Origin of the sequence: Sphingopyxis lindanitolerans (assembly GCF_002993885.1) — a bacterium.
Classification (GTDB): domain Bacteria; phylum Pseudomonadota; class Alphaproteobacteria; order Sphingomonadales; family Sphingomonadaceae; genus Sphingopyxis; species Sphingopyxis lindanitolerans.
Genome location: NZ_CM009578.1, coordinates 1,835,751 through 1,893,421, shown reverse-complemented (window position 1 = coordinate 1,893,421; position 57,671 = coordinate 1,835,751). Strand labels below are relative to the sequence as shown.

Below are 57,671 nucleotides of genomic sequence, written 5' to 3'. Positions count from 1 at the left end.
CTCGCCGCGCTCGAGGTTGCGCGCGAAATCAGGCTCGACGTGCCGCGGCAATTGTCGCTCGTCTGCTTCGATAACACCCCGATCGTCCGCTTCAGCCAGCCGCCGCTGACCGCGGTCGACCAGCCGGTTGCCGAGACCGTGGCGCGCGCGGTCGAACTGATCATCGCGGCGCAGCGCGGCGCGCCGCGACCTACTGAGCCGACCGTCGTCAGCGGCGGGCTGGTCGAGCGCGGGTCGACGGCGCCCCCAGATGGCTGACGGCGAAGCGTCGGCGCCGTCGGCGCAACGCCAATCGACGCGCTTCCTGCTGCTCTATGCGCTCGCCGCCGCGGGCGGCGCGATCGCCTATGTGCCGTTCCTGACGCTGCTGCTGCCCGCGCGGATGGCCGAACTTGCGGGAGCCGAGGACGTGCGCTGGCTCGGCTATCTGACCTTCTTCGGTGCGCTCGCGGCGAGTGCGGGCGGGGTGCTTTTCGGCTCGCTCAGCGACCGCACGCAAAGTCGGCGTCCGTGGGTGCTCGCGGGGCTGATCCTCACCATCGCGCTGCTGCTTGCGGTGCCGCGCGCGCGCGATGTGCCGACCCTGCTCGCGGTACTCATCGCGTGGCAGCTTGCGCTCAACATGATCCTCGGGCCGCTGTCGGCATGGGCGGGCGACGTCGTTCCCGACGCACAGAAAGGGCTGCTTGGCGGGCTGCTCGCTTTCTCGCCCGCGCTCGGCGCCTGGTCGGGCGCGCTCATCACCCTGCCCGGGCTCGCGTCGATGGAGCAGCGGGTGACGGCGATCGCCCTGCTCGTCGCGGCGGCGATCCTGCCCGCGCTGCTGTTCGGTCGGCCGCGCGCCTTTCCCGAACTGATGCAGGTCGCGCTGCGCCGCGAACGACCAGTGCGCGCCGCCGCGCGGCCCGCGGTGCGGATGTGGCTGGCGCGGCTGCTCATCCAGATCGCCGAGGCGGCGCTGTTCGCCTATCTCTATTTCTGGTTCCGGTCGATCGATCCGACGATGGGGGATCACGCGAAGGCGGGACTTTTCAGTCTCGCGCTGACCATCGCGGTGCCGGTCGCGCTGTTCGCCGGGCGCTGGGCCGACCGCCACCACCGCCCCTTCGTGCCGCTGGCCGCCGCCGCGGCGCTGACGAGCGCCGGGCTGATCGGTATGGCGCTGGCCGCCGATCCGGCTTCGGCGAAGGCGGCCTATCTGGTGTTCGGCATCGCGACGACGGCATTCCTGTCGCTCCACGCCGGGCAGACGCTGCGCGTCCTGCCGCGCGCCGACCATCGCGGGCGCGATCTCGGCTTCTTCAACCTGACCAACACGATTCCGTCGCTGATCATGCCGTGGCTGACGATCTCGCTGGTCCCCGGTTTCGGGTTCGGCGCGCTGTTTCTGTTGCTCGCGGTGCTCGCGGCGGCGGCGGTCGTGCTGCTCGCCACCATGCCCCGCACCGCCTGATTTCTCCTGCCGAACTGGATGCTTGATTTCGCAGAGGGGCTGTGCGAGAGAGAATTTGATAACGTTCACATATGCGATATTCATGGGATAGAGGATGGGAGAGACGATGCGGAAGGCGATGGCCATGGCGACAGCGCTGCTGCTGGCGGGAACCGCCGGTATGGCGATGGCGGACAGTCCCGCACCGGCTTCGTCCTCCCTGTCGGCCGTGGTCCATCCCGACCTCTGGCCCGCCGCGAAAAGCCCCTCCACGATCACCGACGCCGCGACCGAAGCGCGCATCGACGCGCTGATCGCGAAGATGACGATCGAACAAAAGGTCGGCCAACTGGTCCAGGCCGACATCAGCACCGTGACGCCCAAGGATCTCGAAACCTACCCGCTCGGTTCGATCCTCGCGGGCGGCAACAGCGGTCCCAATGGCAACGAGCGGTCGAGTGCCGCCGATTGGGCGAAGCTCGTCGGCGAATTCCGGGCAGTGTCGCTGCGCCCGCAGGCCAATGGCGTCGCGATCCCGATCATCTTCGGGATCGACGCCGTCCACGGCCATAATAATGTCCCCGGCGCGACGCTGTTCCCGCACAATATCGGCCTCGGCGCCGCACATGATCCCGAACTGATCCACCGCATCGGTCAGGTCACCGCGGCTGAGATCGCGGGCAGCGGCATAGAATGGACCTTCGCCCCGACGCTCGCGGTGCCGCAGGACCTGCGCTGGGGGCGCAGCTATGAAGGCTATTCGTCCGACCCGCAGCTCGTCGCCGACTATGCTAGGGCGATGGTGCTTGGGTTACAGGGTCCGCTCGTCGCCGGACGCTCGATCGACGGCACGCACGTCGCCGCGACCGCCAAGCATTTCCTTGCCGACGGCGGCACCTTCGAGGGCAAGGATCAGGGTGACGCGAAGATCGGCGAGGTCGAACTGATCGCGAAGCACGCGCAGGGCTATCCTGCCGCGATCGACGCCGGCGCGCTGACCGTGATGGCGAGCTTTTCGAGTTGGAACGGGGTCAAGAACCACGGCAACAAGGGGCTGCTGACCGATGCACTCAAGGGCAGGATGGGCTTTGCCGGCTTCGTCGTCGGCGACTGGAACGGCCACGGTCAGGTCGCGGGATGCAGCGTCACCGACTGCCCGCAGTCGATCATGGCAGGGCTCGATATGGTCATGGCGCCCGATAGCTGGAAGGGGCTTTACGCATCGACGCTCGCCGAGGCGAAGGACGGGCGGATCACGAGCGAACGGCTCGACGACGCGGTGCGGCGCATCCTGCGCGTGAAATATAAGCTCGGCCTGTTCGACGTCGAGCACATCGACCGCGGCAATGTCGCCGCCGTCGGCGCGCCCGAACATCTGGCGATCGCGCGCGAGGCGGTCGCCAAGTCGCTCGTGCTGCTCAAGAATAATGGCAGTGTGCTGCCGATCGAGCCGGGTGCGCGCGTGCTGGTGACCGGCTCCGGCGCGAACGACATGGCGATGCAGGCGGGCGGCTGGACGATCAGCTGGCAGGGCACCGACGTGACCCACGCCGACTTCCCGAACGGCCAGACGATCTGGGAAGCGATGGACAAGGCGGTGCGCGACGCGGGCGGAACCGCGACGCTGTCGGAGGGCGGTGCCTACGAGGAAAAGCCCGACGTCGCGGTCGTCGTCTTCGGCGAGCATCCCTATGCCGAGTTTCAGGGCGACGTCCCGACGCTCGATTATCAGCCTGCCGGGGCAAAGGATCTTGCCGTCCTGAAAACACTGAAGGCGGCGGGGATTCCCGTCGTCGCGGTCTTTCTGTCGGGCCGGCCGCTGTTCACCAATCCCGAAATCAACGCCGCCGACGCTTTCGTCGCGGCGTGGCTGCCGGGGTCACAGGGGGCGGGAGTCGCCGACGTGCTCGTTGCGGGCAAGGACGGCAAGCCCGCGCGGGATTTCACCGGCAGGCTGCCCTTCGCCTGGCCCGCCGACGCGCGCGCGCCGGTCGAAAAGCCGCAATTCGCGGTCGGCTATGGCTTGACCTACGCCGACAGAAGCAAGGTGCCGACGCTGTCCGAAGAGCCGGGCATCGACGTCGCGAGCATGCTGAATGTCGCGAATTTCTTTTCGGGTGGCCGCGCGCGGTCGCCATGGCTGTTGTCGATCACCGACGCCGGAGGCTCGCGGCAGGTCGAATCGGCGCCGGTGGACAGCAGCTATGGCCTGCTCGCGACGCGCTCGGTCGACGTCGCGGCGCAGGAGGATGGCAAGAGCTTCATCTGGACCGGTCCCGCCTCCGTCCGCCTCGCGGGACCGGCCGCCGACCTGACGCGCCAGCTCAACAACAGCTTCGCGTTGCGGATCGACTGGCGGATCGACGCGGCGGGTTCGGCGCCGGTCACGCTGGCGTTCGGCGGCGCGCGTGTCGATCTGACCGCGCGCGTCCGCGCAGCGCCCGCGGACCGGGTTTCGACGATCAGAATCCCGCTACGCTGTTTCGCCGACGCCGGCGCCGACCTCGCGCGCGTCGGTGCCCCGGTGACATTGAGCGGCGACAAGGGGTTCGCGGTGACGCTGGTGAATACGAATGTCGAAGCGATCGGCGAAAATCCGGCTTGTCCGCTGGCGGTGCGTGGCTAAGCATAAGATAAGGGTCGCGTCGCCGGTTCAAGAGATAAGCTGGGAAGAAAGCCATGGCATTGGCGCCGAATGTCGCGACGAACATGGACCCGAACCCGGGCGGTGAGGGGGGCAAGAGCGGCGGCGGCACGCGCGTCGTGCTGATCCTCGCCTTTGCGGTGTTTTTCCTGCTGGGCGGCGTGACGAACATCAACGACCTGCTGGTCGGCAAGTTCAAGCCGATGTTCCACCTGACGCACGCGCAGGCGAATCTGGTGCAGATGGCGTTCTTCATCGCCTATGCCGCCTTTTCGATCCCCGCGGGCATCATCATGTCGAAGCTCGGCTATATCCGCACCTTCGTGCTCGGATTCGCTATCGTCGCGGCGGCGGCTTTTCTTTTCATTCCGGCGTCGGCGGCAGCCTCTTACCCCGGCTTCCTTGCCGCGCTCTTTTGCATCGGCGCGGGGATTACGGTTCTGCAGGTGGCGATGAATCCGGTGATCACGACCCTGGGGCCGAGCGAAACCGCGCACAGCCGCCTGACCTTTGCCCAGGCGTTCAATTCGATCGGCGTGTTCCTGATGATCTATGGCGGCGCAACCTTCCTGCTTGGCGATTCGCAGCCGCTCGACGCCGACATGGCGAGCGAGGCGCAAATTCAGGCCTATCGCGTCGCCGAGGGGGCATCGATCGGCACCGCCTATATGGGACTTGGCGTGCTGATGCTGGCCATCGCGGCCGTGTTCTGGATGTTCCGGGGGGTGCTCGATAATGCCAGGACCGAAGATGTGAAGATCGAGGGCACCTGGGGCCTGCTCACCCACAACCGCCGCGTCCAACTCGGCGCGCTGTGTATCTTCACCTATGTCGGCGCCGAAGTGGCGATCGGCTCGAACCTGATTGCCTATCTGGGCGAGCCGAGCGTGATGGGACTGGATCTCCAGGCCGCGGGCAAGCTGGTCGCGATATATTGGCTGGGCGCGCTCGTCGGCCGGTTGCTCGGCGGTTTCGTCCTGCGACTGGCGAAGCCGGGGCGTGTGCTCGCGACCTTCGCGGCGGGGGCGATTTCGCTGATCATCCTGTCGGCGGTGACGACCGGCGCGGTGTCGGGCTGGGCGCTGATCCTGGTCGGTTTCTGCAATTCGCTGATGTTCCCGACGATCTTCAGCCTCGGGACCGAGGGGCTCGGCGAACAGACGCCGCAGGGGTCGGGCATCATGTGCACCGCGATCGTCGGCGGAGCGATCGTCCCCTATCTGTTCGGAACGGTGGCAGACATCAGCGGCGACATCCGGCTCGCGCTGGCGGTGCCGTTGATCTGCTATGCGATCATTGCAAGTTTCGGGCTGTGGACGGCGCCGCGGGTGCCTGCGTAACGGCCGGCGCAGGCCTCGGCGCTTGCGCGGCCTGCGCGGGCAGGGCATTCCCGTGGCGCGGCACGCGGGGCGTGCGCAGGACGGGGAGCAGGCATGGCACAGGGCACCGCGCGCATCGGCAAGGATCGCTATCGCACCGAGATCGAGGTCGGCGGCCGCGCGCTCGTCGCCGACGAACCGGCGGCGCTCGGCGGGCAGGGCGCGGGGTTCGCGCCTTATGACCTGCTGCTCGCGAGCCTCGGCGCCTGCACCGCGATCACGCTGCGCATGTATGCCGACCGCAAGGGCTGGCCGCTCGAATCGCTCGAGGTCGCCCTGCGCCTCCACGGCGTCGAGGAAAAGCGCATCGCGCGGACGCTGACCATCGCCGGGCTCGACGAGGAGCAGAAAGCGCGGCTGGCCGACATCGCCGAACGCACGCCGGTGACGCTGACGCTGAAGACCGGCCTGCCGATCGACACGCGGCTGGGGTGACGCTTTTTCGGACGCCGATTTTATGAAGACCGGGATCGGTCGAGCGCGTGATCGGCGAATTAACATAGTATTTAGCTGGAGCGGGTACATCGCGACGTAATCAGAGAAAGGTTCGTCCGATGCGTATGCGAGCATTGATCACGTCCGGCGCGTTGCTGTCGGTTGTCGTTGCCGGTCCGGCATTGGCTGCGGCCGCGAGCGAAGTCGCGACGTTTCGCCTCACCGCCGTTGTGAAAACGGTCTGTCGGCTGGAGTTCAACGGCATGTCGGCGCCGCAATCGACCGACATTGTCGAGCTTGGCCAGCTGATGCAGCTTTGCAATTCGCGATCCGGCTATCGCGTGACGATGTCGCACCCCGCCAATATGGGCGGCGCGACGCTGGTGCTCGGCGGCCAGACGATTCCGCTGTCGAATGGCAACGAAACCGTCATCGTCGACGAAAATCACGCGGCCCTGCGTGTGAGCGATGCCGAACTGCACCTCAACAACGCTCAGGCGCCGCTGAGCAGCCTGTCATTCCGGATCGAGCCCAAGGGCGCGATCTTCTGATAGCATTCGCTGGGGGGAGCTCCGGCCCTAACGACGAACCGCGCAGCTCGTCACATTCGCCACGTCGCGCGGCGTGAAGGTCAGGGTTACCGTGTCCTCGTAATTGCCTGCCGGCAGCGTTGCGATCGAATCGCGGTCGAGCGCAACCTCGAACAATTCCCCGCGCCCCATCGGCGCGGGCGTCGTGGGACACAGCATCGTATCGCCGTCAGCGACGTCGATATTGCCGTAGCGCATGGCATAAGCAATCCCGTCGGTGTCATTGCGCTGTCGCTTCAGGCGGCCGTCATTCTCGCTGTCGAACGCGATCGCATAGGGCGTCGTGCTCAGTGCGGTGACATTGATGGCCTTTGACAGATTCGCACCCGGACGGCTCACTTCGCCAAAGCTGATCGTCGCGCGCGTCTGGCCGACGCTCCCGACATAGGCCGCGGCATAGCGCGGGACGGTGATCGCCAGCTCGACCGCGGCGGGCTGCTCCTGCGTCGTACCGAGGATCGCGCCGCTGTGATCGAGGCATTGATAGCGGACGAGAAGATTTTCGCGGTGGGTCTGCGCCACTGCTTCCTGGCCCGCCGGGATGGCGAGACGAAAGCGCGTGATCTGCACCCCCGAACGGCCGGGCAGATCAACCTGCGCGCCGGTGTTTGGCTGGGGCTGTTCATTGCCGACCACCAGGATGCGGCGCGTACTGTCTTCGAGCCACGTCAGGTCATAGGTCAGTGGCCCGTTCATGCCGATTCCGGGGCCGGTCGGTCGGGGCGTCTGGTCAACGAGCAGGAAGCGCACCGAGCTAACTCCGTCGGCGAGCCGCCGCACGCGCAAGTCGAATGTCGTGAGCGTCGGGCTCGGCTCGAACGGTTGATAATCGCTGCGTGCACCGTTCCCGATCAATTCGAATTGTGCGCACTGACTCTGCGCCAGCGCGGGGAAAGACCAGGCGATAGCGGCGAGCGCCACCGAGGTGCGGAAAAATGCGGCCATCATTGCGGTTCTCCAAGCCTGACTTCGCCCAAGCGTACCACGCCAAGCGAATCGGCGGGAATTTCAATTTCGATCGACGTTGGTGGTTCGGTGGGCATGTCGATGAGCCAGCGGCCGGGCCGCATCCCCGATGCGCCGAACTTGCCGGTCCGGTTGGTGAAAATGGTCAGCGTCTTCGGATTATCGACGCCGATCTCGGTCGCCTTGCCGGCCAGCAGGCTGATCGGTGCACCATTGACGCCGATCAGCGTGCCGAGCGCGGTGACCGAATAATCGGATCCGGCGGTGATCAGATAGCCGCCGCGATAGGGCGGCGATATCTTGGCGCTCGCGGTGCCGAGATCATAACCGACCGGTGCGTTCGGGACGTCGTAGGTCAGCGTGCGGCGGATATAAGCCGCGATATTGGGCTCGACCGCGGGGCCGAGTGCACCCGATTTCGCGGTGTAATAGCCTTCGCGCGGATCGATATAGACGGCTGCTCCATCCAGGCTCTTGTGCGGGGCAACCATCGCGAAGGAATCGTAGATCGGGCGCGACAGGCCGAATTTGCCGTCGGCGAAGACCAGCGCGGTTCCCACGCGCACCGAGGACCGCTGCGATTCGGTGTTGCGTCCGTTCAATTCATAAACGGTCGTATGGTTGAAACCGACCTCGGCGCGGTTGGCGGTATAGTTGAATCCGCCGTTGAAGCCGACATCATCCTCGCCGACATCGACGTCCCCCGATGCAGTCCAGCTTCCGACGCCTTCGCCGCGCGATGTCTGATAGCCGACGCGAGCGCGCTTGGTGCGCGAATCGACTTCGGCCACAGCGGTCGAGCGCGGCCCAAAGCGGACGAGGAGGCTCGCGCGGACACCATATTCCTCGCCGAACAGGTCGCGATCGTCATAGGTTGCATCGACGGTCAGGCTGAGGCGCGAGTTGATGCTATAGCCATAGGTCAGCCTGGCGCTTTTCTCGTTACGGAACGCGCCCCGCGTAATCCCGTAGTTTCCGCTGAACGAAAGGAACTGCCGTTCACCCAGCGGTTGGGCATAGGCGGCCGACAGGTTCCAGGCGATGCGGTTCTCGACCGTCAGGGCACCGGGATTGGCGAAATTGGGGCTGCGGTACTCGACCGAGGCCGAAATCGACCGCGCGGTCGTCAAAGACCCGCCAAACGTCTTTTGCAGGCCGACATTGGCCGCGAAGCCCGTTCCGATGTCGTTGATCTTGCTGAAAGCGACGTCGGTGCCCAAGATGCCAAGTGCGGTCGCAAGTGTGGCTTCGACGCCGACGGTGGCGCCATCCTTTTGCATGTTGAAATTGCCGCCGAGCGTCAGCACGTCGCTCATGCCGCGCCGATACCAGCCCGACGCCGCGGGCCGGTTGAGCTGATAATCGCGCGCCCCGCCATCGAACGGGTTCAAGACACCGGCCTGCACTGAAAATTCGCTGAGCCCCGCCGCAAGCAGCGTGCGGTCGAAGAATTGCGAGAATTCGATCGTCTGGCGCCCGCCTGCATCGTCCTCGATATTGAACTGGACGTTGTTCGTTCCCTGCACGAAGGGGAAATCGCGAATATTGTAGACCCCGGGCTCCAGCCGGATACGCCGGACCGACTGCCCGTTGATGATGGCATCGACAGTCGATGGCCGCGTCAGGGTGAACGAGCGGTCGCCGCGCGGCTGGACATAGCGCAGGGGGTCGACGATTGAATAGATGCGGGTTGCGGACAAGCCGGCGATCTGCGGGCTGCCCGAAAAACCGCGGCCGCTGGTCAGAAGGTCGCCCGCGGCATAGCGGACATAATTCTTGCGATCGTCATAGACGAACCGCGTTGCCTCACGCGTGAAGGTGCGCTGCGAGCCGGCATCGAACCGCAACGTTGCCTCATTCTCCAGCACGACACCCTTGTAGCGCATCGCGCTGTCGATCAGTGCGGTGGGCGACTGAAAGCCTTTATCGTTGCCGTTCCAGATATAGTCCGCAAACGACCGGAAATTGATGTAGCCGCTGAAATTGGCCGGCGCATAAAATTCGCCGGTCGTCGGGTCTTCGAAGCGGCGCAGCGAGAGGTCTTTGGCGCTGCGAAATTCAGCCGGAATCGCGATCGCGAGCGAAATCATCGTGGGGTCGTAGCGGATCGGATAGCCCAGCGCCGCGAGTTGTTCGATCGGGGCGTAGCCGGTTCCGGCGAGCGCATTCTGCAGCAAGGCGAGTCGTTCGGACGCGATCACCGGTTGCAACGCGGCGAGGAGTGAACGGGTCTCGACCTGGATCGAATCATCGGCCTTCAGCTGAAAGCCGACCTCGCCCAACAGAAAGGCGCCGTCGCGCAGCGGTGCCGAAAGGATGATGTCGCGGCCGGTCGTGTTCAGGCGCACCGGCGCTTCGCTCGCTGGTCCCGAGGTTGCGGAATCGGCGGGCTGCGCGGGAGTGGTGGACTGGGCCGGCAGATCCTCGACCGCACCGACCGTCGGCATCGATCCCTCGATCAGCATCGGCGATATCCGCGCGGGTTCGCGAAGAGGCGAGCTCAGTGTCACGGCGCGAAGATCGAACCCGCGCCAGATCGCCGCCTGCCCAAGCGGCGCCGACGTCTGGGCAAAGGCTGCGTGCGAAAGGGAAAGGGTGCTGACGCTCGCTGCGAGGGCGGCGCCCATCAGCGATAGCCGCGATCTAGCGCCGCGACGGGATGTAACTGGCCTCAATTTGCCCCCCCATTTGCGGCAAGATGATCGGTGTCGTCATCCGGCGCTTTTGCCCCGCGCCTACCAGTCCGAACCCGATTTCCTGGGAAATCTGTTCGCCCGTCATCGTCCGATGGAATATTTCCTTGCCGCTCGAATCCTTCTGCACGATCTTCAGCGAGCCGCCCGACAGATAGCCATAGGTGTCGGCGTCGTTGGTGAGGACCAGAAGCAGTCGCGGATTGTTGTCGCCGCCCATATAGGTCTCGGCGCTTTCGATTTTTATGTTCGGCCTCTTGCCGGGCACGCTGACGCCGGTCACAACTTGGAAGTTGTAGAGGAGCTGGACTGCGGATTCCCCTTCGGGAAGCTTCACCGGCAGCTGGTTGACCGATACGAAATAATGCTTGCTCTTCGGCAGATCTGGGTCGCCGACATATTGCACGCGCACGGCCTGCGTCCCTCCGGGCGCGACCTGGGCCTGCGGCGGAAACACCAACAGATCGTCGGTGGGTTTTCCGGTGCCCTTGACCCCGTCGTCGGTATATTCGGCTTCCTGCACCGTCATCTCGAGGATGATCGGGCGGGCGTATTTATTCTCGATCGTGATGACCTGCGACATCCGCTGTCCGGAGGTTTGCAGGTCGATAACCACGGGGGATACCGTCATCGCATTCACGACCGTCGCGACGAGCGCTACGATGGCGACGGTGATGATCGAATAGAGCGCTAGTCTGTTCCACATAGGTCACACTTGGTTGCAGCGATCGGATCGATCGGACACATGGTGGATGCCGGGGGGAGGCATGCCCCCCCCGGACCCGTTTTACAGTCGATCAGACCCCGGGGGTCAGTTCGATCGTCAGCGAGCTGACATACTGGCCGGCGACCAGTCGGTTGGTGTCGGTCGTGTAGTCGCCACGCGCACCGGCCGAGGGGGCCGTACCGTCGGTCACGGCTGCCGAGGGCTGTTCCGCGGCGAACACCACGGCGGAACCCGCGCCCGACGGACCGAAGCGGCCGAGGGTCGTACCCGAACCAACGCCGAGACCCGGGCCATTGCCCTGGCCGTCCGAAGTGCCTTCGGTCGGCGTGAAGCCGTCGGTGCGGAGGGCGTCGGCGATGTTCAGCGTGACGTCATAGATGACGGCGCGGTTGAACTCGTCCGCTTCCTTCTTGCCCGTATCGGTGACGAACGCCGTGCGATACATCTGCAGCGTGTTGCTGGCGCCGGTGCACCATGCGGAAACGCCCGCCGTGTTCAGCTCGTTGGCAACCGCGGTCGAAACCGTGGTGCGTGCGAAGCCGTCGTTGTCCGAAATCGAGTTGCCCTGGATGCGGAGCGTGTAGTCAGCCGCTTCGAGGTTGCACTTCGCGGGATTGTTCGCGCGGAGCGTGAAGACTTCGGTGTCAGTGTTGCGGTTGTTGCCGTCGGCCCACGCGGGGGTCGCTGCAACGGCTGCCAGAACAGAGGCAGCAACAAGAAGCTTTTTCATTTTTTCTCTCCTAAGGACTTCAATCGTTTGCCTGCTTTTTAGTAAGGAGAGCAGACCAACTCCTTTGCGCCTGTTTCTTTCGCTCGACCTTGCACGAACGGAACCGGAGCAATCTCAGATCATGTGCGGGCCCCCACGACGATGGTGAGGGTTTCCTGATAGTCGCCGGCAGCGAGGCGAACGCTCTGTTCCTCCTCGCCGCGCCAACGGACGGTCAGCGAGCCCTCGCGCCCGATCGCCGTACTCTTGCGGCCGGGCGCGAAACCCGAGCCCGCGCGGTTGCCGAAAAACTGACAATCGCCTTTTCGCGACGTCAGGTCGTTCGAATCGCAATCGCCGGCATCGACCATCCCGTCCTGGTCGGTGGCGAATTGCAGGCTGGCGACATAGGGTTTGCGCGTGGCGAAACCTTCGGTCGTCAAACCTTCGGCATTCGCGACGCGCCGGATTTGCCGATCGCCGCTGGCTTCAACCAGCGCCATCGCACCCTGATCGGCCGACACGCCGATGCGGAAGGGCGTGTTGCAGTCGAGCCTGAAATTGAACGATATCGTCGAGGGCCGGTCGATGCGCCCGCCGTCCTTGTCGTTCGCGCCGAGTGCCGCGATTCCGCAGCGCTCGGCGATCGACGCTTCAAGACGAATCTTTAGCGTGTCCGTGTCGGGAGCCTTGGCCGCCGCGGCGCCGGGCATCGCGCAGCAGAGCAGAGCAGGCATCATAAGTGGTTGCAGCAGTCGCACCAAAACCCCCTCCAAATCGAACTATCGTCTGCTCGAATGCTTGCGAGCGTGGGGCATCTGCCCGTTGGGGAGTCGCGACCCGACTCACCCCCCTCTTTTTTCTTATTAACATAAAGTTACATAAATTCACGCTGAACCGGAACCCTGAAAATGCGGCCTCGCCAAAGAAACTACTAGGCCAGACCATCACAGAGATTGGAATAGTCCCGATTTTGCGCCGTATTTTCAGGTTAACGTCTGGCGGCCGGAGCCGCGCCATCGCGCGCTATCGTCCCGAAACCGAACATCAGACCAAGCAGAATTTAACGGTAAAGTTAACGGTAAAGTCGGCTTTCGGCGCTGAAGGCGGCGGCGCTCGTTCAGCTATCAGGCTCCGCAGGCGGGTGCGGACCCTCCTGTCCGCCGCATCGTTTACGCCGCCTTTACCACTCGCGGTGCATGACGACGGCCGATGTTTGCGACTGGGGACATGTGATGGACAGCTTGCGCGGACTGCTTTCGGGCAGCCACGACCAGGACGAGGGCGCGATCGACGCGCCGCCCGTGGTCGGGGTCGACGAACGGCGGATGCAGGTCAGGGCCTATAATTACTGGGCGTCGCTGCTTGCCGATCGCGCCTATCCCGCGGTCGAGGACCTCGATCTCGATCGTGCCGATTTCGGTCCCTATTCGGTGCTGCTCGACTTTACCGCCGGGATGGACAATCCGGGCCTCTCCTATATCGGTGACCGGCTGCGCGCGGAATCCGAGATCGACGACGACGTCCATTATATCAACCAGATCCCCGGCCGTTCGCTGCTGTCGCGGCTGACCGACCATTATCTCCAGATCATCGCCAACCGCGCGCCGATCGGCTTCGAGGCCGAATTCGTCAACGATCGCGGCGTCACGATCATGTATCGCGGCATATTGCTGCCCTTTTCGTCCGACGACGACACGATCGATTTCATCATGGGCGTGATCAACTGGAAGGAGGCCGCGCCCGCCGACCAGGCCGAGGAATTGCAGCTTTCGGTCGAGCAGGCGCTGCGCAGCGCCGCGCCGCTCACCGCGCCGGTGCCGGTGTGGGCCGACGGCCCCGATTCCGAACATATCGAGGAGGACGCCGCTCCGGGCTTCGCCGCGCTCGGCGACGATGGCGCAATGGCGGTGGTCGATACCGACGAGCGTGCGGCCGTCGATACGCTTCCCGGCGCCGACGCCGAACTCGCCGACTGGCTCGCGCTGGCGCGCGAAACCGCCGCGCGCGCGCTCGCCGCCGACAGCCGCAGCCGTTCCGCCCTCTATCAGGCGGTCGGCAAGGCGTGGGATTTCGCGCTCGCCGCCGATGCGCAGCCGGGCGCCCTGGCCGAACTGCTCGCCGACGCGGGGATCGCGGCGCAGGAGCGCGCGCCGATGACGCCGGTGGTCAAGCTGGTTTTCGGGGCGGGCTATGACAAGACGCGCCTTGCCGAATATGCCTGCGTGCTCGGCCATGCCAAGGACGAGGGGGTCGCGGCGGGAGCGCTGGCGACCTATCTCGACCGCTATCCCGGCGGCCTCAAGGGCCTCGTCAAGGATACGCGCGCGCGCCGCAAGGCCGGAACGCCGGTCGCGGCCGACGCCGACGCGAAGCTCGAGGCGCTGCGCAGCGCCCATCCGGCGCTGATCCTCGAACATGACGTCGGCGATGCTGAATTCGTCGTGCTGATCGCGCGCGCGATGCCGGGCGGCCATATCGGAATCGTCGCCAAGGCGGCGGACGATGCGGCGCTGGTCGCGCGGCTTGCGAAAAAGGCGATCCCGATCAGCGGTATCTAGCGGGATGCCGCCGGGCACAAGCAGCGGCCGCGTAACAGACAATCCGAAAATTGAAATTATTTTGCGTGGGTCTTGCGCAGGGGTTGAGCCGCGCGCGCCGCAGGCGCATAGGAGCGGATGCGAAAGGGTCATTGCCATCCCCCGGCAGCGGCCCGCCTCTTTTCGTTCGGGATGCTGCAACCCTATGTCTTCCAAATTGACCGAAACCGCCGACGTCGAAACCTCTTCGGCGGCGCCCGCCGCTGTCAGGATCGCTCCCCAGATCTCCAAGGCCTATCAGGCCGCGCTCGCCGCGAGCGCGCTTCCGGGCGAGGGCGACGACCTCGACGGCAAGATGCTCGCCACGGCGGGTGATTTCGCCGCGCGCGCGTCGCTCGAACGCAGCGCGGGCAAGCCGTCGCTGCTTCTCGAACCGATGGCGGTCGACGGCACCGACCGCCGCATGCGGCTGGTGGTCGTCAACGACGACATGCCGTTCCTCGTCGACTCGACCTCGCAGATCGTGAGTTCGCAGGGGCTGGCGATCCACCGCATCCTCCACCCCGTCGTCTCGGTCGAACGCGACGCGAAGGGCAGGCTGACGGGCGCCGATGCCGGCAAGGCGGGCAGCCGCCGCGAATCGGTCATCTATATGGAGATCGAGCGCGGCGACGCGCGTGCGCGCCGCCGCCTGCTCGACGCGCTCGAAGCTTCGCTCGCCGACGTGCGCGCGGCGGTCGCCGACTGGAAGGCGATGCGCGCTGCGCTGCTCGCCGACGCCGCGATGCGCGCCGACGGCGAAGCCGCCGAACTGCTGCGCTGGTTCGAGGGCGGCGCGATGACGCAGCTCGGCCACGAATGGCGGACCCGCGACGGCGCGGTCCACGATGCGCTGGGCGTTTCGACGAGCAGCGCGGGCCAGCTCCTCTCGCCGAACGCGCTCAAGGCCGCTTTCGCCTATTTCGACAAGAATGGCGCGTCGCCGCTCCTGCTCAAATCGAACCGCCTGTCGGGGGTCCACCGCCGCGTGCTGCTCGATCTCGTCGTCGTTCCCGAATATCACGGGAAGAAGGCCGAGCGGCTGTCGATCCACGCGGGTCTGTGGACCAGCGCCGCGCTGTCGGCTCCACCGGCGAAGGTGCCGGTGCTGCGCGCGCAGCTCGAAGCCTTGATGGCGAAATTCGGCTTCGACCCGACGGGCCACGCGGGCAAGGCGCTGGCCCACGCGCTCACCGCGCTGCCGCACGACCTGCTGATCGCCTTCGACAGCGCGTCGCTCGAGGAGCTGGTGCTGACCTCGATGTCGATCACCGACCGGCCGCGACCGAAGATCGTGATGGTGCGCAGCGCGCTCGGCCGCCACCTGTTCGCCTTCGTCTGGCTGCCGCGCGACGAAGTGTCGACGGGCCGCCGCCTCGCGGTCGAATCGCTGCTGGTGCGCGAGGCCAAGGCGGGGGTGATCGGCTGGACGATGGTGCTCGAGGATGGCGGCGCGGCGTTGCTCCGCTTCACGCTCGACCTGCGCGGTGACGGGGTGGTGCCCGACGCCGACGCGCTGGGCGCCCAGCTCGAACAGATGGTGCGCGGCTGGCAGCCCGAGGTCGAGGCGGCGCTGGCCCGCCGCGGCGACGCGGGCCGCGCCGCGGCGCTTGCCGCGCGCTTCGCGCCGCTCTTTCCCGCCAATTATCGCAACCTCTACAATCCCGAGGAGGCCTCGCGCGACATCCTGCGGCTGCGCGACCTCGACGCCGATCATCCGCGCAGCGTCCGCCTCGCGAAGAAGAGCCTCGACGGCGACGATCGCCTGCGGCTGAAGGTCTACAGCGCCGCCGGCCCGCTCGCGCTGTCGGACGTTGTTCCGGCGCTCGAACATTTCGGCTTTGAAGTGCTCGAGGAAATCCCGACCGAGCTGCATGTTCGCGGCGCCGACGAGGAGGCGCCCGAACAGCCGACCTTCATCCACGATTTCTCGCTGCGCCTGCCCGCCTCGATCGACGAGACCGCGCTGCTGCCGCATGTCGAGACGATCGAGAATGCGATCGCCGCCGTGCTCGACGGCCAGGCTGAGAATGATGCGTTCAACCAGCTCGTGCTGGTGACGCAGACCGACCCGCAGGCGATCGTCTGGCTGCGCGCCTGGTTCCGTTATCTGCGTCAGGGCGGTTCGTCCTATGGCCTCGATACGGTGGTCGCGGCGCTGCGCCACGCGCCGAAACTGACCGCGGCGCTGGTCGACCGCTTCCGCGCGCTGCACGATCCCAAGGCGAAGGACGCCGCGCGCGCCGAGGCGCTGGATGCCGAAATCCTCGCCGGCTTCGCGGGCATCGCGTCGATCGACGACGATCGCATCTTGCGGCTCTTTCACGCGGTGATCGGTGCGACGCTGCGCACCAACGCCTTTGCGCCCGCCGCCGCCGAGGCGCTGGCGTTCAAGATCGATTCGAGCCAGGTTCCCGGCCTGCCGAAGCCGCTGCCGTGGCGCGAGATCTGGGTCTATAGCCCGCGCGTCGAGGGGGTTCACCTGCGCGCCGGTCCGGTCGCGCGCGGCGGCTTGCGCTGGTCCGACCGCCGCGACGACTTCCGCACCGAAATCCTCGGGCTGATGAAGGCGCAGCGGGTCAAGAACGCCGTCATCGTGCCGACCGGCGCGAAGGGCGGCTTCTATCCCAAGGCGCTGCCGAGCCCGGCCGAGGACCGCGATGCGTGGTTCGCCGAAGGCAAGGAATGCTATCGCATCTTCATCCGCTCGCTGCTGTCGGTCACCGACAATCTGGTCGGCGGCAAGGTCGTGCATCCGAAGAGCGTCGTGATCCGCGACGGTGACGACCCCTATTTCGTCGTCGCCGCCGACAAGGGCACCGCGACCTTCTCCGACGTCGCCAATGCGCTGGCGATGGAGCGCGACTTCTGGCTCGGCGATGCGTTCGCGAGCGGCGGGTCGCACGGCTATGACCACAAGGCGATGGGGATCACCGCCAAGGGCGCGTGGATCTCGGTCCAGCGGCATTTCGCCGAAATGGGCATCGACGTGCAGACCGACCCGGTGCAGGTCGTCGGCTGCGGCGACATGTCGGGCGACGTGTTCGGCAACGGCATGCTGCTGTCGAAATCGATCCGGCTGGTCGCCGCGTTCGACCACCGCCACATCTTCCTCGACCCCGATCCCGATCCGGCGAAAAGCTGGAAGGAGCGCGACCGCCTGTTCAAGCTGCCGCGGTCGAGCTGGGACGATTATGACAAGAAGCTGATCTCGAAGGGCGGCGGCGTCTTCGCGCGCAGCCAGAAGAGCATCCCGCTGACCGCCGAGGTGCAGGCTGTCCTCGGCCTGTCGCAGGCCGAAATCGAGCCGACCGCGCTGATCTCGGCGATCCTCAAGGCGCCGGTCGACCTGCTGTGGTTCGGCGGCATTGGCACCTATCTGAAGGCGGCGAGCCAGAATAATGCCGAGGTCGGCGATCCCGCCAACGACGCGCTGCGCGTCGATGCCGAGGATCTGCGCGTCCGCGTCGTCGGCGAAGGCGCCAATCTGGGCGTGACGCAGGCCGCGCGCATCGCCTTCGCGGCGAAGGGCGGGCGGATCAACGCCGACTTCGTCGACAATAGCGCGGGCGTCGATTGTTCGGATAATGAGGTCAATATCAAGATCGCGCTCAATCGCGAGATGATCGAGGGCCGCCTGGTGCAGGACGATCGCGACGCGCTGCTCGTCCGCATGACCGACGATGTGGCGGCGCTGGTGCTCGAGGACAACCGCCTCCAGGCGCTCGCGCTGTCGATCGCCGAAAAGGGCGGATCGGCGGCGGTGCCGTCCTTGGTGCGGATCATGGAGACGTTCGAGGCGTCGGGCCGGCTCGACCGCAAGGTCGAGGGCCTCGCCGCGAACGACGAGCTGCTGCGCCGCGCGCAGGAAGGGCGCGGTCTGACGCGCCCCGAACTTGCGGTGCTGCTGTCGACCGCGAAGCTCGCGTTGCAGGATGCGATCGAGGACAGCGAACTGCCGAACGATCCGGCGCTCGCCAGCGACCTTGCCGCGGCCTTCCCGACCGAAATGCAGCGCGATTTCGGGGTTGCGATCGCCGAACATCAGCTCCGCCGCGAGATCATCGCGACCAAGCTGGCCAACCGGATGATCAACCGCATGGGCGTCGTCCATCCGTTCGAACTGGTCGAGGAGGAAGGCTGCTCGCTCGGCGAAGTCGCCGCGGCGTTCGTCGCGGTCGAACGGCTGCTCGACATGCGCGATACCTGGGCGGCGCTCGACGACGCAAAGATCGACGAATCGATCCGCCTCTCGCTGTTCAGCCAGGCGGCAGCGGCGATGACCTCTCAGATGGCCGACCTGCTCCGCGTCAGCCCGGCGCTGGCGCAGCCGGGTGCGATCGTCGCACGGCTCGAGCCGGGGGTCGACCGCCTGACCGCGACCGTCGACCAGTTGCTCAGCCCGTCGGTGCGCGGTCAGTGGGACATGCTCGCGCAGCAATTGCTCGACGCCGGGGCGCCCGACGCGCTGGCCACGGCGGTGGTGCGATTGTTCAAGACCGACGGCGCGATCGGGATCGTCGATCTCGCCGCGCGGCGCGGCGACGACGAGCTTGCGGTGACGGGGGCCTTCACCCATCTCGGTGAAGCGCTCGGGCTCGACTGGGCGCAGACGCTGGCGGCGCATATGAGCCCCGCCGACCCGTGGGAGCGCCTGCTCGTCAACAGCCTCGCGCGCGATTTCCAGCAGATGCGCCTTGGCTTCCTCGCCGGGCTGCCGAAGGGCGATCTCGACAAGACGGTGACCAAATGGCTGGCCGACAATGCCCCGCGCGTCGCCCAATTCCGCAGCGTCGTCGACCGCGCGCGAACGATCCCGAACCCGAACGGCGCGATGCTCTCGCATATCGCCGGGCAGGCGCGCGGATTGCTGGGACGGTAACAGGGCGTCATTGCGAGCGCAGCGAAGCAATCCAGAGGTGGCGTAAACCGCTCTGGATTGCTTCGCTGCGCTCGCAATGACGATTAAGAGGTGAGTGGAATGCCCTACCAACCGCGCGTCGCGATCCTTGTTCCGGTGTCCAATTACAACGAACGATGGCAGCCCGCCTTCGCGCGCAAGGCGGCGGCGCTGACCGCGGCGGGGCTGGCCGTCGAGCCGCGCCTGTGGACCGATCCCGGCGACCTGTCGGGTTACAACCTGATCCTGCCGCTTTTCGCCTGGGGTTATCAGCGCGACGTCGCCGCCTGGTATGCTTTGCTCGACCGGCTCGAAGCCGAAGGCCTGCCGGTCGCCAATCGCGTGCCGCTGCTGCGCTGGAACAGCGACAAAGCCTATCTCGCGGAGCTTGGCGCAAAGGGGGTTGCGGTGGTGCCGACGGTCGAGGTCGCGGCGTTGGACGAAGCAAAGCTCGCTCACGCGCGCGCGATGTTCGGCGCCGAAGAGGTGGTGATCAAGCCCGCCATCTCGGGCGGCGCCGACGGCACCCACCGCCTCGCGCTCGGCGCGGCAATCCCCGACGATGCGCGCGGGCAGCGGCGCCTCGTCCAGCCGCTGATGCCGGGGATATTGAGCGAGGGCGAAATGTCGCTCTTCTTCTTCGGCGGCCAATTCAGCCACGCGATCGTCAAGCGCCCCGCTGCGGGCGATTTTCGCGTGCAGGAACAATTCGGCGGGCGCGAGACCGGGTGCGACGCCAGCCCCGCGGCCCGCGCCCTCGCCGCCGCCGCGCTGGCGGCCGCGCCCGTCGCCCCGGTCTATGCCCGCGTCGACATGGTCGGCGACGCCGCGGGCAAGCTTCACATCATCGAACTCGAACTGATCGAACCCTCGCTGTTCCTGCACCACGCCCCCGACAGGGGCGCGGCGTTCGGCCAAGCGGTTTACGCCGCGATCTAGGGCCAGGACCCATTAATTGCGCGATCGAGGTTTGAAGCGATTTTGCTCAGGGCGAGGAGGCAAGGCGACGGAATATGTCGATATTTCAAGACTTGCCGACGAAGCCATGGGCAAAATCGATCAAATCCCGCAGGGACGTCGAAATGGCTTCGATCTTGGGCTCGTGCGGCCTTGCGGGTAGCGATGCTACCCGCTGCATCCACCCAAACCCAATATCTTCGCCATTTCGACGCCTCGAACGTGCAATTAATGGGTCCTGACCCTAGGGACGGGCCTCAGTCGGCGGCGCGATTCCGCCACAGCCATTGGCGGATCGCCGAGGTCAGGTTCGGCGGGTCGTCGGCGTCCATCCGCTCGACGTCGATGCGTGCCACGAGCGCGTTGACCGGCAGCCTCCGGCGCGCGGATTCGACCTCCAGCGCATCCCAGAACATCGGTTCGAGGCTGATCGAAGTCGGGTGACCGGCGATCGTCACCGATCGTTTGACCGGGGGGTGGAGGGGGTTCGTCATGCTGCGATCCTGACCTCTCTCCCGATCCTCTCAATACATATGCTGCCCGCCGTTGATGCTCATCGTCGAGCCGGTGACGAAGCCCGCGTCCTCGCTGCACAGGAAAGCGACGCCGCGCGCGATTTCCTGCGCGTGGCCGAGGCGGCCGACCGGAATCTTGGCGACGATCTTTTCGAGCACCGGCGCGGGGACCGCGGCGACCATGTCGGTGTCGATATAGCCCGGCGCGATCGCGTTCACCGTTACGCCCTTCTTGGCGCCTTCCTGCGCGAGTGCCTTGGTGAAGCCGTGGATGCCCGATTTGGCGGCGGCGTAATTGACCTGGCCGTACTGCCCTGCCTGGCCGTTGATCGAGCCGATGTTGACGATGCGGCCCCAGCCGCGCTCGACCATCCCGCCGAATGTCGCTTTCGCCATGTTGAAACAGCCGCCGAGGTTGATGCGCATCACATCGTGCCAGTCGTCATAGCTCATCCGTGAAAGGGTGCCGTCGCGGGTGATGCCGGCGTTGTTGACGACGATGTCGATCGGCCCGACCTCGGCCGTAACGCGCGCGCAGCCGTCGAGGCACGCCTGATGGTCGCCGACGTCCCACCTGTAGGCGGGAATGCCCGTCCGTTCGGTAAAGGCGCGCGCCCTTTCGTCATTGCCGCCATAGTTGGCGACGACTGTCGCGCCTGCCTCCTTCAGCGCAAGGCTGATCGCCTCGCCGATCCCGCGACTGCCACCCGTGACGACTGCGATGCGTGCCATTTTTCGATGTCTCCCAAAAGCGGTTCTGGTCCTTGCCCGGATATGGACCCTAAGGCGCGGGGTCGCGCCTAGCAAGTTGACTGAAACGTCAAGGGAGAGAGGTGATTAGTCGCCTGCGAGCGCCCGCACCCGCGAGAAATCACCCGCGGCAAGATCGGCCTTGCGGATCGCGAAGATCAGCGAGCCGCCATCGGGGTGCGCAAGGCCGAGCAGGGCGCCGGGCGGCAGTTCGAGCATCACCACGTCGCGCTCGGCGTCGAAGCCGGATGCGCGGCGCGCGGGGAAATCGCCCATCCGGGCCACGCCGTCCGCCGCCATCGCCGTCCACAGCGGCTCGAAGAAGCCGCGCGCCGGGGCGGAAAGCCGGTCGGGATTGGCGCAATAGGCGTGCCGCGCATGGTCGAACAACAGGGCGCGATAGGCGTCGATCCACAGGTCGCCGTCGGGGCGGCGGCGGGTCAGCGGCAAGGCCAGCGTCTCGACCTCGTCCGCGCCATATTCGGGATCGGGGCGCGCGGTGACCCGCGTCCAGCGGATCGCGTGGAGCGCCGCCATCACCGCGGTCGCGTCGCTCGGCAGGAAGCCGGTGTCGGCGGCGGCGCTTTCGCGGATGATCGCGACGATCTCGGCCGTGCGCTCGGCGGCGCCGCGATTGGCTTCGGCGGCGTCGGCGATCGCCTGCGCCAGCTCGTCGCTGGCGTCCGCGGGCGGCACTCCGTCGGTGGGCAGCGCGAGAATGCGGCTTTCGAGAATGCGCGCCATCGCGAGCATCGAGGGCCAGTCGAACGGGTGAAAGGCGGGGTCGGCGATGTCATAATCCGCCGCGAGCAGCGCCCCCGCCGCATCGTCATCGCGCGGGCCGCCGGCTTCGGGGACCATATCGACCGGCCATTCGGGCAGCGCCCTGATGCTCAGCGCGGCCAATTCGGCGTCGTCGATTCCATGGGGGCGGAAACAGGCGGCCCCCACGGCGCGCGGCGGATCGCGCGGCGCGCCGTCTTCGGCCATGTGCAGCGCGGTCGCGGCGCCATTGTCGGGGTGGGTGAAAAAGGCGAGCCAGCCGGTGCGCGGGCCGAGCCCGTCCCACAGCATCGGCGGCAGGTCGGCGCAGGCGATCTGCGCGATGAAATCGCCTTCGCGGCCGTCGATCGTCGGCCAGGGGGCCGCGGCGGGAAGATTCGGGCGGCCGCCCATCCAGCTTTTGCGCAGAATCGCATCGCGCGGCGGAATCCGGGGCATCAGCCGGATACCGCCACCGGCCGGGGCCGGGTCGGCGAAATGGGCCTGCCGTTCGACCTCGGTCGCGAGCGCGTCGAGCGCCGTCTCGTCGAGCGCGGGGGCGGGCGGCGGCGATTCGGTGGGCGATTCTTCGGCCAGCGGCATGACGGCCGCCGGTTCGGGTTGCGGCTCGGCGATGCTCTCGGCGACCGGGGCGGGGTCATCGGCCCACACCGACTCGATCGGCCGGTCGATCGCGGCGCGGCTGATCCGGGCGAGCCGCGATGGCGCCATTTCGATCGGTTCGACTGCGGGTTCCTTGTTGCGCGCGAAGCCCGAAAAGCGGCTTTCGCGCGGTTCGCGCGCGATCTTTGGCATATTTGGCGCGGCGGGTTCGGGGCGCGGACGGCGCGCGCGCCACGCCGCGAACAGGAGGAACAGGAACGCCGCCGTTAAGCCGGCCAATATCAATGCCGCCCGATCGAGATCGTTCATGGCCCACCCTTTGTAAAGCGCGGCGTCGGCCAGATCCGACACCGCCAAAGGACAGTCTAATGCAAGGAGTTAAACAGGAGGTAAGCGTAAACCCTTAGAGCCATCCGGCGAGTTCGCGCCCGATGAGCGCTTCGAGCATCGTCATTCCCGCCGCGCTGTCGTTCAGGCAGGGCAGATAGGCGAAATGCCGCCCGCCCGCCGCCGCGAACCCCGCCTTGCCGCGAATCGCCAGCTCCTCGAGCGTTTCGAGGCAATCGGCGGCGAAGCCGGGGGCGATGACGGCGACGTCGCGGCCTTCGCGGCCCAGCCGCGCGAGTGTCGCGTCGGTTGCAGGCTCCAGCCATTTGGCGCGGCCGAAGCGCGACTGGAACGCGACCTCGACCGGCCGGCCCAGCGCCTCGGCGAGCAGGCGCGCGGTCGCCCGGCACTGGTCGTGATAGGGATCGCCAAGCGCGCGCGTCCGTTCGGGCATGCCGTGAAAGCTTGCGACCAGCGTGTCGGGGACGAAATCGAGCGCGGCGAGCCCCGCCGTGACCGACGCCTTGAGCGCGCCGATATAGGCCGGGTCGGCGGGATAGGGCGGAAGGAAGCGCAGCGCGGGCTGCCAGCGGAGCGTGGCGAGATGCGCGGTCACTGCGTCGACGACGGTGGCGGTCGTCGCGGCGCAATATTGGGGATAGAGCGGCGCGATCAGGATGCGGCGGCATCCCGCCGCCATCAGCGCGTCGATCGCGGGACCGATCGCGGGCGCGCCATAGCGCATCGCATGCGCGACGCGGGCGGTTTCACCGAGCGTGTCTTGCAGCGCCGCGGTTTGGCGCCGGGTAATCGCGGCGAGCGGCGATCCTTCGTCGGTCCATATCTGGGCATAGGCCTCTGCCGACTTGCGCGGCCGCGTTGGCAGGATGGCGCCGCGCAGGATCGGCTGCCACAGCAAGGCGGGAATTTCGACGACACGGGCGTCGGAGAGAAATTGTGCGAGATAGCGGCGCACCGCCGATGCCGTCGGCGCATCGGGGGTGCCGAGATTGACGAGCAGGACGCCGATGCAGGGCATCAGATCGGCTGCGCCGACAGCGGCAGGCGGCGGATGCGGTGCCCGGTCGCGGCGAACATCGCATTGGCGATGGCGGGGGCGACGGCGGGGACGCCGATTTCGCCGATCCCGCCGGGCTCGCGGTCGCTGTCGATGAATTCGATCAACAGCTCGGGGATTTGCGCGAGGTGCGGCAGGCCGAGCTGGCCCAGCTTGCGCGCGGTCGCGATGCCGCCTTCATAATCGGTCGTCGCGCCGACCGCCGCGGCAAGGCCGAAGATCAGCCCGCCCTCGACCTGCTGGCGCGCGATCGCCGGGTTCACCAGCCGCCCGGCATCGACCACCGCGACAAGCTGTTCGACCTGCAACCCCCGTTCGCTCGGCCGCGCGGTCGCGACCAGCGCGATATGGCTGCCGCGCATCGAATGACAGGCAAGACCCTGCGCGGTGCCCGATATCCCGCCCTCCCAGCCCGCGAGGCTGGTCGCGGTGAGCAGGCAGTGCGCGAGCAACGGCGATTTCCCGAGCATCGCCATGCGATAGGACAGCGCATCCGATCCCGCGCGCGCCGCCATCTCGTCGATGAAGCATTCGGTGAAGAAGGCGGTGTAGCTGTCGGCATTGCCGCGCCAGCGCGCCGTCGGCAGGCCGATATCGGCCGGGCAATGATCGACCGCGAAATGGCGGATGTCGTAAACGCGCGCCAGCCCCTCGATCGCTACCGCGTCGGGCGTGCCGGCGGCATCGCGCTGCGCGACGTCGGCGGGGGTGTTGTCGAACAATCGGGCGCGGACTTCATGGTTGGTCGGCGGCACCGCGATGCGCGCGACCAGCGCGTCGATGCCGCCCGCGGCGTCGAGCGTCGCGATCATCCTGGCGCGGGCCGGCGCGCGCGGAATGTCGCGCATGATCTCCTCGGCGCGCGACCAGGCGAGCTGAACCGGCCGCTTGATCTGCAAAGCGATGATCGCCGCCTGGACCGCGGCGCTATGGTCGAGGCAGGCGTCGAACGAGCCCCCCGCCATCACCGGGAACAGCGTGACGTCCGACGGCGCCAGCCCCGTCGCCTGCGCGACCGCGTCGCGGCACTGGGCGGGGGCCTGTGTCGCGACCCAGACGCGCAGCCGCCCGCCGTCGGGGGCGGCGGTCGCGGTGCGCGTCTCGATCGGCGCGTGGAGCGCGGGGGCGACGGCATAATGCGCCGCGACCTTGGTCCGCCCCTCCATCGCCTCGGCCACGTCGCCCTTCTTGACGATGCGATAGCCGTCGGCCTTGAGCGCGGCCGCCAGCGCCTTGTCGATCCGGCCCGAGGAGATGGGGGTTCCCGCGGTCTCGAACAGCGGTGCGAAATGGTCGAGCGCGCGGTTCGCCGCCCACCAATTGCGCGCGACCGCCGCGAACCAGCGCTCATGCTCGACGATATGGAGCAGGCCGGGCGATGCCATCCCCGCCTTGCGATCGATGCTCTTGAGCCGTGTCGCGCCGAGCGGGCCCTGGCGGATCGCGGCGAAGACCATGTCGGGCAGCCGGATATCGCCGGCATAATTGGCCGACCCGTCGACCTTTGACGGCAGGTCGAGCCGCGTCAGTTCCTTGCCATAGAGCGGGTCGGCGCTCGCGGCGCGATAGACCGGCTCGGCGGGCGGTTCGAGCAGTGCGGCGGCGGCCGCCACATCGCCGAAGCGCAGTTTCTTCTGGCCAAGGGTGACGAAGCCGCCCTCGGTGTCGCATTGCTCCCAATCGGCGTCCCAGCGCCGCGCCGCCGCCATCATCAGCAGTGCGCGCACCTGCGCGGCGGCGTCGCGGCACGGCCCCTCGAACATCCGCACCGACGAGCTGTTCGCGGTCAGCATCACCGCATGGCGCACCGCCCATTCGCGCCGCGCCCAGCCGCGCACGTCGGACACGAAATCGGGGACGAGGCGGCGCGGAGTGAAGACCGCGCTATCCTCGTCGACGACCAGCGTGTTGGTGTAGAGCGGGTTGATCGGCGCGGTCTCGACCGCGATCGTCCGCCAGTCGGCGCCGAGTTCATCGGCCATGATCTGCGGCAGCAGCGTGGTGACGCCCTGGCCCATCTCGCATTGCGGGACGACCATGGCGATATGGCCATCCTCGCCGATCTTGAGGAAAGCGTTGAAGATATGCTCGCCGCGTGCGGCGGTGAGGTTGGGCGCATAGGCGCGCGGCCAGAAGGTCCAGGCGAGCGCCAGCCCGCCGGTCGCGGTCGCGCCGATCAGGATCTGACGGCGGCTGACATGCGGCAGCCGCGTGCCGCTTTGCCCCACCTTGTCCCTGATGCCCGTCATCGCAGACGCTGATAGTCGGCGCGGTTAAGCGAGGCAAAGGCTTTCCGGTTAAATCGGCATCACCTCAATTCCGCTCGACACGAACGGGAAAAGGGACGGGCTTATATGCGCCGCTTTACCGCAGCAACCCCAGCCGCGGAATCTCGACCTTGGGACAGCGGTCCATGACGACGACCAGCCCCGCCGCTTCGGCGCGCTTCGCCGCCGCCTCGTCGATCACGCCGATCTGCATCCACACCGCCTTTGCGCCGTGAACGATCGCCTCGTCGACCGCCGCACCCGCGTCGGCGCTGTTGCGAAAGATATCGACGATTTCGGCGGGCGGCTCGACATCGGCGAGGGTCGCGACGACGGGGGCGCCGTGGATCGTCTTGCCGGCATGGCCGGGGTTCACCGCGATTACGTCATGCCCTTGGCGGATCAGGAAGGCGAGTATCTCGTTCGACGCGCGCGCCGGATTGGGCGAGGCGCCGACGACGGCGATGCGGCGCGGCCGGCCCAGCAGTTCACGAATTTCGGCCTCATCGTTGATCGCCATCATTTGCCCTTTCGCGCCGCGAGCCAATCGGCGACCTTCGCCGCTATCGCGTGGAACGGCTCGCCGAGCGGGTCGGTTCCGGCCGCCGGGGGCACGCCGCCGTCGCTCGCGAGGCGAAGCCCCATCGACAGCGGGACGCGGCCGAGGAAGTCGAGCCCCATCGTCTTCGCCGCCGCCTCGGCACCGCCGCTGCCGAACGGGTCGCTGACCTCGCCGCAGTGCGGACAGGCATAGCCCGCCATATTCTCGACCAGCCCGATCATCGGCACATCGGCCTGCTCGAAAAAGCTGATCGCGCGCGTCGCGTCCATCAGCGCCAGATCCTGCGGGGTCGAGACGATGACGGCGCCCGTGGGCTTGTGCTTCTGGATCATCGTCAACTGGACGTCGCCGGTGCCGGGCGGCAGGTCGACGATCAGCGTGTCGATGTCGCCCCAGCTTGCATCGACAAGCTGTTCGAGCGCCTTGCCCGCCATCGGCCCGCGCCACGCGATCGCCTGCCCCGGCGCGGCGATCTGCCCGGTCGAGAGCATCGGCACGCCATAGGCGTTGGGGACGGGGACGAGCTTCGACCCGCGCGCTTCGGGCTTCACGCCCTCGCTGTCCATCAGGCGCGGTTGCGAGGGGCCATAGATGTCGGCATCGACCAGCCCGACCTTCACCCCGCGGCGCTGGAGCGCGACCGCGAGGTTGGCGGCGAGCGTCGACTTGCCGACCCCGCCCTTGCCGCTGCCGACCGCGATCAGCGTCAGCCCCTTGCGCTCGGCGGTCATCGCGACGCGCACCGAAGTGACGCCGGGCCGGGCGAGGAGCCCGGCGCGCAGCTTTTCCTCGAGCGGTTTGCGGTCTTCGTCGGCGAGCCCCGTGACGTCGAGGACGATCGCGAGCGTGCCGTCGCCGTCGAGGAAGCGAAGGCCCGAGGTGCGTCCGGCGGTGAGATCGGTGGCGATGCTGGCGAGGGGAGCGGTGTCGGTCATGCCTTGGGCAGATAGGCGCGACGCGAGTGAAAGCCAGCCATTTTCTCTTGCCCCCTGTTAATCGCGCTGGTCCTCCCTATAAAAGCAGGCATGAGCAATAAAAGTGACGGCAGGATGGCAGGCCGCTTCCCGAGGGGGATGCGGCAGTTTTTCCATCAGATCAGCCAAATGGCGAACAGTCCCTGGGGCAGCGGTCCGAAAGGCGGCGGCGACGGCGGCAAGGATGACGGCGGCGACCGCAGCGGCCCGCGCAATCCGTGGGTGACGCCCGATCCCGCCGATTCGGCGCGCGGGCGCAAACCGCGCGGACCCTCGGCGCTCGACGAATTGCTGCGCAAGGGGCGCGGCAGCTTCGGCGGCGGCGGTTCGGGGGGCGGATCGGACGGCTTCAACTTCGGCGATTCGGCGAAGGTCTGGAAATGGGGCATCGCCGCCTTGGTCGGGGCGTGGTTCGTCTTTTCCTCCTTCCACATCGTGCCGCCCGAAAAGGAAGGCGTCGTCACCCGTCTCGGCAGCTATTCGCGCACCGTCGGTCCGGGCGTCAAATTCACCTGGCCGGCGCCGATCGAACGGATTCGTCTGGAGGACGTCCGCGCGATCCGCACGATGCAGATCGGATCGCCCAATGCGACCGACGAGAATTTCGTGCTGACGCGCGACCAGAGCATCGTCGACCTTGCCTATGAGGTCCGCTGGTCGATCCGCGATCCCGAACTCTATATCTTCCAGCTCGCCGACCCCGACGGAACGCTCCGCGAGGTTGCCGAAAGCTCGATGCGCGCGACGGTCGCCAATTTCGACCTCGTCCAGGCGATCGGCCCGGGGCGGGTCGAGATCGAGCGGCAGGTGCAACTGCGGATGCAGGCGCTGCTCGACCAGTATCGCGCCGGGGTGACGATCCAGGGCATCGCGATCCGCCAGGCCGATCCGCCGAGCCAGGTCGACGAGGCGTTCAAGGAAGTGACCGCCGCGCGCCAGAAGCGCGAATCGGACATCAACCTCGCGCGCGCCTATGAGCAGCAGGTGCTCGAGCGCGCGCGCGGCGACACCGCGGCGTTCGACAAGATTTATGAACAATATAGGCTCGCGCCGGGGGTGACCCGCAAGCGGCTCTATTATGAAACGATGGAGGGCGTGTTGTCGAATACCGACAAGACGATCGTCGAAGCCCCCGGGGTGGTCCCCTATCTGCCGCTGCCCGAAATCCAGCGGCGGGCGAATGCGGCCCCCGAAGCCGCGGCGCCCGAAGCCGCGCCGAAGGGAGGTCAGTGATGTTCGAGACTCTGACCCGTCACCCGCTGCGCCTGCTCGTCGGCACCGTCGCGCTGCTCGTCATCCTGTCGCAGACGCTCGCGATCGTTCCCGAGGACAAGCAGGCGCTGATCCTGCGTTTCGGCGAGATCGAGCGCACCGTGAACCGCTATAATCCGAAGGAGAGTTTCGGCCATTCGGGCGCCGGCCTCGTCGTGCGCGTGCCCTTCACCGATGGCATCCAATATATCGACAAGCGCATCCTCGGCATCAACATGGAGCGCCAGCAGGTGCTCTCGACCGACCAGCAAAGGTTGCAGGTCGATGCCTTCGCGCGCTTTCGCATCACCAATCCGGTGCGCATGTACACCGCGATCCGCACCGAGGAAAAACTGCAGCAGCAGCTTGCGACGATCCTCGGCTCGTCGCTGCGCAACGAGCTTGGCAAGCGCACCTTCGCGACCTTGCTGTCGCCCGAACGCGGGCAGGTGATGGATAATATCCAGGTCGCGCTCAACCGCGAGGCCAATAAATATGGCGCCGAAATCATCGACGTGCGGATCAAGCGCGCCGACCTGCCCGAAGGCGCGACGCTCGAGGCGGCCTATAACCGGATGCGCACCGCGCGCCAGCAGGAAGCGATCACGATCCGCGCCGAGGGACAAAAGGAAGCACAGATCATCCGCGGCAACGCCGACGGCGAAGCGGCGCGCATCTATTCGGCGAGTTTCGGCAAGGATCCCGAATTCTATGATTTCTATCGCGCGATGCAGAGCTATCGGCAGACCTTCCTGGGCGAAAACAACCAGGGCACGACGTCGGTGATCCTGTCGCCCAACAATGAATATCTGCGACATTTCAAGGGCGGGTGAGGGGCCTTCGGCGAATGAACGAAAGCTGCAGGCCCCGTTCATGTTCAAATGAGGTTCAGCCGACGCCGAGCAGATAGCGTCGCGCCGGGATTAAGGGTTTCGACCCTGGGATTTTTCGCAAGAGAAAAGGAATTGCGATCGTGCGTTATGTTTATGGCATCACTTCGGCCCTGCTGATGGGCGGCACGGCGCTGGCGCTGGTCACCCAATCCCCCGTGATCGCGCAGGTCGCGCAGAACGAGAGCAGCGAGATCGCGAAGGCGGTGCCGCGCGCCGGCGCCCCCGAAAGCTTTGCCGACCTCGTCGAACAGCTCCAGCCCGCGGTGGTCAACATCTCGACCAAGCAGGAAGTCACGCTCGGCGTCCGGCTCGATCCCTTCGCGGGAACGCGCGAACCGGTGACGCAGGAACAGCAGGGCGGCGGCTCGGGCTTCCTGATCTCCGACGACGGCTATATCGTCACCAACAACCATGTCGTCACCGGCGGCCCGCGCGGCGATGCGGTCAATCTGGTCTCGGTCACGCTGACCAACGGCAAGGAATATAAGGCGCGGATCGTCGGCCGCGACGTCGCCTCCGACCTCGCGCTGCTCAAGATCGACGCGACGGGCATGCCCTTCGTCAAGTTCGGCGACAGCGCCAAGGCGCGCGTCGGCGACTGGGTCGTCGCGATCGGCAACCCGCTCGGCCTCGGCTCGACGGTGACCGCGGGGATCATCTCGGCGGTCCAGCGCAACCTTGGCGGCGGCGGCGCCTATGACCGCTATATCCAGACCGACACCGCGATCAACCGCGGCAATTCGGGCGGCCCGCTGTTCGACCTGCACGGCAATGTCGTCGGCATCAACAATATGCTGATCTCGCCCGTCGGCGCGAACATCGGCGTCAATTTCGCGATCCCCGCCGAAGCGGCGATTCCGGTGATCAACGCGCTCAAATCGGGCGAGAAGATCGAGCGCGGCTATCTCGGCATCGGCATCGCGCCGGTCGACGAGGATCTGGCGGCGGCGCTCGGCCTGCCCAAGGAACGCGGCGAATTCGTCCAGCGCGTCGAGGATGACGGCGCGGCGGCGAAGGCGGGCCTCAAGCGCGGCGACGTCGTGACCAAGATCAACGGCAAGGACGTGACCCCGTCGCAGACCCTGTCCTATCTCGTCGCCAATACCAAGCCCGGCACGCGCATCCCGATCGAGGTCGTGCGCGACGGCAAGACGCTGACGCTCAATGCGGTCATCGGCACGCGCCCACCCGAAGAGCAGCTCGCGGGCACGAGCTTCGATCCCGAGGACGAACAGGCGATGCCCGACGACCCGAAGGGCACCGCCGACACCACGATCCAGACCGAACTCGGCCTCGCCGTGCAGACGCTGACGCCCGATATCGCGCGCGCCATCGGCGTCGATACGGGCACCAAGGGACTCGTGATCGGCGCCGCCTCGGCGAACAGCGACGCCGGGCGCAAGGGGCTGCGTCGCGGCGACGTGATCGTCACCGCCAACCGCGCGCCGGTGACGAGCAGCGACGCACTCGCCAAGGTCATTGCCGACGCGAAGAAGGCAGGCCGCGATGCGGTGCTGCTCGAAATCCTGCGCCGCGGCGGCCCCTCGGCCTTCATCGCGATCCGCATCAAGAGCTGATCCTCGCCGCGCATCGCGCGGTGGAACAGAAGAGCGCCGCGACCTACGGGTCCGGCGCTCTTTTTCTTTGCCGGTCGGTGTAAATGTTCCTATAATGTTCCTGTTTTAACGAGTCGGGAGAAACAGGATGATCGGATATGTGACGCTGGGGACCAACGACCTTGCCAGGGCGGCGGTTTTCTATGACGCGATCGCCGGCGAATTGGGCGTGCCGCGGATGATGGATTATGACGGCTTCATCGCCTGGGGCAAGGAGGGCGGCGGGGCCGGCATCGGCCTGACGCGGCCTTTCGACGGCCAGGCGGCGACGGTGGGCAATGGCGTGATGGTCGCGCTGGCGGCGAAGGACAAGGACCAGGTCCACCGCCTCTACGACATCGCGCTTGCCAATGGCGGCACCTGCGAAGGTCCTCCGGGCCCGCGCGGCGAAGGCTTCTACGCCGGTTATTTCCGCGACCCCGACGGCAACAAGCTCAACGCCTTCCTCATGGGGTGAGGGGCGTCGGTTTGGCGGTGGGGAGCGGCCGTTGAAGGATGGCGCTGATGTGCCCTCCCGCAAGCGGGAGGGGCAGCGAGACTTGCGAACTTGTTCGCTAGCCGCAGCGGGGTGGGCCATTGCGACGCCGCTGCCCACCCCCAACCCCTCCCGCCTGCGGGAGGGGAGAGCAGCCGTCCGCAATCAGTCGATTGCAGGCTTTAAACCTCGTCATGCTGAACTTGTTTCAGCATCCATGGCCTGAGTTCGCGTCCAACGCCGCGCCGAAGGAGACGCTAGGCCATGGATCCTGAAACAAGTTCAGGGTGACGATGAAAGAGATGTCGCCTTCCAGTCGAAACCCGCCCGCCCCCTCCCACCCGAAATCGCTTTCCTATTATGCGCGGCCATGATCTATCCCTTCGGATGATCTCATCCGCCCCGCATGCGATGATTTTGCCCGCCGATCGGCCCTTGCCGCCTCGCGGCTCCTTAAAGCCACAAAAGCCACAATTTGGGCGCGTCGATGCGGGGCTTTTGTGTCCTTAAGCGCCTTCATCCCGGCCGCGTTTTCGCGATTTGCGAGTGAAGTTGCGCAGTTCTCCGCCATTTCCTGCCCGACCATCGCCCCGCGCGGTCGCCGCGCGCGGCTTTGCCGATTGCCCGACGCGGCATGCCGCTCTAAGCCTTTGACCGGGTGCCCACAGTGGAGGATTGCATAGTGAGCGACGGCAGCGACGCGACCGAAATCTATATTGGCCTTGGCGGAGGCGGCGTGCCCGATGGGCCGCGCCAGTCGCTGGTGCTGAAGCGCGCGAACCGCCACGGGCTGATCGCGGGGGCGACCGGCACCGGCAAGACGGTGACCTTGCAAGGGCTGGCCGAGGGGTTTTCGGCGGTCGGCGTTCCGGTGTTCGTCGCCGACGTGAAGGGCGATCTGGCCGGGATGGCGATGGCGGGCAGCCCGACCGCGAAGACGCACGAGGCCTTTGCCAAGCGCGCGGCGGAGATCGGCGATACCGACTGGGCCTATCGCGACAATCCGGTGATCTTCTGGGATTTGTTCGGTGAACAGGGACATCCGATCCGCACCACCATCTCCGAAATGGGACCGCTGCTGCTCGCGCGATTGATGGGGCTGAACGAGGTGCAGGAAGGCGTGCTCGCGATCGCGTTCCGCATCGCCGACGAGCAGAATATGCTGCTTCTCGACCTCGGCGACCTGCAGGCGATGCTCGTCTGGTGCGCCGAGAATGCCGACGAGCTGACGACCAAATATGGCAATGTGTCGAAAGCGACCGTCGGCACGATCCAGCGGCAATTGCTGACGCTCGAGACGCAGGGCGGCGCCCATTTCTTCGGCGAGCCCGCGCTCGACATCCAGGACATGATCCGCCTCGACGACAATGGCCGCGGCTATGTCAACATCCTCGCCGCCGACAAGCTGATGGCGAGCCCCAAGCTCTATGCGACCTTCCTGCTGTGGCTGCTGTCCGAAATGTTCGAGACGCTTCCCGAGGTCGGCGATCCCGACAAGCCGAAGCTCGTCTTCTTCTTCGACGAGGCGCATCTGCTGTTCGACGACGCCCCGCCCGCGCTGACCGAGAAGATCGAACAGGTCGTGCGCCTGATCCGTTCAAAGGGGGTCGGCGTCTATTTCGTCACCCAAAACCCGATCGACGTGCCCGAGGCGGTCGCGGGCCAGCTCGGCAACCGCGTCCAGCATGCGCTGCGCGCCTTCACCCCGCGCGACCAGAAAGCGGTCAAGGCCGCCGCCGACACCTTCCGCCCGAACCCCAAGGTGAATGTCGAGCGCGAGATTACCGAGCTCAAGGTCGGCGAGGCGCTCGTTTCGTTGCTGATGGCCGACGGGGCGCCGTCGCCGGTCGAACGCACCCTGATCAAGCCGCCTTGCTCGCGCGCCGGTCCGCTCGACGTCAAGGAACGCGCGATCATCAAGTCGATTTCGCCCGTCGCCGACAAATATGACACGCCGATCAATCGCGAAAGCGCCGAGGAACTGCTCGCCGCCAAGGCCGAGCAGGCGCAGGCCGCCGCGGTCGAAGCGAAGGCGCAGGTCGAGGCCGACAAGCAGGCGGCGATCGCCGCGAAGGAAGAGGCGAAGCAGAAGGCCGCCGAGGAGCGCGTGCGGCTTCAGCAGGAAAAGGTCGCGGCGCGCGAAGCGGCGAAGCCTTCGATGACCGAGAAGATGGTGCAATCGGCGGCGCGCTCGGCGGCGACGAGCATCGGGCGGCAGGTCGCGGGCAAACTTGGCGGTCAACTGATGCGCGGGATTTTGGGCAGCTTGTTCAAATAGGGAGCAGATCTACCCTTCTGTAGTCGTCACCCCGGCGAAGGCCGGGGTCTCACCGTCCCGTCCTGCCGAGCCGTCGAGATCCCGGCCTTCGCCGGGATGACGGTAGAGTTGTTCGCAAGCCTATTTCCCCTTCAGCCAGCCCTCGACTTCGCCCTTGATGCGCGGGCGGCTGGTGCGGCGTTCCTTGAGCGCCGCGATCGTCTTGTCATAGGGTTTGCGGACATCGGCCGACAGCGGCGCGGCGATCGCTTCGAGGGTGGCGATCATCGCCGGGTCGGTCGACGACGCCGCGAGCCCGGCGAGGAAGCGCGCCCGCGCCGACGCATCGATCAACGCATCGACCGCCGCCTGATTCGCCTGCGCGAAGGCGACCGCCATTTCGGCGTGGCGGCGCGCGACCGTGCCGATGATCGCGGCGCTCGTCGTCTTGCCCGGCTCGTCGGTCAGCGCGAGGTCGAGCGCGCGCTTGGCGAGCTTCGCGTCCTTGGCATTGCCGAGCAGGGTGTAGAAGGCGCTGCGTTCGACCGCCGATTTCGAACCCTTTGCCAGGGCGCGCAGCCTGTCCCACTCGGCCGCGCCGGCGTTCGCCGCGACGATGCCGAGCCAGCGCGATTTGAGCGGGCCGTCGAGCGCGGCGGGGTCGCGGTCGAGCAAGGCGAAGCGGCGAAGGGCCTCGGCGCGGATCTTCGCGTCGCCGATCGTCCCGAGCGCGCCCAGCAGTTCGGAGCGCAGCACCCCGTCGAGCGCGGGCTCGCCCGGCCGCGCGTCGAACCCAAGCCGCCGCATCGCGGGCGCCAGCGCCGCGCTGCCCAGCATCGTGATCTGCTTTTGAACCGCCGGCTGATCGTCGAAGAGCGTATAGAGCGCCTCGTACCGGCTCGCGACGTCGCCGATCAGTTTCGGATTGGCATCGCGCGGCGCCGCGGCGAGCAGGTCGAGCGCGGCCCCCATCGGCTGATAGCCTGCATAAGCGAGCGCGAAATTGTCGCCGAGCAGCCCGAGCTGGTCGATCGGCGCGAGGCTGGCGAAGCGGCCGCGCAGCGCGGCGAGCGCGGCGGGCGAATAGAGGGTGCGATAATAGCCCGCCTGCCCGGCGTTGATCAGCACCGGCCTGCAGCCGGGCAGTGTCAGCGTCCCGGCGCCGCCGGTGACGACCTGCCGCGACACCGCGCCGTCGCCGGCGCGCGCCAGCACCGGCACCCGCCAGCGGCGCCCCTCGGCATCGATGCTGTCCTTGCGGTCGCGCGAAAACTCGCTCTGCGTCAGCGAAACGGTCGTGGTGCCGCCCGCGCAGGTCGCGGCGCCGACGCGCAGCAGCGGGATTCCGGGCTGGTTGGTGAAATCATGCGCGATTCCTGTCAGGCCCGTCGCCCCAGCCGCCTCGACCGCGCGCCACAGATCGTCGGTGCGCGTGTTGCCATATCGATGCTGCGCCACATAGGCGCGCAGGCCGCCCCGCCATTTGTCGGCGCCGGCATAGGCCTCGAGCATCGTGATCACCGCTTCGCCCTTCTGATAGGTGATCGCGTCAAAAGCCTGATTGCTGTCCTCGACGGTGCGGATCGTCTGGACGATCGGGTGCGTCGTCGCAAAGGCATCGAGCCCCATCGCCGCCTCGCGCCCGCCGACGCGGTCGAGCAACGGCTGCCAGTCGGGGTGGAAATGGTCGCTCGCCTTGGTCTCCATCCAGCTCGCGAAACCTTCGTTGAGCCACAGATCGTCCCACCACGCCATGGTGACGAGATCGCCGAACCATTGGTGCGCGACCTCGTGCGCCTGCACGGCATAGATCGCCTGCCGTGTCGCATCGCTGGTGATCTTCGGATCGTCGAGCAGGATGCGTTCGAAGGTGAAGATCGCGCCCCAATTCTCCATCGCGCCGAAGAATTGTGACTGGCCGGGCCCCGCGACATTGTCGAGCTTGGGCAGCGGATAGGGCTGGCCGAAATAATCGGCATAATAAGTGAGCAGGGGCGCCAGACTGTCGAGCGCAAAACGCGCCTGCTCGCCCGATCCCCTGGGCGAGACGATGCCGACCTCGGCGCCGCTTTCGCTCTTCTTGGCGAGCCGCTCAAAGGGGCCGGTCGCGAAGAAGAGGAGGTAGGACGACATTTTCGGCGAAATCTGGAAGGTCACCTTCTTCCTGCCGCCCTCGACCGGCGTTTCGTTCGCCGCGGGCATGTTGCTGACCACGAGATCGTCCGCCGGGACGATCGCCGACAGGCTGAAGGTCGCCTTGTAGCTCGGCTCGTCGAAGCTCGGGATGAAGCGGCGTGCGTCGGACGCCTCGAACTGGGTGAACAGCCCGCGCGTGTCGGCGCCCGTCGTCTTGTCGGGATAGTCGAGGGCGAAGAGGCCGTTGGCCTGGGTGTTGATGACGCCGCTATAGCGCGCATCGAGGCGGTAGGTGCCCGGCGCGATCGGCGCGGGGGCGGTGAAGGTCACCGTCTGCGCTTCGGCGTCGGTCGCGGCGGTCAGCAGCACCGGCTTGCCGTCGGGGCCGGTCAGCGCCGCGTCGGTAAAGGTGAGATCGAGCGCGTTCATCACGATCGTGGTCGAGGGCGCGTAAAGTTCGAGGTCGATCCCCGCTTCGCCGGTGAAGCTCAATGCCTTTGCGTCGGGTGTGACGCTGATATCATAATGGAGCGGGCGTGCGATGCGCGGCAACTGGCTCGGCACGCTGGCGTCGAGGGGGGCGCCGGTCGGCGCGGGCATCAGCGCGGCGGGCGCGGGCGGCGCGACCCCCGGCTGCGCGGCGCAGGCGGCGAGGCCGAGCGACGAGACGGCGGCAACAAGCAGATGGCGCGTCGAAATTTTCATGGTTGCGATCCCCCGGATATGATCCGCCCCAGGCTATGCCCATGCCCGGCGCGGCGCAACGCCCCCTTTCGGCAAGCGGTCCATGGCTCTCGACAGACGGCAAAAACTGGGGCAGCTTGGGTTGCATGACAAAACCTATCCTGCCCAAAGCGGTGTCCGCCGCCGTCGTCGATCCGGCCGCTTATGGCGAGTGGAACGGCCTGCACGAACAGCTCGCCTGGGCGCGCGCCAACGCGCCGCTGGCGGTCGCCGAGAATAGCGATCACGATCCTTTCTGGCTGGTGACGCGCCATGCCGACATCATGGCGATCGGCCGCGATCCGCAGCATTTTGCGAACGGCATCCGGCCGACGGTGCTGACCAATCGCGACGGCGAGGCACTGGCGCGCGCGGCGACGCCGGGGGGCGACGGCCACCTGATCCGCTCGCTGGTACAGATGGATGCGCCCGATCACATGAAATATCGCTTGCTGACGCAGAGCTGGTTCATGCCGAAGAATCTGCGGATCGTCGAGGATCGCATCCGGCAGATCGCGCGCGATACCGTCGACCATATGCTCGAATCGGGCGGGACATGCGATTTCGCGCGCGATGTCGCGGCGCATTATCCGCTCCGCGTCATCATGGATATTCTCGGCGTTCCCGCCGAGGACGAACCGCGGATGCTGATGCTGACGCAGCAGCTTTTCGGGTCGACCGACCCCGAACTCAACCGCAACAAGGTCGAAATAACGAGCGCCGAGCAGGCGATCGCGATGCTCCATTATGTCATCGCCGATTTCGAAAATTATTTCCGCGAACTCACCGCCGATCGCCGGGCCAACCCGCGCGAGGACATCGCGACGGTGATTGCCAATGCGACGATCGACGGCGGCCAGATTCCCGACCGCGAACTCGCCGGCTATTATATGATCGTCGCGACCGCCGGACACGACACGACGAGCGCGTCGACCGCGGCGGCGATCATGGAGCTGGCGAAGAATCCGGCGCTGTTCGCGCGCTTTCGCGATGCCGAGGCCGAGAAGGCCGGGCTGATCGAGGAGGCGATCCGCTGGGCGACGCCGGTCCAGCATTTCATGCGCAGTGCGCGCGCGGATGTCGAGATCGGCGGGCAGACGATCCGCGAAGGCGACTGGCTGATGCTCAACTATGTCTCGGCCAACCGTGACGAGGCGATCTTCGACGCCCCCTTCGCCTTCGACCCCGACCGGACGAAGAACCAGCAGATCGCCTTTGGATTCGGCGCGCATGTCTGCCTGGGCCAGCATCTCGCGCGGATGGAGATGCGCATCCTGATGGAGGAATTGCTGCCCTGCGTGAAAAGCATCGAACTTGCGGGCGAGCCAGCGCGGGTCGAGTCGGTGTTCGTGGGGGGGCTGAAGCGGCTGCCGATCCGGTTCGAGGCGGCGTGACGGTGGAAGGTCGCTGACAAGTGGGTGATGACCTATCCATCATCGTCCTGCTGAAACAAGTTCAGCATGACGAAATTGAAAAGCAGCGCTCCTCCCTAGCGGACGGCGGCGAAGTGCTATTTAGACCTTCTCGCCCGGAAAGAAGCGCGCGATCACGTCGCTCGCCAGCCGCGCCGGACGCAGCGTTTCGGCGTCGATGCAGCACCAGCTCGACTTGACCTCGGCGAGCACATCCTCGCCGCGCTTGATGATCGTTTCGTAAAAGGCGCGCGCGCCCTGGACCTTTTCGAGGATGACGGTCGCGATGACCTGATCGTCGAGGAAGGCGGGACGGCGATAGGTGATCTCGTGCTTCAGCGCGACCCACAGATGCGCCGCGACCGCATCGGGCGGCGCGATCTTGCGCCAGTGCGCCAGCACCGCGTCCTGCACCCAGCTCAGATAATGGGCGTTGTTGACATGCCCCATGAAGTCGATCGCATCGGGACCGACCTTGATGTCATGATCGTGGGGAAGGGCGGCGCTGGTCATAAAGTTGACACTAGTGTCAATTGTCGAAGACGGAAAGATGAAATTCGATGAATTTTGTTGAAAAATCCGATTACCCGCGCCCGCGATAGGGTGCGACGCCCTGATCGGGGAGCCACAGCCCCTCGGGCGGCGCGCCCGATTGCCAGAAGACGTCGATCGGAATGCCGCCGCGCGGATACCAGTAACCACCAATGCGCAGCCATTTCGGGCGCATCTCGTCGAACAGGCGGCGGCCGATGCCGACGGTGCAATCCTCGTGGAATCCGGCATGATTGCGGAAAGCGCCGAGGAAGAGCTTGAGGCTTTTCGATTCGACGATCGTCTCGCCCGGTGCATAGTCGATGACGAGATGCGCGAAATCGGGCTGGCCGGTCACCGGGCAGAGCGACGTGAACTCGGGCGCGGCGAAGCGGACGAGGTAGAGGTCGCCGACGCGCGGATTGGCGACATAGTCGAGGATCGCGGCCTCGGGCGAGGCAGGCAGTTCGCTGGGCTGGCCGAGATGTTTGGGCCGAAGCGGGGGATGGCTGGAATCGGACATGGAAACCGTCTAGTGCGCAGCGCGGCCCCTGTCATCCCAGAGTCATCCCGGAGTCATCCCGGATCACGGGCGAACGACGGCGGGCCGCAGTTCAGCGTCGATTCAGCGGCGCGCGTCGATGGCCATTTCGGGATTGCGGGTTCAAGGATGACGGTGCGGACAATCGGGCGAAGGGAAAGGGCGGCGGGCCTGTCGCTGGCGGCATTGGCGGCTTCGCTGATGCTGGGCGGACTCCCGCCGGTGGCGGCGCAGACCGATCAGCCGACTCCGGCGCCGACGCCCGCGCCTTCCTCGACCTTCCGCCTGCCGCCCGCCGACGATGGGCGCGCCTCGGGCGTGCAGGGGCCGTCCGACAACGGCCTCCCGCCCCTCGCGCCCGGCGAACGGCGCGGCCCGCAGACCCCGGCGCCGACTCCCACGCCCACACCGCCCGTGGTGGTTCCGACCCGGCCCGCGACGCCGACGCCCACCCCGGCGGCGTCGGCGCCCGCCGCGCGCCGCGAACCGCCGCCCGCGCCCGGCGCGACGGCGCGCGCCGCGTCCGAACCCGCTACCAGCGCACCCGTTTCGGCGGCTCCCGTCACCGCCGCGCCCGAATCGGCAGCGCCGGCCGTCGAAGCGCCGTCCCCCGCGACGCCCGGTTTCTCGGTCGATCCGACCGCGCCGGTGCCCGGATCATCGCCCGACGAGGGCGCGGCTCCGGCGACCGATGGGAACGGCAATCCGCCGCTCTGGGCCTGGCTGCTCGCCGGACTCGTCGCGGCGGGAGTCGGCCTTTGGTATTGGCGCCGCCGCCCCGTGCTTGCAGATGATGCGTCCAGCGAGTTCGAGGCGCCGCCGCCTGCGCCGCGCACCGCCGGTCCGGTCCCCGCACCGCGTCCGCAGCCCGCCGCGCCGGTGGCCCCGCGAGTCCCCTCGCCGTCGATCCCGTCGCCGCTCGTCATGCGCCCGATGGCCGAACGGCGCGCGCAGGTGGCGATGGCGCTCGACATTCGCGGTATCCGCATGACGAGCGAGCAGTTGATCGTCGCCTTCACGCTCAATCTGCGGAACGAGGGGCCGATCGCGGCGAGCGGCCTGCTGATCCGTATCGCGCTCAACCAGGGGGCGGCGATGACCGAGCCGGTGCTGGCGCGCTTCTTCGACGGCGCGGGCGGCAGCATCTTGCGCGACGACATGATTCTCGCGCCCGGCGCGGGCGAGCAGATCGCAACCGAAGTCATGCTGCCGCGCGCCGCGGTCGAACCGCTGATGATCGGTGGCAAGCCGATGCTGATCCCGGTACTCGTCTTCGACGTCACCTATCATTGGGATGGCGAGGGCGACGCCTTTGGGCAGAATGCCGGCAGCTTCGTGCTCGGCCGCGAGCAGGGCGCGAGCGGGAGCGAAAAGCTCGCGCCGCTGCCGCTCGATCATCCCAATCTGGTCGTCAACCGGCCGGGCGCGCGCACGACCGCGATCCGGCGCAGCCAATAGAGCGTTTTCAAGTCGGGTGGAATCACCGGGCGACTCGGAAAACACGGCAAAGCGGGAATCGGGAGCGCCGGTTTCGATGCGACCAAAACCGAACGCGCTCCAGCCTTTTTTGTTGCGGCGCAGCATGGACTGGGGCAGACCGCGACCGTGCTTGAAAAAGGGCACGCCGGGGCATAGGCTCACCCTCCCCGGAAAGAAGACAGCGACGCAGGATTGATCGCGGCGAGGGACGGACAAAATGGTTCCCGCGCGGTCGCAACAGGAGCATGACATGGACGCCTTGGTCTCAACCGACTGGCTGGAACGCGAACTGGGGGCATCGGACCTGCGGGTGGTCGATGCGACGAAATTCATGACCGGAACCGACCGCGACGCGCGCGCGGAATATGAGGCGGGGCATATCCCCGGCGCGGTGTTCATGGACCTGGCCGAACTGGCCGACACCAACAGCAAGATCGAGAATATGGCCCCCACGGCCGAGAAATTCGCGAGCCGCATGCAGTCGCTCGGCCTTGGCGACGGCAGCCGCATCGTCATCTATGACGACAGCCCGCTGAAGAGCGCGGCGCGCGCCTGGTGGCTGCTCAAACTGTTCGGCGCGCACGACGTCGCGCTGCTCGACGGCGGCCTCGCCAAGTGGAAGGCCGAGGGACGGCCGCTCGAAATGGGCAAGCAGACGCTCCGCCATCGCCATTTCACCGTGTGGCGCGATGCGAAAGCGGTCCGCACCAAGGAGCAGATTCTCGAAAATCTGGCGCTCGGCAGCGAGCAGGTCGTCGACGCGCGCCCCGCGGCGCGCTTCACCGGCGAGGAACGCGACCCGCGTCCGGGCATGGCGCCCGGCCACATCCCGGACTCGGTCAGCCTGCCGCATTCGGCGCTGTTCAACGCCGACGGCACGTGGAAGCGCGGCGACGAGCTCAAGGCCGCGTTCGATGCGGCGGGGGTCGACCTCGACCAGCCGCTGATCACCACCTGCGGCAGCGGCATGACCGCGACCGTCGTCGCCTTTGGCGCGCATCTTCTCGGCAAGGAGGATGTCGCGGTCTATGACGGAAGCTGGACCGAATGGGGTGCCGACCCGGCGACCCCGAAGGCGACCGGCGCCGCCTGATCGCCACGCAAGCGCGGCTTTGCGGCCGCGCTGCTTTTCTGTCTTGTCGTACCCCGCTGCGCCGCGTTAATCTCGGCGCATCGGGGTGAGGCAACCCCCCGGTCAGGCCGTCGCCCAAGCGTTGCTTTTTCACCCGGCTCCGCCGGATGGGGAAGTATGACCGATGACCGGATTGCCCGACCAAACTCTCGCTCCCGCCCAACCCAGCTTCGCGGAGGCTGTTCGCGCCTATGCGCGGATCGGCTGGCTCAGCTTCGGCGGGCCTGCCGGGCAGATCGCGCTGATGCACCGCGAGTTCGTCGACGATCGGCGCTGGGTCGACGAGTCGACCTTTCTCCACGCGCTCAACTTCTGCCATCTGCTGCCGGGGCCCGAGGCGCAGCAGCTTGCGACCTGGATCGGTTGGCGGCTGCACGGCTTTCGCGGCGGGCTTGCGGCGGGGTTGCTGTTCGTCGTCCCCGGCGCGCTCGTCATGTTCGGCCTGTCGACGCTTTATGTGCTCGCGGCGGGGCTCGACTGGTTTGCAGCCCTGTTCCTTGGCATCAAGGCGGCGGTGCTCGCGGTTGTCGTGCAGGCGCTCATCCGCATCGCCGGCCGCGCGCTCAAGACGCCGTTCCTGCGCGGCATCGCGGCGGCCTCCTTCGCCGCGCTGGCATTGTTCGCGCTGCCCTTTCCGTTCGTCGTCCTCTCGGCGCTGCTGCTCGGCTGGGCCGCGGCGCGGTGGCGGCCCGGCTGGATGAAGCTGGTGCCCGCAAAGGCTGGGCTGCTGCCGCCCGCCCGCTCGGCCTGGCGGCAGAGCCTGTCGGCGGTGCTGCTGTGGAGCGCGGTCTGGGCGGCGCCGATGGTGCTGATCCTCGCAACGCTGGGACGGGGGCATGTCTTGTGGGATATCGGCGCCTTCTTTTCGCAGCTTGCGGTGGTGAGCTTCGGCGGCGCCTATGCGGTGCTCGCCTATATGGCGCAGGAAGCGGTGAGCGGCTTCGGCTGGCTGCACCCCGGCGAGATGGCCGACGGGCTGGGCCTGGCCGAGACGACGCCGGGGCCGCTGATTCTCGTCACCCAGTTCGTTGGTTTCCTCGCCGCGTGGCGCGACGCCGCACCCTTCACGCCTTTCGTCGCGGCGTTGCTCGGCAGCCTGCTGACGCTGTGGGTGACCTTTGCGCCCTGCTTCCTGTGGATCTTCGCTTTCGCGCCGTGGATCGATCGGCTCGAGCGCGCGGCGGGGCTGAAGGGCGCACTCGCCGCGGTGACGGCGGCGGTGGTCGGGGTGATCGCCAACCTGTCCTTGTGGTTCGCGCTTCACACTCTTTTTCGCCGGATCGGGCGAGCGTCGTGGGGCATCGACGTGCCGGTGCCGTCGAGTATGGACCTTTCGGCCGTGCTGCTGGCGATTCTCGCCTTCGTGCTGCTCTTTCGCGTCCGCATCGGGATTATTCCGCTGCTGGCGATCTGTTCGGCGGGTGGCCTGCTACTGGATTTTGGCTAGGGCTGCGCTAACAAGGCGGGCATGAGCAAAAACGACGATCAGACCCTCCGCCCCGCGACGAAACTGGTGCAGGGCGGGCGGCGGCCCGAATGGACGGGCGATCCACGGCTCGGCGGTGGGGTCGTCAACCCGCCGGTGTGGCGGGCCTCGACGATCCTCTATGACAGCATCGCCGACCTCAAAGCGCGTGGGGCTTCGACGCATGACAAATTTTATTACGGCCGGCGTGGGACGCCGACCGTCTGGGCGCTCGCCGATGCGCTGACGATGATGGAGCCCGGCGCGGAGGGCAGCCTGCTCTATCCCTCGGGAGTCGCGGCGATTTCGGCGGGGCTGCTCGCGCTGCTTTCGCCCGGCGACCATCTGCTGATGGTCGACAGCGCCTATGAGCCGACGCGCGCTTTCTGCAACGGCATGCTCGCGCGGATGGGCGTGCGGTCGAGCTTCTACGATCCGCTGGTCGGCGCCGACATCGCCGATCTGATCGAGCCCGCGACGAAGCTGATCTTTCTCGAATCGCCGGGTAGCCTGACCTTCGAGGTGCAGGATATTCCCGCGATCACCGCACTCGCCCGTGCGCGCGGCGTGCTGACGATGCTCGACAACACCTGGGCGACGCCCTTGCTTTTTCCCGCGCTCGCGCATGGTGTCGACGTGACGATGATGAGCCTCACCAAATATGTCGGCGGGCACAGCGACGCGATGATGGGCAGCCTGACCGCGACGAAAGCGGTGTGGCCCAAGCTGCGCCACGCGGCCTATCAGCTCGGCCAGGCGGTTTCGCCCGACGATTGCGCGCTGGTGCTGCGCGGCCTTCGCACGCTCGACGTGCGGCTGGCGCGGCATGGCGACAATGGGCTTGCGGTCGCGACCTGGCTCGCCGGACGGGCGGAGGTCGGGCGGGTGCTGCATCCGGCGCTGCCGGGCGATCCGGGCCACGCGCTGTGGTCACGCGACTTTGCCGGGACGAGCGGTCTGTTCGGTTTCACGCTGAAGGGCGGTGACGACGTGGCGCGCGCGCGCTTCATCGACGCGCTTGCGCATTTCGGCATCGGCTTTAGCTGGGGCGGCTATGAAAGCCTTGCCGTGCCGGGCGACCCGCAGACGATCCGCACCGCGACGCGGTGGATCGATCCCGACGCGCTCGTCCGTTTGTCGATCGGGCTCGAGGATCCCGCCGACCTGATCGCCGACCTCGAACGCGGCTTCGCGGCGCTATGAGCGGCGGCGGGGTTCGCGAAAGCGTCACGCGCGTCGTCGAGGCGATGCAGGCGATCGGGCTCGACGTCGGCTCCTACCGCCTGTCGCTTTATGGCCTTTTTTCGACGATCATCGTCGCGGTCCTGTTGTGGATCGGGGTCAAGCTGGTGATGCGCGCGATCAAATGGCTGCTCCGCCGCAATACGCAGATCGACCAGGCGCAGCGATTGCTCACCGAAAAGCTGATCGCGATCGCGCTCGCCTCCTTCGCGCTGCTGCTCGGCATCGACCTGCTCGGCATCGACCTGACGACGCTCGCGGTCTTTTCGGGCGCGGCGGGGCTGGCGATCGGTTTCGGGCTGCAAAAGACGGTCGGCAATCTGATCGCGGGAATCATCTTGCTGATGGACCGATCGATCCAGCCCGGCGACGTGATCGTCGTCGGCGACGCCGCGTCGATGGGCGCCGGGCCGCTGCCTGGCGGGGTGCCCAATGTCGGGCGCGTCGCAAAGATCGGGGTACGCGCGGTCAACGTCATCACCCGCGACGGCAAGAAGCATCTGATTCCGAACGAACTGCTGATGACCCAGCCGGTCGAGAATTGGAGCTATTCGAGCCGCGACGTGCGGGTGCGGATGCGGGTTCCCGTCGCCTATGAATGCGACCTGCGCGCGGCGCAGGCAATCATCGTCGAGGTCGCGAAGGCCAATCCGCGCATCCTCGCCGACCCCGCGCCGGTGGTGTGGATCACCGCCTTCAGCGAACGCGGAGTCGAGCATGAGCTGCGCTTTTGGATTTCGGACCCCGAATCGGGGCTCGGCAACATCCAGGGCGAGGTGTTTCTGGGAATTTGGGAGCGGTTCAGGGACGCGGGCATCCGCATCCCCTATCCGCGCACCGACCTGCGGATGGTCGGGGCGCCGGATGAGGGTCCGGCGCCCGCAAGCGGACGTTAAAGCCCGGTCGTCTTCGCACGCTCGATACATTCGACGATGATGCGTTTCGCCTCGTCGACATCGCCCCAGCCGTTGAGCTTCGCCCATTTGCCGGGCTCGAGATCCTTATAATGGGTGAAGAAATGCTCGATCTGCTGGAGCACGATCTCGGGCATGTCCTTGTAGGTCTTGACCTTGTCATAATAAGGAAAGGTCTTGTTGACGGGCACGCACAGCAGCTTTTCGTCGCCGCCGGCATCGTCTTCCATCAGGAGGACGCCGATCGGGCGGCACTTGACCACCGCGCCCGCGATGATCGGCGAGCGCGCGACGACGAGCGCGTCGAGCGGGTCGCCATCGTCGCCCAGCGTGTGCGGGATGAAACCGTAATTGGCGGGGTAGCGCATCGGGGTGTGCAGGAAACGGTCGACGAACAGCGCTCCCGACGCCTTGTCGAATTCATATTTCACCGGCTCGCCGCCGATCGGCACTTCGATCAGCACGTTCAGGCTGTCGGGCGGGCTGTCGCCGGCCGGGATCAGGTCGATACGCATGGGAGATGTCCTCTTGTGTTTTTGAATCGCGCGCGCCTTTAGCGCCGGAAGCGGCGCAAAGTCGAGGGGGGAGCTTGTCCCCTCCCGCTTGCGCGAGGGGAAATCAGAGCTGGCGCTTCGACGCGAGCAGGCGGTCGAACCAGTCCGGCCCGGCGCCCGCCTTTTCGAGGTGCGGCCAGCGCAGGCCGCCGTGATAATCGATATCGACGGTGCGATAGCGCCCGTCGCGCTCGACGAGCAGGCGGACCGGAGTCTTGCCGTCGGTCGCGGCGCGAATCGCGGCTTCCAGCCGGTCCTTGGTATAAGCGACGCCATCGACCGCGACGATCTTCGTGCCATTGACGATGTCGGCCTGAAAGGCGGGGCCGTCCCACAGGATGCTGCCCGCGACGCCGTCCTTGCCGATTACCATCCCGAGCGAATGGGTGAGATCATAGGTCTTCGCGCGCGCCATGCGGGCGCGGTCATAGGCGTTGGGCGCATCGCGCCAGACGAGGCGGTAGCCCGCGCGCTCGATCCCCGCGACCGGCGCCGGCTGGCCGGGGCGCTGCATATGATCGCGCAGGAATGTCGCCCAGTCATAGGGGTGGACCGCGTTCAGCGCCGCGACGACATCGTCGAAATTATAGGTGACCTCGCCCCAGTCGCCATTCTTGCCGCCAAAAAAGCCCTTGGCGAAATCGTCGAGGCTCTTGGTGTCGTTCGTGGCCTGACGGATGATCATGTCCGCCTCGAGCCACATCAGCGAGCCTTCGTTGTAATAATCCTCGGTGCGTGTCGCGCTGGGGAAAGCGCGCGCCTTGCGCCCCGCGATGACGGGGTCGAGCGTCGTATCCTCGACCGAGCGCCAGTCGCGCCCCGCCTCGACGCTGAAATAAGCGGCGTTGGTCGCCCATTCGGACAGGATCATATCCTTCGACTGCATCCCCGACCGGCCGGCGAGGACGAGATCCCAGAAGCTCGTCTGGCCTTCATAGACCCACAGCAGATTGCCCTGCATCGGGGTACGGAAATCGGGGGTCCACAGCTTGTCGGGGCGGCGGTATTTGCCGTTCCAGCTATGCGTGAATTCGTGCGGGAGCAGCCCGCGCAGCGTCTCGCCATCGTCCCATTTGGTGAAATAATCCGGATCGCTGCTGTTCTCGCTGCTGCGATGATGTTCGAGCCCGATGCCGCCGAGTTCGTCGGTCAGCGCGAGCAGAAATTCATAGCGGTCGAAATGACGGACGCCGAACAGCGCGACCGCCTCCGCCACCAGCGCGGCATGGCGGGCGATCTGGTCGGGTTTGGCCTCCAGATATTGGGCCTCGTCGGCGACGACGTTCAGCGTGACATTTTGCCCGAGATCCCATTTGCGAAAATATTTGCCCGCAAACATCGGGCTGTCGACCAGCGTTTCATAGCTCGTCGGCGCATAGCTGTAGCGATTGCCCGCGACCTTGAGGCCGTCGAGCGCCGCCGCGCCCGTCCAGCCATCGGGGAGCGTCACGTCGAGTTGCACCGGGATGTAGCGGGTGAAAATGCCGGCGGGATAGAGGCTGACCTGCTCCCATTGCAGGTTCATCATCGCCGGGGTGACGACGACGCGGCCTTCGCTGGTGCGCGTCGGCGACAGGAAGTCGAAGGCGACGTCGATGCTTTTCGTGCCCGCGGGCACGTCGATGTCAAAGGCGTAGACGTCGGTCGGCTGGCGCGTCCAACTCAGTGGCTTGCCGCCGGCACTTGGCCGGAAGCCCGCAATCTCGGCGATCGCCCCGCGCGGGGCGTGCTTGCCGGGCAGCCATTGCGGATAGAGCAGGGTGAACTTGCCCGCCTTGGCGACCGGGATCGTCTGGCGGACATGAAAGATGCCGCGCATATAATCGGTCGCATCGACCTTGAGCTGCATCGTGCCGGGATAGGGCTTGTCGGCGGGCAGCGGGATGATGTGCGGCTGAACCACCGGCTGCGGGCGGCTGTTGCCGTCCTGGGCGTGTGCAGGGGTGGCGAGAGCGATGAGAGCGGCTGCGATCAAGCGTGTCTTTTTCATGAGGACTCTCTGCCGGGAAACGCTCCTTTCTACAACCTTCTCCCCTTGCGGGAGAAGGATACGCAGCCTTGGCGCGAAGCGCCTAGGCGCAGTTGGATGAGGGGTTGCGGTCGCTCAGCGACCGCGCGAGCCAGTGGCTCGCAACCCCTCACCCAGCTTCGACTAGGCAGCAAGCTGCCAAGTCTTCGCATCCCTCTCCCGCAAGGGGAGAGGGGGCTTTGCGCAATATGCAAAATCGACTAGACGCGCGGCGCATGAGCAAGGACAAATCCGCAAAGATCAAGGCCCCGCAGCCGGTGCGCGGCACCCAGGATATGCTCGGCGATTTCGCCGATCGCTTCCTGCATGTGGTCGACGCCTTCGATCGGGTGCGCCGCCTCTATGGCTTCAAGCGGGTCGAGGTGCCGGTGATCGAACCGACCGCGGTGTTCGCGCGCAGCCTGGGCGAGACGACCGACGTCGTGTCGAAGGAAATGTATAGTTTCGAGGATCGCGGCGGCGAATCGATCACGCTGCGTCCTGAATTCACCGCCGGCATCGCTCGCGCTTACATCACGAATGGCTGGCAGCAATTCGCGCCGCTCAAGGTCGCGACGCACGGCCCGCTGTTCCGCTACGAGCGACCGCAAAAAGGGCGCTACCGCCAGTTCCACCAGCTCGACGCCGAAATCATCGGCAGCGATAGCCCGCTCGCCGATGCCGAATTGCTGATATTCGCCGACCAGCTTTTGAAGGAACTGGGCGTCGCCGAGGGGGTGACGCTGACGCTCAACACGCTTGGCGACGTGGAAAGCCGCGAGGCGTGGCGCGGCGCGCTGGTCGAGCATTTCATGGAACATCGCGGCGATTTGTCCGAAGACAGCCTCGCGCGGCTCGACAAGAATCCGCTGCGCATCCTCGACAGCAAGGATCCAAAAGACCGCCCGATCGCCGACAGCGCCCCCGATATCGACGCCTATCTGACAAGCGAAGCGCAGGACTTCTTCGGCGCGGTGACCGCGGGCCTCGACGCCGCGGGCGTGGCGTGGGAGCGCAATGCCCGGCTCGTGCGCGGGCTCGACTATTATCGCCACACCGCCTTCGAATTCGTCACCGACCGTCTTGGCGCGCAGGGCACCGTGCTCGGCGGCGGGCGTTATGACGGGCTGATCGAAAATCTCGGCGGCCCCGTGACCCCGGCGGTCGGCTGGGCGGCGGGGATCGAGCGGCTGGCGATGCTGGTGGAAGAGGCGGGTGCGTTCAGAACTTTTGTGCCGGACGTCGCGGTGGTTGCCGAAAACGCGGACTGCGAACTGACGGCTTCCAGTTTGACGTCCGCTTTTCGCCGCTCGGGCTTTTGGGCCGAACTTGTGGCGACGGGCAGTCCCCGAAAACGATTTGATCGTGCGCGTAAACTTGAACCGGCCTTGATCGTTTCGCTCGACGTCCGCGAAGGAGTGCACACGCGGAGCATCAAGCTTCTGGATGATCGCTATAACCGCTCGCCTGCGGCTCACGACATTTTCGAATCCTTCTTTTCGTCACCCCGGACTTGATCCGGGGTCCATGGCCTGAGGACGCGATGTTCGACCATGGATGCTGAAACAAGTTCAGCATGACGAAGAATTGAAATGATAGCGAGTAGATGACCTCCATTCCCGAACGCCAGATCGACGCGATCATCGAACGCCACGCGGCGCTGCAGGCGCGCATGGCGACGGGCGATATGGCGCCCGCCGATTTCGTCGCCGCGTCGAAGGAGTTTGCCGAGCTTGAGCCCGTCGCGGTGGCGGCGCGCGCGGTGGTGCGGCTGCGCGGGGAACTCGCGTCGCTGACCGAGATGCTCGCCGATCCCGAGATGAAGGCGATGGCCGCCGAGGAAATCGCGGCGATCGACGCGGCGCTGCCCGCCGCCGAGCACGACCTCGCGATCAGGCTGCTGCCCAAAGACGTCGCCGACGAACGCGCCGCGATGCTCGAAATCCGCGCCGGCACCGGCGGCGACGAAGCGGCGCTGTTCGCGGGCGACCTGCTGCGCATGTACAGCCGCTATGCCGATGGTCAGGGCTGGAAGGTCGAGATCATCTCGGCGAACGAGACCGAGGTCGGCGGCTATAAGGAAGTCGTCGCGAGCGTCGTGGGGCAGGGCGTCTTTGCCAAGCTGAAGTTCGAAAGCGGCGTCCACCGCGTCCAGCGCGTCCCCGTCACCGAAAGCGGCGGGCGCATCCACACCAGCGCCGCGACCGTCGCGGTGCTGCCCGAGGCCGAGGAAGTCGACGTCGCGATCAACGACAATGACCTCAAGATCGACATTTATCGCGCGTCGGGTGCGGGCGGCCAGCACGTCAACACCACCGATTCGGCAATCCGCATCACCCATCTTCCGTCGGGGCTCGTCGTGATCCAGCAGGACCAGCGCAGCCAGCACAAGAATCGCGCCAAGGCGATGCAGGTGCTGCGCGCGCGCCTCTATGACCTCGAGCGCGAAAAGATTCACAGCGCAGAAGCGTCGGCGCGCAAGTCGATGGTCGGGTCGGGCGACCGCTCCGAACGCATCCGCACCTATAATTTCCCGCAAGGCCGCGTGACCGACCACCGCATCAACCTGACGCTCCACCGCCTGCCCGAGATATTGGAAGGGCAGATGGACGAGTTGATCGACGCGCTGATCGCCGAGGATCAGGCGCAGCGACTGGCGGGGCTGGGTGAGTGATCCAATAGAATCCGTTCGCATCGAGCGAAGTCGAGATGCCCTTTGGCTTGGCGTGATTGCGATGGGTGTCTCGACTTCGCTCGACACGAACGGAATTTGGTGTGGGTGACATTCAGAAGGCGCTGCGCGACGCGGCGCGGCGGCTCGCAGACGTGTCCGAAACGCCGCGGCTCGACGCCGAACTGTTGATGGCGCATGCACTGGGCGTCGAGCGGCAGGCACTGCTGCTCGACCCGTCGCGCTTCGCGGTGCCCGAAGGCTTCGCGGCGCTCGTCGAGCGGCGGATGCGCCGCGAGCCCGTCGCCTATATCGTCGGCCATCGCGATTTCTGGACGATCCGGCTGGCGGTCGCGCCGGGCCTGTTGATCCCGCGCCCCGACAGCGAGACGCTGATCGAGGCGGCCGTCGCATATTTCGGGGCCGATGCGCCGCGCCGCATTCTCGACCTGGGAAGCGGGCCCGGCACACTGCTCCTCGCCGCGTTGGCCGAGTGGCCGGAGGCGACGGGGGTCGGCATCGACGAATCCGCAACGGCTGTCGACTGGGCGGTGCGCAATGCCGCCGATCTGGCGATGGACGAACGCGCGCGATTCCGGCTGGGCGACTGGACGTCGGGACTCGAAGGCCCGTTCGACCTGATCCTCTGCAACCCGCCCTATATCGCCGATTCCGAAGCCTTGATGCCCGACGTCGTCGATCACGAACCCGCGGGCGCGCTGTTCGCGGGCGCCGACGGGCTCGACGATTATCGCCGCATCCTTCCCGATCTGCCGCGGCTATTGGCGCCCGGGGGCGCTGCGATCCTTGAAATCGGCCATAGGCAGCTTATCTTGGTAAGTGAGCTTGCCGAAGCCGCCGGTTTTACGGCCCGAAGCCGTCGGGATTTGGGCGGACGCGACAGGGCGGTCGTGCTGACCCGCCCCTGAATCGCCCGCAATTATTTTCTTGGTTTCCGCCGCAAAGCGCGGTAGGGGCGGCTCACAGGCCCGACCGGGGCCCCTTGATGGGTCCGGCTGGTCTGTTTCCCACTTACGATGCTGGTGCGGGGCCGTGGGGCCCGGCGCAAGCGGTAAAGGGCAAGAACCGCGCTTGGAAGCGCGGGCGCGACGCGCAGATGGCGCGGTCGGCCAAAAGGGGTTGGCGTAGCTTATTAGCTTATCAGGATGTCTCAGTTGAACATGAACAACCGACAGAGCGGTCGCCGTCGCGGCCGCAACAACAACGGCAGCAACAATAATCGCCCGCAGTCCGGCGGTCGCGGTGGCGCCGATCAGGCCAACCGGATCGATAGCCGCGCGCGCGGCAATGCGGCCCAGATGATCGAGAAATACCGTAATCTCGCGCGCGACGCGCAGCTTTCGGGCGATCGGGTCCAGACCGAATATTATCTGCAATTCGCCGACCATTATTTCCGGGTGCTGAGCGATTTTCGCATTCGCCAGGAAGAAAAGGCGGCGGCGAACGGGCAGGAACGCAGCCCCGACCGTCATCGCGAAATTCGCGGCGTCGAGGATTTCGACGGCCACGACGACAGCGACTTCGAGGCCGAGGCGCCCGCCGAGCGGGCCGAGCGGGCCGAGGGCAATCGCGACAATCGCGAGCGTCAGGGCGGTGAGCGTCAGGGCAACGAACGCCAGGGCGGCGAACGCCGCGACGAGGACGACAATCGCGGCAATCGTCCGCCGCGCGAACGCGGCAACCGCCGCGATCGTGACGAAAGCCGTGCATCACAGCCCGACGCCGAGGATAACGGCGAAGCGGTGACCGAGGAAGTAGCCCCCGCGCCGCGCGCCAATCGCCGCGGCCCGCGTCGCGCCCGTCCGGCCGACGCCAATGACGACGGCGGCAACGCCGGTATCGACACGGCGGTGCTGCCGCCGGCGATCGGCCGTCCCGAACCGAGCCCCGAACCAAGCGAGGCCGAGGCCACCGATGCCGGCGACGAAGCGCCCGCCCCGAAGCCGCGCCGCACCCGCCGCACGCTGGCGGCGCGCGATACTGGGGTCGAAGCGGCCGAATAAGCCCGCGATTTCGCACTGGTTTTTATAAAGCGCATGCCATAGCCTCCCCCGGACGAGGGTTCGGGGGAGGTTTTTATGCGGGCTTTGGCTGGTGCTTGTTTTCTCACCCTGGCGCTGGGCGCCGTTCCCGCCGCGGCGCAGGATCCGGCGGCCGGCAATGCGCAGGGCGACGTGGCCGTCACCATCTATAATGGCGGCCAGTCGCTGGTGCAGGACATCCGGCAGATATCCTTTCCCGCCGGCCGGACGCGGCAGGAATTTCCCGACGTGTCGGCGCAGATCCGGCCGCAGACGGTGTCGTTCAGCGCCGCGGGCACCGCGATCGTCGAACAGAATTTCGATTATGACCTGCTGTCGCCCAATGCGCTGATGCAAAAGGCGGTCGGCGAGATGGTGACGCTGCTCCGCATCAACCCCGCGACCGGCGCCGAGACGCGCGAGCGCGCGAAAGTCCTCGCGGTCAACGGCGGCGTGGTGCTCGAAATCGGGTCGCGCATCGAGATATTGCGCGACGACGGGCTGCCGGTGCGGGTGATCTTCGACAAGATTCCGCCGAACCTGCGCGCCAAGCCGACGCTGTCGATCACCGTCGAGAGCAAAAGCGCCGGAACGCGGCCGGCGACGCTGTCCTATCTGACCAGCGGGCTCGGCTGGTCGGCGGACTATGTCTCGCTCTACGATGAAAAGGCGGGGACGATCGACGTCCAGGGCTGGGTGACGCTGACCAACAACAGCGGCACGACCTTCGACAAGGCGCGTACCTTGCTGGTGGCGGGCACGCCGTCGGCGGCGGGTATGGCGAGCTATGGCGGCACCTATTATCGATCGAGACCCGCACCGCCGGGCGAATTGCGCCGTGCGGGCACCGAAACCGCGCCGCGCGAGCAGCTTGGCGACTATTATCTCTATCCGCTGGCCGAGCGCACGACGATCGCCAACGCGCAGACGAAGCAGGTCAGCTTCCTCGACGTGGCAAAGGTGCCGGCGCAGAAAATCTATGAATATACGGTCGGCGGCTTCGACAATATGAGCGAGCCGAAGAGCGCGGCGAGCGTGATCAAGTTCAGTTCGAGCGCCGAGGGCGGGCTGGGCGATGCGCTGCCCGCCGGGACGGTGCGCTTCTACCAGCGCGACCTGCGCGGCGACCCGCAATTCATCGGCGAAAGCCGGATCGGGCATACCCCGATGGGCAGCGAGCTGGGGCTCAAGACCGGCGAAGCCTTCGACGTCAAGATCAAGGCGACATTGGTGTCGCGCGAGCGGCGATCGCCATCGACCTGGCGCTCGTCGATGTCCTATCTGCTCACCAATGCGCGGCCGCAGCCGGTGACGGTCGACCTCGTCCAGCGCGGGCTCGACTGGTATTGGGATGACACGCGCATCATCACCGAAAGCCAGAAGAGCGAACGGCTCGACAGCGACGGGACCAAATGGCGCGTGACGGTGCCCGCCAACGGCGAAGCGACGATCACCGCCACGTTCGAAACGCGCTATTGATCCGCGCCGCGATGCGCCGGTCGCTGGTCCTCCCGCTGTTTTTCGCCGCCGCGCCCGCGATGGCGCAGGGCGTCGTGACCTCGACGGCCCCCGATTCGCTTTCGGTCAGCGCGTTTCGCGATCCCGGCCGCGGTGCGGGGGGCGAGATCGACCTCGACAGCCTGAACGGCTTCGCGCTGATTTCCGAACAGCGCACGATCGACCTGCCCGCGGGCGAATCGGTGCTGCGGTTCGAGGGGGTGGCCGAAGGGATGGTCGCGGTGTCGGCGATCGTCACCGGCCTGCCGGGCGGGGTGGTGCAGAAGAATCGCGACGCCGCGCTGCTCTCGCCGGCCAGCCTGCTCGACGGGTCGCTCGGCAACCGCGTCCATCTTCGCCGCACCAGCCGCGCGACGGGGAAGGTCACCGAAGAGGATGCCTTCATCCGATCGGGCCCCGACGGCGCCGTCGTGCTGCGCACCGCCGCCGGCTATGAGGCGCTGCGCTGCTCGGGCCTTCCCGAGACGCTGACCTATGACGGGGTGCCGAAGGGGCTGACCGCGAAGCCGACGCTGTCGGTGACGACGCGCAGCCCCGCCGCGCAGCGGGTGACGGTGACGCTCACCTATTTGTCGACGGGGTTCGACTGGGCAAGCAATTATGTCGCGCGCGTCGCAAGCGATGGCAAGACGCTCGACCTCTTTGCCTGGCTGACCGTCGCGAACAGCAATGGCGAAAGCTTCGCCGACGCCAATCTCTCGGCGCTCGCGGGGACGCTCCATATCGAACAGGATATGGACGAGCTGGTCGAGCCGCCGCCGCAGCCCCAGCTTCGCCTGTCCTGTTTTCCGACCGGCAGCGGGCGCTATGGAATCCCGCCGCCGCCCCCACCGCCACCGCCTCCGCCCGCCCCGATGGCGAGCTATGACGAGATCATCGTCACCGCGCAGCGCCGCGAAGCGCTGATGGCGTCGCCGACGGCGATCACGGTGGTCAGCACCGCCGAGCTTGAGGATCTGGGCGATCTCAAACTCTATCGGGTGCCGATGCGGGTGACGGTCGCGGCCAATGCGCAAAAGCAGGTCGCGCTGCTGGTCAAGGACAAGGTGCCCTTTCGCACCATCTATCGCCTGCGCCTTTGTCCGACCTGCGAGCCGAAGAGTGAAGGCACCGAGATCGTGCTGCGGATGGAAAACAAGGAGTCGGGCAAGCTCGGCATACCGCTGCCGAGCGGGCAGGTCGCGGTGTTCGAGTCGGCGCTGGGCGAGGAATTGCTCGCGGGTGAGGGCGCGATGCGCGACCATGCGGTCGGCGAGACGGTCAACCTCGTCATCGGCGAAAGCAGCCAGGTGCGCGTCACCGCCGATAACTATTATGCGCCGGGCAAGGAAGGCGACGATTATCGCCTGACGGTGACCAATGCGAACCCCTTTGCGGTCGCGCTCGAACTCGGCTTTGAAATCGATGACCTGAAGCGAGTCGATTCGCGGCTTCGCAAGCTGCCGCGCAAGGATGGCCTGCCGACCTGGATGGTCACCGTGCCCGCCAATGGCAGCCGGACGCTCGACTATCGCGCGAAGGATTAGGCCGGCGGCAGCGCGCGCGGGCGGTGGTTTTCGTCGAGCGCGACGAAGGTGAACAGACCTTCGGTGACGCGCGCCTCGGTGCGGCCGCCGTCGCGAGTCGCGACGACCTCGATCCGGATTCCCATCGACGAGCGGCCGCGCCGTTCGAGGTGCGCATAGACCGATATGATGTCGCGCAGCAGGATCGGCGCGATGAACTCCATCGTCTCGATCGCGACCGTCGCAACGGCGCCCTGCGCCTCGCGGCCCGCGACGATGCCGCCGGCGATGTCCATCTGGCTGAGCACCCAGCCGCCGAAGATATGGCCGTTGGCATTGATGTCGGCGGGGCGGGGGACGATGCGCAGGATCGGGTCGCGCGGGGCCGAATCGGCCGCCTTATCGGTCATGATTCATGTCTGGGTCATCGGCGAAGGGGTCGTCGATCGCTTCGTCATGGCCGCTGCCGCTCGACAGGAAGACGAGCCCCATCAGCGCCGCGCCGAGCATCACCGACAGGCCGACGCCCGCCGCGGTCGCGATGACCATGTGAATCGTGAACTGGTCGCCGAGCGTGTAGCGCAGCCAGGCGAGCGCGACGATCACCGCCACGAACGAGACGAGCGCCATGCCGCGCATCAGTCGGCGATAGCGCGCCCAGGCGATATCCGACGTCGTGCGGTCGTCGAGCGGCGAGTGTTTGACCATGCGCCTTCCATGAACCAAGCGAGCGCGAAGGCCAAGGGGCAATGGGGCTAGGTCCCATACCCCTTACCGGCGCGTTCGAGGCGTCGAAATGGCGAAGATATCGGGTTCGGGCGGGCGCAGCGTGTAGTGGTTCTACCCGCAAGGCCGACCGGAGCCGAGATCGAAGCCATTTCGGCGTCGCTTCGCGATTTGACCGATTTTGTCCATTGCTTCGTCAGCAAGTCTTGAAATATCGACATATTCCTTCGCCTTGCCTTCTCGCGCTGAACAAAATCGCTTCAAACCTCGAACGCGCCGGTAAGGGGTATGGGACCTAGCGTCAGATGTCGGTTTCGGCATTGCCGCGAATCATGATAGGCTTTGTCGGCAACGGAAAATGGACAAGGGAGCGGCACCTATGACGATCGGAGCGATTCTTCACGGGCGTACGGGCGCGGTGATTTTGGCGCGGCCCGGCGATACGGTGCGCGCGGTGATCGACCTGCTCGCCCAGCATCGCATCGGCGCGGTGCCCGTGGTGGAAGATGATTTGATCGTCGGCATTTTTTCGGAGCGCGACCTGGTGCGACTTATGTCCTCCTATGGCCCCGAAGCGCTCGACCGCAGCCTCGACGAGGTGATGACCAAATCGCCCGTCACCTGCGATTCGGACATGGCGGTGATGGGCGCGCTGTCGCAGATGACGCAAAAGCGCATCCGCCACCTGCCCGTCGTCGACGGCGGGCGAC

46 protein-coding genes (2 of these 46 cut by a window edge) are annotated in these 57,671 nt (G+C 66.7%); 27 read left to right on the top strand and 19 right to left on the bottom strand.

Translation table 11 applies throughout. From position 1 onward, the window contains the following. From CVO77_RS09095 to CVO77_RS09070, 6 genes are all read left to right on the top strand, one after another. Nucleotides 1-258, top strand: the 3' end of a protein-coding gene (locus CVO77_RS09095) for a LacI family DNA-binding transcriptional regulator (RefSeq protein WP_105998758.1). Its footprint begins 795 nt before the window's first position; only the last 258 of its 1,053 coding nucleotides appear in the window; its start codon lies off the left edge, out of view; the stop codon is at nt 256-258. Further along, nucleotides 251-1,453 carry an MFS transporter gene (locus CVO77_RS09090; RefSeq protein ID WP_105998757.1) on the top strand — a complete coding sequence of 401 codons (1,203 nt, stop codon included), beginning with the start codon at nt 251-253 and terminating at the stop codon, nt 1,451-1,453. Before CVO77_RS09095 ends, CVO77_RS09090 begins: the two co-directional genes overlap by 8 nt. 124 nt (nt 1,454-1,577) lie before the next feature. Further along, complete coding sequence (locus tag CVO77_RS09085) at nt 1,578-4,058, top strand: glycoside hydrolase family 3 protein (protein WP_242446157.1); 2,481 nt, start codon at nt 1,578-1,580, stop codon at nt 4,056-4,058. A 53-nt stretch (nt 4,059-4,111) separates the two neighbouring features. After that, complete coding sequence (locus CVO77_RS09080; protein ID WP_105998755.1) at nt 4,112-5,416, top strand: sugar MFS transporter; 1,305 nt, start codon at nt 4,112-4,114, stop codon at nt 5,414-5,416. 93 nt (nt 5,417-5,509) lie between these two features. Next, the gene (locus tag CVO77_RS09075; protein WP_105998754.1) at nt 5,510-5,890 is read left to right on the top strand and encodes an OsmC family protein; all 381 of its coding nucleotides are present in this window, start codon (nt 5,510-5,512) and stop codon (nt 5,888-5,890) included. A 119-nt stretch (nt 5,891-6,009) separates the two neighbouring features. Next, complete coding sequence (locus CVO77_RS09070) at nt 6,010-6,441, top strand: hypothetical protein (RefSeq protein ID WP_146130843.1); 432 nt, start codon at nt 6,010-6,012, stop codon at nt 6,439-6,441. 27 nt (nt 6,442-6,468) lie between these two features. Here the strand turns inward: CVO77_RS09070 and CVO77_RS09065 are convergent, their stop codons facing one another. The 5 genes from CVO77_RS09065 to CVO77_RS09045 form a co-directional block, all read right to left on the bottom strand. After that, nucleotides 6,469-7,425: a hypothetical protein gene (locus tag CVO77_RS09065; RefSeq protein WP_105998752.1), complete on the bottom strand. Its 957-nt coding sequence runs from the start codon at nt 7,423-7,425 to the stop codon at nt 6,469-6,471. Continuing rightward, nucleotides 7,425-10,121: a fimbria/pilus outer membrane usher protein gene (locus tag CVO77_RS09060; RefSeq protein ID WP_146130841.1), complete on the bottom strand. Its 2,697-nt coding sequence runs from the start codon at nt 10,119-10,121 to the stop codon at nt 7,425-7,427. The genes CVO77_RS09065 and CVO77_RS09060 overlap by 1 nt, the downstream gene beginning before the upstream one ends. After that, a complete protein-coding gene (locus CVO77_RS09055) occupies nt 10,090-10,845 on the bottom strand; it encodes a fimbrial biogenesis chaperone (RefSeq protein ID WP_105998750.1) in 756 nt (251 codons plus the stop codon). Before CVO77_RS09055 ends, CVO77_RS09060 begins: the two co-directional genes overlap by 32 nt. A 91-nt stretch (nt 10,846-10,936) precedes the next feature. After that, entirely contained in the window at nt 10,937-11,596 is a 660-nt protein-coding gene (locus CVO77_RS09050) for a hypothetical protein (protein ID WP_105998749.1), read from the bottom strand. A 119-nt stretch (nt 11,597-11,715) separates the two neighbouring features. Continuing rightward, nucleotides 11,716-12,312: a hypothetical protein gene (locus CVO77_RS09045; RefSeq protein ID WP_158258027.1), complete on the bottom strand. Its 597-nt coding sequence runs from the start codon at nt 12,310-12,312 to the stop codon at nt 11,716-11,718. 498 nt (nt 12,313-12,810) lie between these two features. On the opposite strand from CVO77_RS09045, the gene CVO77_RS09040 reads away from it, so the two are divergent. From CVO77_RS09040 to CVO77_RS09030, 3 genes are all read left to right on the top strand, one after another. Further along, a complete protein-coding gene (locus tag CVO77_RS09040; protein ID WP_105998747.1) occupies nt 12,811-14,136 on the top strand; it encodes a hypothetical protein in 1,326 nt (441 codons plus the stop codon). Nucleotides 14,137-14,386: 250 nt separating this feature from the next. Then, a complete protein-coding gene (locus CVO77_RS09035) occupies nt 14,387-19,036 on the top strand; it encodes an NAD-glutamate dehydrogenase (RefSeq protein WP_420822544.1) in 4,650 nt (1,549 codons plus the stop codon). Nucleotides 19,037-19,135: 99 nt separating this feature from the next. Then, complete coding sequence (locus CVO77_RS09030; protein WP_105998745.1) at nt 19,136-19,993, top strand: ATP-grasp domain-containing protein; 858 nt, start codon at nt 19,136-19,138, stop codon at nt 19,991-19,993. 275 nt (nt 19,994-20,268) lie between these two features. Here CVO77_RS09030 and CVO77_RS09020 read toward each other — a convergent pair whose 3' ends face one another. From CVO77_RS09020 to CVO77_RS08990, 7 genes are all read right to left on the bottom strand, one after another. After that, nucleotides 20,269-20,505 (bottom strand): ribbon-helix-helix domain-containing protein, encoded by a 237-nt coding sequence (locus CVO77_RS09020; protein ID WP_105998744.1) that lies wholly within the window; start codon nt 20,503-20,505, stop codon nt 20,269-20,271. A 30-nt stretch (nt 20,506-20,535) separates the two neighbouring features. Further along, nucleotides 20,536-21,258 (bottom strand): acetoacetyl-CoA reductase, encoded by a 723-nt coding sequence (phbB, locus tag CVO77_RS09015; protein WP_105998743.1) that lies wholly within the window; start codon nt 21,256-21,258, stop codon nt 20,536-20,538. Between the two features lie 105 nt (nt 21,259-21,363). Continuing rightward, nucleotides 21,364-22,971, bottom strand: a complete 1,608-nt coding sequence (locus tag CVO77_RS09010) for a DUF1963 domain-containing protein (RefSeq protein ID WP_146130840.1) — start codon at nt 22,969-22,971, stop codon at nt 21,364-21,366. Nucleotides 22,972-23,065: 94 nt separating this feature from the next. Continuing rightward, nucleotides 23,066-24,028, bottom strand: a complete 963-nt coding sequence (gene hemH / locus CVO77_RS09005) for a ferrochelatase (RefSeq protein ID WP_105998741.1) — start codon at nt 24,026-24,028, stop codon at nt 23,066-23,068. Continuing rightward, a complete protein-coding gene (locus tag CVO77_RS09000) occupies nt 24,028-26,316 on the bottom strand; it encodes a xanthine dehydrogenase family protein molybdopterin-binding subunit (protein WP_105998740.1) in 2,289 nt (762 codons plus the stop codon). Before CVO77_RS09000 ends, hemH begins: the two co-directional genes overlap by 1 nt. Nucleotides 26,317-26,431: 115 nt before the next feature. Further along, the gene (locus CVO77_RS08995; RefSeq protein WP_105998739.1) at nt 26,432-26,854 is read right to left on the bottom strand and encodes a CoA-binding protein; all 423 of its coding nucleotides are present in this window, start codon (nt 26,852-26,854) and stop codon (nt 26,432-26,434) included. Continuing rightward, entirely contained in the window at nt 26,854-27,831 is a 978-nt protein-coding gene (locus tag CVO77_RS08990) for an Mrp/NBP35 family ATP-binding protein (protein ID WP_105998738.1), read from the bottom strand. Before CVO77_RS08990 ends, CVO77_RS08995 begins: the two co-directional genes overlap by 1 nt. Before the next feature lie 90 nt (nt 27,832-27,921). On the opposite strand from CVO77_RS08990, the gene hflK reads away from it, so the two are divergent. From hflK to CVO77_RS08965, 5 genes are all read left to right on the top strand, one after another. After that, a complete protein-coding gene (gene hflK, locus CVO77_RS08985) occupies nt 27,922-29,103 on the top strand; it encodes a protease modulator HflK (RefSeq protein WP_105998737.1) in 1,182 nt (393 codons plus the stop codon). Further along, on the top strand, nt 29,103-29,954 hold the full coding sequence (hflC, locus tag CVO77_RS08980) for a protease modulator HflC (protein ID WP_105998736.1): 852 nt from the start codon (nt 29,103-29,105) through the stop codon (nt 29,952-29,954). The genes hflK and hflC overlap by 1 nt, the downstream gene beginning before the upstream one ends. Before the next feature lie 140 nt (nt 29,955-30,094). After that, nucleotides 30,095-31,591, top strand: a complete 1,497-nt coding sequence (locus tag CVO77_RS08975; protein WP_105998735.1) for a trypsin-like peptidase domain-containing protein — start codon at nt 30,095-30,097, stop codon at nt 31,589-31,591. A 127-nt stretch (nt 31,592-31,718) separates the two neighbouring features. Further along, nucleotides 31,719-32,087 carry a VOC family protein gene (locus CVO77_RS08970; RefSeq protein WP_105998734.1) on the top strand — a complete coding sequence of 123 codons (369 nt, stop codon included), beginning with the start codon at nt 31,719-31,721 and terminating at the stop codon, nt 32,085-32,087. Between the two features lie 700 nt (nt 32,088-32,787). Further along, nucleotides 32,788-34,383, top strand: coding sequence for a helicase HerA-like domain-containing protein (locus tag CVO77_RS08965; protein ID WP_420822536.1), 1,596 nt, complete (start codon nt 32,788-32,790; stop codon nt 34,381-34,383). A 120-nt stretch (nt 34,384-34,503) separates the two neighbouring features. Here the strand turns inward: CVO77_RS08965 and CVO77_RS08960 are convergent, their stop codons facing one another. Then, nucleotides 34,504-37,203 carry a M1 family metallopeptidase gene (locus CVO77_RS08960; RefSeq protein ID WP_105998733.1) on the bottom strand — a complete coding sequence of 900 codons (2,700 nt, stop codon included), beginning with the start codon at nt 37,201-37,203 and terminating at the stop codon, nt 34,504-34,506. Nucleotides 37,204-37,328: 125 nt separating this feature from the next. Between CVO77_RS08960 and CVO77_RS08955 the strand changes: the two genes are divergently transcribed. Next, entirely contained in the window at nt 37,329-38,615 is a 1,287-nt protein-coding gene (locus tag CVO77_RS08955; RefSeq protein WP_105998732.1) for a cytochrome P450, read from the top strand. 120 nt (nt 38,616-38,735) lie between these two features. On the opposite strand, the gene CVO77_RS08950 is transcribed toward CVO77_RS08955, so the two are convergent. Beyond that, nucleotides 38,736-39,146 carry an acyl-CoA thioesterase gene (locus CVO77_RS08950; RefSeq protein ID WP_105998731.1) on the bottom strand — a complete coding sequence of 137 codons (411 nt, stop codon included), beginning with the start codon at nt 39,144-39,146 and terminating at the stop codon, nt 38,736-38,738. Between the two features lie 70 nt (nt 39,147-39,216). Beyond that, the gene (queF, locus tag CVO77_RS08945; RefSeq protein WP_105998730.1) at nt 39,217-39,687 is read right to left on the bottom strand and encodes a preQ(1) synthase; all 471 of its coding nucleotides are present in this window, start codon (nt 39,685-39,687) and stop codon (nt 39,217-39,219) included. Between the two features lie 147 nt (nt 39,688-39,834). Here queF and CVO77_RS08940 point away from each other — a divergent pair, with 147 nt between their 5' ends. The 5 genes from CVO77_RS08940 to CVO77_RS08920 all read left to right on the top strand — a co-directional run bounded on the left by CVO77_RS08940 (nt 39,835) and on the right by CVO77_RS08920 (nt 45,919). After that, the gene (locus CVO77_RS08940; protein WP_105998729.1) at nt 39,835-41,163 is read left to right on the top strand and encodes a hypothetical protein; all 1,329 of its coding nucleotides are present in this window, start codon (nt 39,835-39,837) and stop codon (nt 41,161-41,163) included. 271 nt (nt 41,164-41,434) lie between these two features. Further along, on the top strand, nt 41,435-42,277 hold the full coding sequence (gene sseA, locus CVO77_RS08935; RefSeq protein ID WP_105998728.1) for a 3-mercaptopyruvate sulfurtransferase: 843 nt from the start codon (nt 41,435-41,437) through the stop codon (nt 42,275-42,277). Between the two features lie 163 nt (nt 42,278-42,440). Continuing rightward, nucleotides 42,441-43,763, top strand: a complete 1,323-nt coding sequence (gene chrA / locus CVO77_RS08930) for a chromate efflux transporter (RefSeq protein ID WP_105998727.1) — start codon at nt 42,441-42,443, stop codon at nt 43,761-43,763. Nucleotides 43,764-43,784: 21 nt separating this feature from the next. After that, nucleotides 43,785-44,984: a cystathionine beta-lyase gene (gene metC, locus CVO77_RS08925; protein ID WP_105998726.1), complete on the top strand. Its 1,200-nt coding sequence runs from the start codon at nt 43,785-43,787 to the stop codon at nt 44,982-44,984. Next, nucleotides 44,981-45,919 (top strand): mechanosensitive ion channel family protein, encoded by a 939-nt coding sequence (locus tag CVO77_RS08920; protein WP_105998725.1) that lies wholly within the window; start codon nt 44,981-44,983, stop codon nt 45,917-45,919. The genes metC and CVO77_RS08920 overlap by 4 nt, the downstream gene beginning before the upstream one ends. On the opposite strand, the gene ppa is transcribed toward CVO77_RS08920, so the two are convergent. Then, the gene (gene ppa / locus CVO77_RS08915) at nt 45,916-46,452 is read right to left on the bottom strand and encodes an inorganic diphosphatase (RefSeq protein ID WP_105998724.1); all 537 of its coding nucleotides are present in this window, start codon (nt 46,450-46,452) and stop codon (nt 45,916-45,918) included. The genes CVO77_RS08920 and ppa overlap by 4 nt on opposite strands. Before the next feature lie 103 nt (nt 46,453-46,555). Further along, nucleotides 46,556-48,481, bottom strand: coding sequence for a M61 family metallopeptidase (locus tag CVO77_RS08910; RefSeq protein ID WP_105998723.1), 1,926 nt, complete (start codon nt 48,479-48,481; stop codon nt 46,556-46,558). Nucleotides 48,482-48,735: 254 nt separating this feature from the next. Here CVO77_RS08910 and hisS point away from each other — a divergent pair, with 254 nt between their 5' ends. The 6 genes from hisS to CVO77_RS08880 all read left to right on the top strand — a co-directional run bounded on the left by hisS (nt 48,736) and on the right by CVO77_RS08880 (nt 56,256). Then, nucleotides 48,736-50,016 (top strand): histidine--tRNA ligase, encoded by a 1,281-nt coding sequence (hisS, locus tag CVO77_RS08905; protein ID WP_105998722.1) that lies wholly within the window; start codon nt 48,736-48,738, stop codon nt 50,014-50,016. Nucleotides 50,017-50,105: 89 nt separating this feature from the next. Beyond that, complete coding sequence (prfA, locus tag CVO77_RS08900) at nt 50,106-51,173, top strand: peptide chain release factor 1 (protein WP_105998721.1); 1,068 nt, start codon at nt 50,106-50,108, stop codon at nt 51,171-51,173. A gap of 110 nt (nt 51,174-51,283) precedes the next feature. Further along, entirely contained in the window at nt 51,284-52,099 is an 816-nt protein-coding gene (gene prmC / locus CVO77_RS08895) for a peptide chain release factor N(5)-glutamine methyltransferase (protein ID WP_106000746.1), read from the top strand. Nucleotides 52,100-52,351: 252 nt separating this feature from the next. Continuing rightward, on the top strand, nt 52,352-53,194 hold the full coding sequence (locus tag CVO77_RS08890) for a DUF4167 domain-containing protein (RefSeq protein WP_105998720.1): 843 nt from the start codon (nt 52,352-52,354) through the stop codon (nt 53,192-53,194). Between the two features lie 75 nt (nt 53,195-53,269). Further along, nucleotides 53,270-54,691, top strand: coding sequence for a DUF4139 domain-containing protein (locus tag CVO77_RS08885; RefSeq protein WP_105998719.1), 1,422 nt, complete (start codon nt 53,270-53,272; stop codon nt 54,689-54,691). An 11-nt stretch (nt 54,692-54,702) separates the two neighbouring features. Beyond that, complete coding sequence (locus CVO77_RS08880; RefSeq protein ID WP_106000745.1) at nt 54,703-56,256, top strand: DUF4139 domain-containing protein; 1,554 nt, start codon at nt 54,703-54,705, stop codon at nt 56,254-56,256. Here CVO77_RS08880 and CVO77_RS08875 read toward each other — a convergent pair. Further along, nucleotides 56,253-56,645, bottom strand: coding sequence for an acyl-CoA thioesterase (locus tag CVO77_RS08875; protein WP_105998718.1), 393 nt, complete (start codon nt 56,643-56,645; stop codon nt 56,253-56,255). The genes CVO77_RS08880 and CVO77_RS08875 overlap by 4 nt on opposite strands. After that, nucleotides 56,635-56,943 carry a hypothetical protein gene (locus CVO77_RS08870; RefSeq protein ID WP_105998717.1) on the bottom strand — a complete coding sequence of 103 codons (309 nt, stop codon included), beginning with the start codon at nt 56,941-56,943 and terminating at the stop codon, nt 56,635-56,637. The genes CVO77_RS08875 and CVO77_RS08870 overlap by 11 nt, the downstream gene beginning before the upstream one ends. 397 nt (nt 56,944-57,340) lie before the next feature. Here CVO77_RS08870 and CVO77_RS08860 point away from each other — a divergent pair, with 397 nt between their 5' ends. Continuing rightward, a protein-coding gene (locus CVO77_RS08860) for a CBS domain-containing protein (RefSeq protein WP_105998716.1) crosses the window boundary here: on the top strand, nt 57,341-57,671 show its 5' portion. It continues 95 nt past the right edge of the window; the window shows 331 of its 426 coding nt (coding positions 1-331); its start codon is at nt 57,341-57,343; the stop codon falls past the right edge of the window.

Bases quoted from the DNA above. Each gene is read 5' to 3' on its own strand.
- CVO77_RS09010 (WP_146130840.1), bottom strand. From the start codon at position 22,971: ATGAACGATCTCGATCGGGCGGCATTGATATTGGCCGGCTTAACGGCG.
- ppa (WP_105998724.1), bottom strand. From the start codon at position 46,452: ATGCGTATCGACCTGATCCCGGCCGGCGACAGCCCGCCCGACAGCCTG.
- CVO77_RS09020 (WP_105998744.1), bottom strand. From the start codon at position 20,505: ATGACGAACCCCCTCCACCCCCCGGTCAAACGATCGGTGACGATCGCC.
- metC (WP_105998726.1), top strand. From the start codon at position 43,785: ATGAGCAAAAACGACGATCAGACCCTCCGCCCCGCGACGAAACTGGTG.
- CVO77_RS08955 (WP_105998732.1), top strand. From the start codon at position 37,329: ATGACAAAACCTATCCTGCCCAAAGCGGTGTCCGCCGCCGTCGTCGAT.
- CVO77_RS09090 (WP_105998757.1), top strand. From the start codon at position 251: ATGGCTGACGGCGAAGCGTCGGCGCCGTCGGCGCAACGCCAATCGACG.
- CVO77_RS09065 (WP_105998752.1), bottom strand. From the start codon at position 7,425: ATGGCCGCATTTTTCCGCACCTCGGTGGCGCTCGCCGCTATCGCCTGG.
- CVO77_RS08875 (WP_105998718.1), bottom strand. From the start codon at position 56,645: ATGACCGATAAGGCGGCCGATTCGGCCCCGCGCGACCCGATCCTGCGC.
- CVO77_RS08885 (WP_105998719.1), top strand. From the start codon at position 53,270: ATGCGGGCTTTGGCTGGTGCTTGTTTTCTCACCCTGGCGCTGGGCGCC.
- hisS (WP_105998722.1), top strand. From the start codon at position 48,736: ATGAGCAAGGACAAATCCGCAAAGATCAAGGCCCCGCAGCCGGTGCGC.
- hflK (WP_105998737.1), top strand. From the start codon at position 27,922: ATGAGCAATAAAAGTGACGGCAGGATGGCAGGCCGCTTCCCGAGGGGG.
- CVO77_RS09030 (WP_105998745.1), top strand. From the start codon at position 19,136: ATGCCCTACCAACCGCGCGTCGCGATCCTTGTTCCGGTGTCCAATTAC.
- chrA (WP_105998727.1), top strand. From the start codon at position 42,441: ATGACCGGATTGCCCGACCAAACTCTCGCTCCCGCCCAACCCAGCTTC.
- CVO77_RS09080 (WP_105998755.1), top strand. From the start codon at position 4,112: ATGGCATTGGCGCCGAATGTCGCGACGAACATGGACCCGAACCCGGGC.
- CVO77_RS08910 (WP_105998723.1), bottom strand. From the start codon at position 48,481: ATGAAAAAGACACGCTTGATCGCAGCCGCTCTCATCGCTCTCGCCACC.
- sseA (WP_105998728.1), top strand. From the start codon at position 41,435: ATGGACGCCTTGGTCTCAACCGACTGGCTGGAACGCGAACTGGGGGCA.
- CVO77_RS08990 (WP_105998738.1), bottom strand. From the start codon at position 27,831: ATGACCGACACCGCTCCCCTCGCCAGCATCGCCACCGATCTCACCGCC.
- CVO77_RS09075 (WP_105998754.1), top strand. From the start codon at position 5,510: ATGGCACAGGGCACCGCGCGCATCGGCAAGGATCGCTATCGCACCGAG.
- CVO77_RS08960 (WP_105998733.1), bottom strand. From the start codon at position 37,203: ATGAAAATTTCGACGCGCCATCTGCTTGTTGCCGCCGTCTCGTCGCTC.
- queF (WP_105998730.1), bottom strand. From the start codon at position 39,687: ATGTCCGATTCCAGCCATCCCCCGCTTCGGCCCAAACATCTCGGCCAG.
- CVO77_RS08940 (WP_105998729.1), top strand. From the start codon at position 39,835: ATGACGGTGCGGACAATCGGGCGAAGGGAAAGGGCGGCGGGCCTGTCG.
- CVO77_RS09055 (WP_105998750.1), bottom strand. From the start codon at position 10,845: ATGTGGAACAGACTAGCGCTCTATTCGATCATCACCGTCGCCATCGTA.
- CVO77_RS08890 (WP_105998720.1), top strand. From the start codon at position 52,352: ATGAACAACCGACAGAGCGGTCGCCGTCGCGGCCGCAACAACAACGGC.
- CVO77_RS09040 (WP_105998747.1), top strand. From the start codon at position 12,811: ATGGACAGCTTGCGCGGACTGCTTTCGGGCAGCCACGACCAGGACGAG.
- CVO77_RS09070 (WP_146130843.1), top strand. From the start codon at position 6,010: ATGCGTATGCGAGCATTGATCACGTCCGGCGCGTTGCTGTCGGTTGTC.
- CVO77_RS08880 (WP_106000745.1), top strand. From the start codon at position 54,703: ATGCGCCGGTCGCTGGTCCTCCCGCTGTTTTTCGCCGCCGCGCCCGCG.
- CVO77_RS09045 (WP_158258027.1), bottom strand. From the start codon at position 12,312: ATGCCTGCTCTGCTCTGCTGCGCGATGCCCGGCGCCGCGGCGGCCAAG.
- CVO77_RS08950 (WP_105998731.1), bottom strand. From the start codon at position 39,146: ATGACCAGCGCCGCCCTTCCCCACGATCATGACATCAAGGTCGGTCCC.
- hflC (WP_105998736.1), top strand. From the start codon at position 29,103: ATGTTCGAGACTCTGACCCGTCACCCGCTGCGCCTGCTCGTCGGCACC.
- CVO77_RS09050 (WP_105998749.1), bottom strand. From the start codon at position 11,596: ATGAAAAAGCTTCTTGTTGCTGCCTCTGTTCTGGCAGCCGTTGCAGCG.
- CVO77_RS08970 (WP_105998734.1), top strand. From the start codon at position 31,719: ATGATCGGATATGTGACGCTGGGGACCAACGACCTTGCCAGGGCGGCG.
- CVO77_RS08995 (WP_105998739.1), bottom strand. From the start codon at position 26,854: ATGGCGATCAACGATGAGGCCGAAATTCGTGAACTGCTGGGCCGGCCG.
- CVO77_RS08870 (WP_105998717.1), bottom strand. From the start codon at position 56,943: ATGGTCAAACACTCGCCGCTCGACGACCGCACGACGTCGGATATCGCC.
- prfA (WP_105998721.1), top strand. From the start codon at position 50,106: ATGACCTCCATTCCCGAACGCCAGATCGACGCGATCATCGAACGCCAC.
- hemH (WP_105998741.1), bottom strand. From the start codon at position 24,028: ATGCCCTGCATCGGCGTCCTGCTCGTCAATCTCGGCACCCCCGATGCG.
- CVO77_RS09000 (WP_105998740.1), bottom strand. From the start codon at position 26,316: ATGACGGGCATCAGGGACAAGGTGGGGCAAAGCGGCACGCGGCTGCCG.
- phbB (WP_105998743.1), bottom strand. From the start codon at position 21,258: ATGGCACGCATCGCAGTCGTCACGGGTGGCAGTCGCGGGATCGGCGAG.
- CVO77_RS08920 (WP_105998725.1), top strand. From the start codon at position 44,981: ATGAGCGGCGGCGGGGTTCGCGAAAGCGTCACGCGCGTCGTCGAGGCG.
- CVO77_RS09085 (WP_242446157.1), top strand. From the start codon at position 1,578: ATGGCGACAGCGCTGCTGCTGGCGGGAACCGCCGGTATGGCGATGGCG.